This is a genomic window from Streptomyces sp. NPDC014764, assembly GCF_043082785.1.
GTDB lineage: Bacteria > Actinomycetota > Actinomycetes > Streptomycetales > Streptomycetaceae > Streptomyces > Streptomyces althioticus.
The window spans coordinates 1-55,244 of sequence record NZ_JBIBXY010000011.1 but is presented as its reverse complement, the minus strand read 5'-3'; the positions used below and the strand labels follow the sequence as shown (position 1 = coordinate 55,244).

Here is a 55,244-nt window from a genome sequence, read left to right as displayed (position 1 = left end):
GACGGGGAGTTCACGGAGTTCGCGCTGCCGGTCGCGGGCGGTTTCCCCTCCGCGATCACCACGGGTCCGGACGGCGCGCTGTGGTTCACGCTGAACGGGGCGAACGCGATCGGCCGGATCACCGTCGACGGTGACACCGCCGTGCATCCCCTGCCCACGGAGGCCGCCGGGCCGGTCGGCATCGCCGCGGACGGCAGGGCGGTCTGGTTCGCCGAGATCCTGGCGGGCCGGATCGGCCGGATCTCGCCGGACGGGCGGATCACGGAGTTCCCGCTCCCCGACCGCTCGGCCGGCCCGCACGCGGTCGTCTCCGCGGCCGACGGCGAGTGCTGGTTCACGGAGTGGGGCACGGGCCGCGTCGGCCGCGTCACGGAGACCGGCGAGATCACCGAGCACGCCCTCCCGGACCCGTCCTCCGAACCCCACGGCATCACCGTGGGCCCGGACGGCGCCCTGTGGTCGGCCCTGGAGACGGGCGGGGTCGCCCGCGTGGAGCGGCTGCCGTGACGCCGTACGCCGAGGATCCCGCCGGCCCCCCGGGAAAACGGTGCGCGCAGGGCTGACGCCGTGACGCAGCGGCCTCGACCGGAAACAATGGGGGCATGGCCGACACCCACGACCTCCGTGACCGTTTCGTCCGTGCCCTCGAAGGGGCCCGGGGGTCCTCGGAGGGTCCTGACCCCGTGCCGTACGCGGAGAACCTGCTCGGGCGTTGGCAGGAGCCGCAGCGGCGGTACCACACCGTCGATCACCTCACCGCGGTCCTGGACCGCGTCGACGAGCTGGCGGACCACGCCGCGGACCCCGACGTCGTACGGCTCGCCGCCTGGTTCCACGACGCCGTCTATCTGCCGGACCGGTCCGAGAACGAGGAGCGGTCCGCCCGGCTCGCCGAGCGCGCGCTGCCGGAGGCGGGGGTGTCCGCGGCGAAGACCGCGGAGGTCGCCCGGCTGGTGCGGCTCACCGTGACGCACGACCCCGCCGACGACGACCGCGACGGCCAGGTGCTCTGCGACGCCGACCTCGCGATCCTCGCCGCCGCGCCGTCGGCGTACGCCGCCTACACAGCCGCCGTCCGCGAGGAGTACCACTTCGTCCCGAACGACGCCTTCCGCGAGGGCCGCGCCGGCGTCCTGCGCCAACTCCTCGGCCTGCGCCGTCTGTTCCGCACCCCGTACGGGCAGGAGCACTGGGAGGCCACCGCCCGGTACAACCTGCGCGCCGAGCTGGAAATGCTGTCGCCCCCGCCCCCGCCCTCCGCCTAGCCTCCCCGTCATGCATGCATCGGGAGCGGAACAGGTGGAGGCCGCCGTCGCGCACGGCGTGGCGGCCCTGGCGACGGTCACCGACCGCGACTGGACGGGGGTCCGGGCGGGACGGCTGGAGTGGGACTGCCGCGAGACGGCGGCGCACGTGGCGAGCGATCTGATCGCGTACGCGGGGCAGCTCGCGGGACGGATGCAGGGAGCGTACGTGCCCTTCGGCATCACGCTTGACGACGACGCCGGCAACTCCGGCGTCCTCCACGCGATCACCACCACCGGCGCCCTCCTCGCCGCCGCCGTCCGCACCGCCCCCCGCTCCGTGCGCGCCTTCCACCCGTTCCCGTTCCGGCACGCGAACCGTGAGGGCTTCGCCGCGATGGGCGTCGCCGAGGTGCTGCTGCACACCCACGACATGGCCGAAGGGCTGGGCATCGTCTACGAACCGCCCGCCGAGCTCTGCGAGTTCGCGCTGACGCGGATCTTCCCGCACGTCCGGCCGGGCCCGTCCCCCTGGCCGACGCTGCTGTGGGCGACGGGCCGAGGCGAGCTGCCGGGGCGGGAGCCGGTCACCGCCTGGCGCTGGTACAACAACCCGGTGCTGCGCTCCGGGCGGCTCGGCCTGGAGGGCGTCACCCCGGCGGTCGCCGCGAGCCTGTCCGTCGCGGGTGACGGCGGCTTCACCTGGGCGGGCGGCGCTCCGGCCGAGGGCACGCGCGTGGGCGCCGGCATCGGCGTCAAGCAGTACGAGGAGGGCACGTACCTCCCGGAGTGGGGGATGTACGTGCTGGTCCGCCGGGAGGACGACCGAGCGGTGGGCGCGATGGGCTTCCACGGCGCGCCCGCCGGCGGCCGGGTGGAGATCGGCTACGACCTGGTCGTGGAGGCGCGCGGGAACGGCTACGCGACGGAGGCGCTGCGCACCCTGTCGGCGTGGGCGCTCGAACAGGACGCCGTGGACACCGTGGTGGCCGTCGTGGAGGAGTCGAACGTGCCGTCGCAGAAGGTCGTGACCCGCGCCGGCTTCACCGAGGTGTCCCGGCAGGAGGGTCACATCACCTACGAGCTGCGCGCCTGACTCACACCTGACGGCCCGTCCGCCCGGCCCCCTTGCGCCGCCGCAGCCCCGCCCCGTGCAGCAGCCGCACCACCTCGCGGCTGCTGACCTCGATGGCGCCCGCGCGCACCGCGTCCGCGTACCGGTGGGCGGGGATGTCGTAGTGGTCGCGCTCGAAGGCGCGGCGGGGCACGCCGAGGCCGGCGGCGAAGTGGTGGAGCTCGGCGTAGGAGACGTCGCTCACCAGGTGGGACCAGAGGCGGCCGTGACCCGGCCAGGCGGGAGGGTCGATGTACACCGTCACGTGGCGTCCGTTTCGCCGAGTCCGCCGACCGCCGCGACGCTCACGCCCGCCTTGTGGCACACCCAGTGCGGGTCGGGGCCCAGTTCCGGCTCGACCTCCAGCGCGTGCGGGTCGCCGCTGCCGCACACCGGGCACAGCGGCCAGCGTCCGTACCGCTCCAGCAGGGCGTCCTGCACGTCCTGCGCGACCAGACCGGCCAGGAAACCGGCGCCCTCCGGCCACTGCTCGACCCACCAGCGGCGGTGCGCGACGGAGTCCTCGACCAGCGACACCACGTCCGCCTCCGCGACCCCGCGCGACATGAGGTCGGCCAGCACGAGGGCGCGTGCCGCGTGCAACGCTTGTTCCAGGGGCGGAGGGGGGCCGGGTGCATGCTGGGGGTCCATGTCCCCATTGTGCGCACTCTTGACCCGGAGCCCGGGGCGAAAATATCTTTCATTTCGTGACCAATGACGTGAAGGAAATTTTCGGGAGCGCCGGCGCCCCACCCGCGCCGCCCGCGCCCGCCGCCCTCGCGGCCAAGGTGCGCACGCTGGCCCCGTCGATGACGCGCTCCATGCAGCGCGTCGCCGAGGCCGTCGCCGACGACCCGGCCGGCTGTGCCGCCCTCACGGTCACCGGCCTCGCCGAGCTGACCGGGACCAGCGAGGCCACCGTCGTCCGCACCGCCCGTCTGCTCGGCTACCCGGGCTACCGCGACCTGCGGCTCGCCCTGGCCGGCCTCGCCGCCCAGCAGCAGTCCGGGCGCGCCCCCGCCATCACCACGGACATCGCGGTGGACGACCCCATCGCCGACGTCGTGGCCAAGCTCGCCTACGACGAGCAGCAGACCCTCGCCGACACCGCCGCCGGACTGGACACCGTCCAGCTCGCCGCCGCCGTGACCGCCCTCGCGAGCGCCCGCCGCACCGATGTGTACGGCGTCGGCGCGTCGGGACTGGTCGCCCAGGATCTCACCCAGAAGCTGCTGCGCATAGGTCTGATGGCGCACGCCCACAGCGACCCGCACCTCGCCGTCACCAACGCGGTGCAGCTGCGCTCCGGCGACGTGGCGATCGCGATCACCCACTCCGGTTCGACCGGAGACGTCATCGAGCCGCTCCGGGTGGCCTTCGAGCGCGGCGCCACGACGGTCGCGGTCACCGGCCGCCCCGACAGCCCCGTCACGCAGTACGCCGACCACGTCCTGACCACGTCCACGGCCCGCGAGAGCGAGCTGCGCCCGGCCGCGATGTCCTCCCGTACGGGCCAACTGCTCGTCGTGGACTGCCTGTTCGTAGGCGTCGCCCAGCGCACCTACGACGCCGCGGCGCCTGCCCTCTCGGCGTCGTACGAGGCGCTGGCGCACCGGCACCGGGCGACCCGCAGGGGCCCGTGAGGGCGGGCCCTGCCGCGCACCGGCCGCGTGCGCGCCCCCGCCCACCCCTTTCCGAGCCGCCGGCCCTGACCGAAAGAACACCGCCCATGACCTCCACCTCGCCCGACCGTGATCTGCGCTCCCAGCTCGAGACCCTGACCACCGAGGCGTACCGGCCGGAGCTGGCGGACGTCGACCGGCTGCCCACGCCGGAGATCGCGCGCCTGATGAACGCCGAGGACGCCACGGTCGCGGGCGCGGTCGCCGAGCAGGTGCCCGCCATCGCCGCCGCGATCGACGCCGTGGCGGAGCGGATGGCGCGCGGCGGCCGGCTGGTCTACGCGGGCGCGGGCACGGCGGGGCGGCTGGGCGTGCTGGACGCCTCCGAATGCCCGCCCACCTTCAACACGGACCCGGCGCGGGTCGTCGGCCTGATCGCGGGCGGTCCTGAGGCCATGGTGAACCCGGTCGAGGGCGCCGAGGACTCCACCGAGCTGGCCGAGTCCGACCTCGCCGCGCTCGGCCTCACCGCCGACGACACGGTGGTCGGCATCTCCGCCTCCGGCCGCACCCCGTACGCGGTCGGCGCGGTCGCGTACGCCCGGAGGCACGGGGCGCTCACCGTGGGACTGTCGTGCAACCGGGGCAGCGCGCTCGCGGCGGCGGCCGAGCACGGCATCGAGGTGGTCGTGGGCCCGGAGTTCCTCACCGGCTCCACCCGCCTCAAGGCCGGCACGGCGCAGAAGCTCGTGCTGAACATGATCTCGACGATCACGATGATCCGGCTCGGCAAGACGTACGGGAACCTGATGGTCGACGTGCGCGCCTCCAACGAGAAGCTGCGCGCCCGCTCCCGCCGGATCGTCGCCCAGGTCACGGGCGCCGACGACGAGGCCGTGGAGCGCGCCCTCGCCGCCACGGACGGCGAGGTCAAGAACGCGATCCTGGTGCTGCTGGCGGGGGTGGACGGGCCGACGGCGGCCCGGCTCCTGGACGAGGCCGGCGGACATCTGAGGGCGGCGCTGTCCCACGCGGACGGGTGAGGGGCGGCCCCTCATCTCTTCCCCGTCCCTTCGACAGCCGTCCGTCCGACCATGCGTCGTGGGGCCTGGCCGTCGCGGCCCCCGGGGCACCCTGGCCGCGCTTCGTGGTGCACGCTGGGAACACCGGCCCCACCGACACGGAGACCACCATGAACCACGCACAGCTCACCGCCCTCGGCCGGGCGCTGCGTGTGCTCGGTGAGCACGGCGAGGCGCTCTCCGCCGACACCCCGGACGCCCGGCTGCACGAGGTGCGCGACGACCTGCGGCGGGCGCTGGACCTGCTGGAGGACACCGTCACCACGGCGCCGCCCAGCACGCGCTGCGCCGAGCACCCCACGGGGCCGGTCGACGAGAGCGCCCCGGACCTGTGCCTGCTCTGCGAGACCCGGCGCCGCGCCGCCCGCCGCGCCGAGTTCAACGGCCCGGCCCCGCAGGCCCGCCCCGCCGATCCCGCCCCCTCGCGTTACGGGGTGCGCGGCGACCGCCCGCAGCCGCAGCAGCGCTGGCTGCCGGAGATGTGGAACGGCCAGGCGTGGCAGCTGTGCGGCACCCCGCGCCGCGACCGGCGCGAGGCGGAACTCTTCGTCAAGGCCCAGCTCCGCACGGCCCGCCCGGCGATGGCCTACCGCGTCGTCCACGAGTTCACCGACTACGAGGTCCTCCGCGTCTGGGGCAACCCGGTCCACGTGGACATCGAACCGATGGGGAACATCTGAGCCGTCTCCCCCCGGCAGCGGGACGGCGGCCACCCTCCCGATGCCCTGGGGACGGTGGCCGCCGTTTCGTCCGGGCGCCGGCGAGTACTCCGCTCACCCGCCCGCAGCCGTCACGCCTTCGCCGGCTCCGCGGCCTCGGCCGCACCCTCGGTGACGGGTGACTCCGCCCCGGCGGCGCCCCGCCGGCTCGGGATGAACGCCGCCACCACGAAGCCCAGCAGCGCCGCGCCCGCGCCGAGGGCGAGGACCGTGCGGAAGGCGTCCTCGGACGGCAGCGCGTACGGGCCGAACCGCGTGGTCAGCTGCGCCAGCACCACGCCGGCGACCGCGCTCGCCACGGAGGTGCCGATGGAGCGCATCAACGTGTTGAGGCTGTTCGCGGCGCCCGTCTCGGAGGCGGGCACGGCGCTCATGATCAGGGTCGGCATGGCGCCGTAGCAGAAGCCGATGCCGGCGCCGATGACGCAGGACGCCAGCACGAAGTGCCAGACCTCGCTCATCAGCGCGACGTTCAGCCCGTAGCCCGCGGCCACGATCAGCGCGCCGATCATCAGTGTCGCCTTCGGCCCCCGCGCGCGGGAGACCAGCGCCGAGACGGGGGCCAGCGCCATCATCACCAGGCCGGACGGCGCCATGACCAGACCGGCGCTCAGCAGCGACTGGCCGAGGCCGTAGCCGGTCCGCTCCGGCAGCTGCAGAACCTGCGGGATGACCAGCGACATGGAGAACATCGCGAAGCCGATCGCCACGGAGGCGAGGTTGGTGATCAGCACCTGGGGGCGGGCGGTGGTGCGCAGGTCCACCAGGGGGCGCTCGGTGCGCAGCTCGAAGAAGCCCCAGCCGAGCAGGACGACCACGGCCGCGGCGAACAGGACCAGCGTGGTGCCGTCGGTCCAGCCCCAGTCGCCGCCCTTGGATATCGCCAGCAGGAGGCAGATCAGTCCGGCCGCCATGCCGGCTGCGCCCACCACGTCGAACCGCCCGCCGGTCCGCACCTTCGACTCGGGCACCAGCGCGACGACCAGCAGGAGCGCGACGACGCCGAGCGCGGCGGAGGTCCAGAACAGCGCGTGCCAGTCGAAGTTGTCGGCGATCAGCGCGGCCAGCGGCAGGCCGAGCGCGCCGCCGACGCCGAGCGAGGCACTGATCATCGCGGTGGCGGAGCCGAGCCGCTCCGCGGGGAGTTCGTCGCGCAGGATGCTGATGCCCAGCGGGATGACGCCGGACGACAGGCCCTGGAGGGCACGGCCCACGATCATCGGGGTGAGGCTGTCGCTGAGTCCGGCGACGACGGAGCCGACGACCAGCATGGCCATGCTGAGCAGCAGCATGCGCCGCTTGCCGTACATGTCGCCGAGCCGGCCCATCACGGGCGTGGCGACGGCGGCGGCCAGCAGCGTGGCGGTGACGGCCCAGGCCGCGTCCGACGCCGAGGCGTTCAGGTACTGCGGCAGTCGCCCCACGATCGGGATCACGAGCGTCTGCATCAGCGAGACCACGATCCCGCTGAGCGCCAGCACGGGTACCACGGCGCCCGCCCTCGGCGGCGCGGCGGTGCCGGTCGTGACGGATTCTTCGGGTGCGTCGGACATGAGGGAGGTCTCCGGAAGAGTCTGCTCTGCTTGACTCAGGCAACTTTATGCTCCTTGATTGACGCAAGCAAATGAAAAATGCGTGACAGTCGCATGACATGAAGTACGCAGCACGAAGGCGCGGCACCCCGCTGACCGGGGATGCCGCGCCTCGGCCCGCGCCGGGCCCGGACTCGGCCGAGCTCAGCTCAGCTCAGCGACTTCAGCGACGCCGCGTCGTAGGAGCTCAGCTCGTCGAGGCGGCCGGCCAGCACCTTCGCCGCCCACTCCGGGTCCTGGAGGACCGCACGGCCCACCGCGACCATGTCGAACTCGTCGCGCTCCAGGCGGTCGAGAAGGTCGTCGATGCCCCGCAGCCCGGCGCCCTCGCCGAGGAAGGCGCGGCCGAACTCGCCGTCCAGGCCGACCGATCCGACCGTGATCGCGGGTCGGCCGGTCAGCTTGCGGGTCCAGCCGGCCAGGTTGAGGCCGGAGCCGTCGAACTCGGGGAGCCAGTAGCGGCGGGTGGACGCGTGGAAGGCGTCGACGCCGGCCGTGGCGAGCGGGGCGAGGACCGCCTCCAGCTCCTGCGGGGTCTCGGCGAGCCGGGCGCCGTAGTGGTCGGCCTTCCACTGCGAGAAGCGGAAGACCACCGGAAAGCCGGGAGACACGGCCGAACGCACCGCCTGCACGATCTCGACGGCGAACCGGGTGCGGGCCACCGGGTCACCGCCGTAGGCGTCGGTACGGCGGTTGGTCCCGGCCCACAGGAACTGGTCGACGAGGTAGCCGTGGGCGCCGTGCAGCTCCACGCCGTCGAAGCCGATGCGCTCGGCGTCGGCGGCCGTCTTCGCGAACGCCGCCACGACGTCGTCGATGTCGGCCTGGGTCATCTCCCTGCCACCCTCGGTGCCGTCCAGGCGCAGCCCCGACGGGCCGACCGGCGGCGCCTCCGGGAAGGGCGGCTTGCCCTCCTCGCGGACCATGCCGACGTGCCACAGCTGCGGCATGATGCGACCCCCGGCCGCGTGCACCGCCTCCGCGACCTTCGCCCAGCCGGCCAGCTGCTCCTCCCCGTGGAACCGGGGGATCCGGTCGCTGACGCCGGCGGACGGGTGGTCGACGTACGTGCCCTCGGTGACGATCAGCCCGACCCCGGCGGCGGCCCGGCGCGCGTAGTACGACGCGACGTCCTCCCCCGGCACGCCGCCCGGCGAGAACTGGCGGGTCATGGGCGCCATGACGATGCGGTTGGGCACGGTCAGCCCGTTCAGGGCGACCGGTCGGGCCAGGACATCGGCGGCACGTCCGGTGGCCTCGGAGGCGGCGACGGTCATAAGGAGAACTCCTCGCGGATACTCGACGGTATGTGTACGTGCATACAAAGCACTCCTCGTCGAACCCGCGGGTGGCGGTGAGCATTCCCGCCGCCTCCCCGCCCGTGCCCGTGACACCCGTCACCTTCGGGGCGCCCGGACACGCCGGAGGGCGGCACCCCCCTGTGCGGGGAGTGCCGCCCTCCGTACCTCGGACGGGTCCGAGCCTGACGGGTCAGGCTCAGAAGTCCATGTCACCGCCCGGCATGCCGCCGCCGGCCGGGGCCGCGGCCTTCTCCGGCTTGTCGGCGATGACGGCCTCGGTGGTGAGGAACAGCGCGGCGATCGACGCGGCGTTCTGCAGCGCGGAGCGCGTCACCTTGGCCGGGTCGATGATGCCTTCGGCGATCATGTCGACGTACTCGCCGGTCGCGGCGTTCAGACCGTGGCCGACCGTGAGGTTGCGGACCTTCTCCACGACGACGCCGCCCTCGAGACCACCGTTGACGGCGATCTGCTTCAGCGGGGCCTCCAGGGCGAGCTTCACGGCGTTGGCGCCGGTCGCCTCGTCACCCTCGAGCTCCAGCTTCTCGAACACCTGGGAGGCCTGCAGCAGGGCCACGCCACCACCGGCGACGATGCCCTCCTCGACGGCCGCCTTGGCGTTGCGCACGGCGTCCTCGATGCGGTGCTTGCGCTCCTTGAGCTCCACCTCGGTGGCGGCGCCGGCCTTGATGACCGCGACACCGCCGGCGAGCTTCGCCAGGCGCTCCTGCAGCTTCTCGCGGTCGTAGTCCGAGTCGCTGTTCTCGATCTCGGCGCGGATCTGGTTCACGCGGCCCTGGACCTGGTCGGCGGAGCCGGCGCCGTCCACGATGGTGGTCTCGTCCTTGGTGATGACCACCTTGCGGGCCTTGCCCAGCAGGTCGAGGGAGGCGTTCTCCAGCTTGAGGCCGACCTCCTCGGAGATGACCTCGCCGCCCGTGAGGATGGCGATGTCGCCGAGCATGGCCTTGCGGCGGTCGCCGAAGCCCGGGGCCTTGACGGCGACGGACTTGAAGGTGCCGCGGATCTTGTTGACGACCAGGGTCGACAGGGCCTCGCCCTCGACGTCCTCGGCGATGATCAGCAGCGGCTTGCCCGACTGCATGACCTTCTCCAGGAGCGGGAGCAGGTCCTTGACGTTGGAGATCTTGGAGTTGGCGATCAGGATGTACGGGTCGTCGAGGACGGCCTCCATACGCTCCATGTCGGTGGCGAAGTACGCCGAGATGTAGCCCTTGTCGAAGCGCATACCCTCGGTGAGCTCCAGCTCCAGACCGAAGGTCTGGGACTCCTCGACGGTGATGACGCCTTCCTTGCCGACCTTGTCCATGGCCTCGGCGATGAGCTCACCGATCTGGACGTCGGCGGCGGAGATGGAGGCCGTGGAAGCGATCTGCTCCTTGGTCTCGACATCCTTCGCCTGCTCCAGCAGGGCGGCGGAGACGGCCTCGACGGCCTTCTCGATACCGCGCTTCAGGGCCATCGGGTTGGCGCCGGCGGCGACGTTGCGCAGGCCCTCCTTGACCAGGGCCTGGGCGAGAACGGTCGCCGTGGTCGTACCGTCACCGGCGACGTCGTCCGTCTTCTTGGCGACTTCCTTGACCAGCTCGGCGCCGATCTTCTCGTACGGGTCCTCGAGCTCGATCTCCTTGGCGATGGAGACACCATCGTTGGTGATCGTGGGGGCGCCCCACTTCTTCTCGAGGACGACGTTGCGGCCCTTGGGGCCGAGCGTCACCTTCACGGCGTCCGCGAGCTGGTTCATGCCGCGCTCGAGGCCGCGCCGCGCCTCCTCGTCGAACGCGATGATCTTGGCCATGTGAAGTGGTCCCTCCAGGACTGGGGGTGATTCCTTCGGACCGCGCCCGCGCCCGCGACGGACGGCTCGCCGGCCGTGTGGTTCCTTGCCCCACGTGACCTGGCGGGCCTCACCGACCCGGTCCTTCGTTGTCACTCTCACCTTCAGAGTGCTAACGCCAATGATTAGCACTCGACCCCCGAGAGTGCAAGGCGCGCTCGCGGAGCGGCGGCAAGTTCGAGGGGCTCCCGAGGGGCCTGCGAGCCAGTGGCGCCAAGGGCTCACGTCCACGCTCAGCCTCGGGCGAACACGGCGCGCGCGGCGCGTGCGCCTAGGACATGACGAAGGGCCCGCACCCCGGAGGGTGCGGGCCCTGTCGCCGGCAGAAGATGTCGCGTGCTGCTGGTAGCGCGTTCAGGCGGTGACGCGAACCATGTCGGCCTGCGGGCCCTTCTGACCCTGCGAGATCTCGAACTCGACCCGCTGGCCCTCTTCAAGGGTGCGGTAGCCGTCCATCTGGATCGCGCTGTAGTGGACGAAAACATCCGCACCACCGTCGACCGCGATGAAGCCGTACCCCTTCTCCGCGTTGAACCACTTGACGGTGCCCTGAGCCATGCCTAACTCCCCTATTACTGGCCCTTGCACAGATCCACACTTCGCGGACCCGGGTCAGACCTCACCCCCCAACGGTTGGGGGCGTGCGCCGGAACGCGTCGACCGCGGCTGAATGTATCTGTCCAACTGCCGTCTGCAACAGGTCAATCGGACGAGAAATCTGGACGCCACCGGTCCGGAATGTGGCAAGAATTCGCCAGAATTCAGGGCAAGTCGGGCCGGGCAAAGGAGACAAAAGCCGCGAAAGGAGCCCGCACTTTGGCTACATCCAGTCGGGTCTGCGGCAGGAATTCGTGATTCTCGATCAATGGATCGGGAGCGCGTTCCCCAACTCTACCGCGCTCAATCCCATGGAATTGCCCCCTCCGGATCTCTCACGGAGGGGGCAATGCCCCAAACGCTCGGTAACGGTCATTACCGAAGGTAATGATCAGCCTCCGGCGACTGCCGGGATGATCGAGACGCCGGCGCCCTCCGGGGTGGCCGTCTCCAGCCCCTGCTCGAAGCGCACGTCGTCGTCGTTGACGTACACGTTCACGAACCGGCGCAGCTTGCCCTGGTCGTCCAGGACGCGCGCGGCGATGCCGGTGTGGTTCTTCTCGAGGTCCTGGATGACCTCGCCCAGGGTGGCCCCCTCGGCGGCCACCTCGGCCTTGCCCCCGGTGTAGGTGCGCAGAATGGTAGGAATACGAACGGTAACGCTCACTTTGAACCTCCGGTCAGGTGACAACGTCAGGGGCGCGGGGCTGTGTCGGATTCGCGGCTGCCGCCGCGCGGGCGCGAACAGCCCTCACCGGCCCGCGGACGGCGGCGAAGCGGCTCTCAGACGAGCCCGGCCTCACGGAACGACTCGAGACTGGGCCGAATCGTCGCCGTGAGTCCCGTCCCCGCCACAGCGTCCAGCGTCTTGAGCCCGTCGCCGGTGTTCAACACCACCGTGGTGAGGGACGGATCCAGCACGCCGTCCTCGATCAGCTTCTTCGTCACGCCGACCGTGACCCCGCCCGCGGTCTCCGCGAAGATCCCCTCGGTCCGCGCCAGCAGCTTGATCGCGTCGACCACCTGCGCGTCCGTGACGTCCTCCACCGCGCCGCCCGTGCGACGCGCGATGTCCAGCACGTACGGCCCGTCCGCCGGGTTGCCGATCGCCAGCGACTTGGCGATCGTGTCCGGCTTCTGCGGGCGGACGACGTCGTGCCCGGCCTTGTACGCCGTGGAGACCGGCGAGCACCCCTGCGCCTGCGCACCGAAGATCTTGTACGGCTTGTCCTCGACGAGCCCGAGCCTGATCAGCTCCTGGAGCCCCTTGTCGATCTTCGTGAGCTGCGAGCCGGAGGCGATCGGGACGACGATCTGGTCCGGGAGCCGCCAGCCGAGCTGTTCGCAGACCTCGTACGCGAGGGTCTTCGAGCCCTCGGCGTAGTACGGCCGGAGGTTGACGTTGACGAAGCCCCAGCCCTCGCCGGCCGGGTCGCCGATCAGCTCGGAGCAGAAACGGTTCACGTCGTCGTAGTTGCCCTCGATGCCGACGAGCTCGCCGCCGTAGACGGCGGCCATGACGATCTTGCCCTGCTCCAGGTCGTGCGGGATGAACACGCAGGAGCGGAAGCCGGCCCGGGCGGCGGCGGCGCCGACCGCGCCGGCCAGGTTGCCGGTGGAGGAGCAGGACAGCGTGGTGAAGCCGAAGGCGCGCGCGGCCTCCAGGGCCTGGGCGACGACCCGGTCCTTGAAGGAGTGCGTGGGGTTGCCGGAGTCGTCCTTGACGTAGAGGCCGCCGGTGACGCCCAGCTCGCGGGCGAGGTTGTCGGCCTGGACGAGCTTGGTCCAGCCCGGGTTCAGGTTGGGCTTGGTCGCCACGTCCGCGGGGACGGGCAGCAGCGGCGCGTAACGCCAGATGTTCGCGGGGCCCGCCTCGATGCGCTTGCGGAGCTCCTCGGTGTCGTACCCGGAGAAGTCGTAGGCGATCTCGAGCGGGCCGAAACACTCCTCGCAGGCGAAGACCGGGCCGAGAGGCACACGGTGGCCGCACTCGCGGCAGGACAGCGCGGCGGCGGGACCCAGGTCTACGGAGTTCGCGGTGTCGGTGGTGCTTGCAACAGTCTGCACAGCCATGGAGGCGAGGCCCTTTCTCCTCATCTTCCTCACGACGCACTTCGCCATGAGACGGATTTGGCACCTTCCCTAGCCGGGAGCCTCGCCACGTCCGCGTGACAGGAACCGACTGGAGGGTTGCCGGGGCTTCATCGGGCCGTGTCCCTCTGCCCCTCTGGATGAGCGGTGTTCAGTTGTGCGCCGTGCGACCCCGAGATGCGGGGTCCGTCGGCGTTGTTCAAGACTGTAACCGAAGGCCCGGACGGCGTAGAGAGCCGTCCGAACCCCGAGATGGATCACCGGCCAGTGAGGAGCCCGGACCGTGCTGGAAGAAGTCGAGCGCTGGCTGATCGAGCGCTCCTGGTCGGTGGCCGACCGGCCTCTGCACCGGATCCTGGCGGCGAAACGGGCCGCGGGGCAGTCGGTGAGCGTGGTGCTCCCCGCGCTCGACGAGGAGGCCACGGTCGGCGACATCGTCTCCGTCATCCGGCACGACCTGGTGCTCCAGGTGCCGCTGGTCGACGAGGTGGTGGTGATCGACTCCGGCTCCACCGACCGCACCGCCGAGGCGGCCGCGGCGGCGGGCGCGCGGGTGGTGCACCGGGACGCGATCCTGCCCCGGATACCGGCCGTTCCCGGCAAGGGCGAGGTGCTCTGGCGGTCGCTGCTGGTCACGCGCGGCGACATCGTGTGCTTCGTCGACGCCGACCTCCGGGACTTCTCCTCCGACTTCGTCACCGGCATCGTCGGCCCGCTGCTCACCGACCCCGGTATCCAGCTCGTCAAGGCCATGTACGACCGGCCGATGACGCTGGCCGACGGGAGCACCACCGGCGCGGGCGGGCAGGGCGGCCGCGTCACGGAGCTGATGGCCCGCCCGCTGCTCAACATGCACTGGCCGCAGCTCGCCGGGTTCGTGCAGCCGCTGGGCGGCGAGTACGCGGCTCGCCGCAGCCTCCTGGAACAGCTCCCGTTCCCCGTCGGGTACGGCGTCGAACTGGGCATGCTGGTCGACGCCCTGCACCTGGTGGGCCTGGACGCGCTGGCCCAGGTGGACGTGGGCGTGCGCAAGCACCGCCACCAGGACGGACAGGCGCTCGGCCGGATGGCCGCCGCGATCTACCGCACCGCGCAGCTGCGGCTGGCCCGCGCGCACCTGCTGCGGCCGTCGCTGACCCAGTTCGAGCGCGCCGGGGACGGCTTCGAGCCCCGCACGTACTCGGTGGACACCGAGGAACGGCCGCCGATGAGGGACATCGCGGAGTACATGGCACGCCGGGTGGCCTGAGCCTGTCGGCCGGCCCGACGCGGCCGCGTGGCCTGACCTCGTCCACCCCCGGCCGGTGTGACGCACCGGCACGTTTGAGGCCCGGGGGGCCGGGCTAGGTTGAGGCGTATGGCTTCAAGCTTCGGTGCAGCTCAGGTGCTGGTCGCCTCCAACCGGGGGCCCGTGTCGTACGCGGTGGCGGACGACGGTTCGCTGAGGAGCAAGCGGGGCGGCGGGGGACTGGTCTCCGGCCTCTCGGCCATCGGCCCCGAGTCGGGCGCCCTGTGGGTGTGCTCGGCACTGTCCGACGGCGACCGCGAGGCCGTGCGGCGCGGCGTCGGGGCGGACGGCGTGCGGATGCTCGACATCCCGGCGGACGTGCACGCGGACGCGTACAACGGCATCGCGAACTCGGTGCTGTGGTTCGTCCACCACATGCTGTACCAGACGCCGCTGGAGCCGGTGTTCGACGCGGAGTTCCGCAGCAGGTGGGCGTCCTACGAGACGTACAACCGCGCGTTCGCGGAGGCGCTGGCCGAGGAGGCCGCCGAGGGGGCCGCCGTCCTGGTGCAGGACTACCACCTGACCCTGGTCCCCGGCATGCTCCGCGAGCTGCGCCCCGACCTGCGCATCGGGCACTTCTCGCACACGCCGTGGGCGCCGCCCGAGTACTTCGCGATGCTGCCCGACGACATCGCGCGGCAGGTGCTGCGCGGCATGCTCGGCGCCGACCGGCTCGGCTTCCTCACCCGCCGCTGGGCGGACGCGTTCACCGCGTGCTGCGAGCGGTTCGCCGGCGGGCTCGGCGACACCCGGGTCGGCGTGCACGGCCTGGGCGCCGACGCGGACTTCCTGCGCGCGCGCTCGCACGAGGCGGACGTCGACGAGCGGATGACCGCGCTGAAGGAGGAGATCGGCGAGGGGCGCCGGACGATCGTCCGCGTCGACCGCACCGAGCTGTCCAAGAACATCGTGCGCGGCCTGCTGGCGTACCGGCAGCTGCTGGACGACCGGCCCGAGTGGCGCGAGCGCGTGGTGCACGTCGCCTTCGCCTACCCGTCCCGGCAGGACCTCGCCGTCTACCGCGACTACACGGCCGAGGTGCAGCGGCTCGCCGAGGAGATCAACGACCGGTACGGCACGCCCGGCTGGCGGCCGGTCGTCCTGCACGTCAAGGACGACTTCGCCCGCTCCCTGGCCGCGTACCGGCTGGCCGACGTCGCCCTCGTCAACCCCATCCGCGACGGTATGAACCTGGTCGCCAAGGAGGTCCCGGTGGTCTCCGACGCGGGCTGCGCCCTGGTGCTGTCCCGCGAGGCCGGCGCCCACGAGGAGCTGGGCGAGGACGCGATCACCGTCAACCCGTACGACGTCGTGCAGACGGCCGAGGCCCTGCACGAGGCGCTGTCCATGCGCCCCGAGGACCGAACGGAGCGCAGCAAGCGGCTGGCCGCGGCGGCGACGGCGCTGCCACCGGCACGGTGGTTCCTGGACCAGCTGGAGGCGCTGCGTGGCGGAACCGGGCGCTGACCTGCGGACCCGCCGGCGGGCATTCCACGGACCCCGGCGCCGTGCGGCCGGCCTGCCCTGGCGCGGCCCGGCAGGTCCGGCAGGTCCGGCCCCGACCGGAACGGCCCCTCGCGCAGGGGTTGCATGCGGCAGGCGTGGATAGGTTGGGGCACATGGCCAGTCATACGGATTCCACGGACCCCGGAGCGCTGCCGACGCCGGTCACGCAGGCCGGGCGGGACGGACTCGACGCGCTCCTGGCCCACCCGGGCAAGGCGCTGATCGGGCTCGACTTCGACGGCACGCTCGCCCCGATCGTGCCCGACCCCGAGCAGGCCCGCGCCCACCCGGACGCGGTGCCGGCGCTCGCCGCGCTCGCCCCGGAGGTCGCGGCGGTGGCCGTCGTCACCGGCCGCCCGCCGGGTGTCGCGGTCCGCCACGGCGGTTTCGCGGGCGTGCCCGGTCTCGAGCACCTGGTGGTGCTCGGCCACTACGGCGCCGAACGCTGGGACGCGGTCACCGGTACCGTCACCGCGCCCGCCCCGCATCCCGGTGTCGCCGCCGCCCGCGCCGAGCTGCCGGGGCTGCTGGACCGGGTGGGGGCGTGGCAGGGCACGTGGATCGAGGAGAAGGGGCGGGCGGTCGCCGTCCACACCCGCAGGGCGTCCGACCCGCAGGCCGCCTTCGAGTCCCTGCGCGAGCCGCTGGCGGACCTCGCGACGCGGCACGGTCTTGTCGTGGAGCCGGGTCGGATGGTGCTGGAGCTGCGGCCGCCGGGGATGGACAAGGGGGTCGCGCTGCTGGAGTACGCGCGGGAGATCGGGGCGGGGTCGGTGCTGTACGCCGGGGACGACCTGGGCGACCTGGCGGCCTTCACGGCGGTGGACAAGCTCCGTGCGTCGGGCACGCCGGGCGTGCTGGTGTGCAGCGGCAGCGAGGAGGTCACGGAACTGCGGGAGCGGGCCGACCTGGTGGTCGACGGCCCGTCGGGGGTGGTCCGCCTGCTGCGCGTGCTGGCGGCCGCGCTCGCCTGACGAAGGGTTTCGCCCCCGCCGCCCCTTCCCGTACCCGGCCCCGGGGCTCAAACGCCTGAGGGGCTACTTCCAGCCCGTCCGGCGTTTGAGGACAAAGGGGGTCTGGGGGCGCAGCCCCCAGGGACGGGAAGGGAAGGGGCGGCGGGGGCGAGAGACCCCTACCGCTCCCCGCGCCGCGCCTCCCGCACCCGCCGCAGCCGGTTCACCGTCACGGGATCGTGGGCCAACGCCCGCGGATCGTCGAGCAGCGCGTTGAGGAGTTGGTAGTACCGCACCGGTACCAGCCCCAGCTCCTCCCGGATCACCCGCTCCTTCGCCCCCGGCGACACGACCCCCCGCCGCTCCAGCGCGAGCACCTCCCGCTCGAGGCGTCCCAGATCCTCAGCCTCACCCATGCCGGGCAGGCTACCCCGCGCTGTCCGCCCGCACGGCCGCCGCCTGGAGCTCGCCGAGGACGGCCGCCGGGCTGCCGCCCGGTTCCACGGCCCTGCCGATCTTCTGCTTGACCTCCGCGTTCACCGCGGCCCACGACGTCTTGCCCACCGGGTACTGCTCCGACAACGGCAACTGGTCGAGGAACGGCTTGAGTTCCTTGTCCTGCCCCGACGCCGCCATCGCCCGCGACGCGGAGTTGGTGACCGGCAGCAGGTCGTACTCGCGGGAGAAGTCCAGCACGTTCTCCTCGCTGTAGACGAAGTCGAGGAAGTCCCCGATCTCGTCGCGGTGCCCGTTCTTCTCGAACGCCATCATCCAGTCCGCGACGCCCAGCGCGGACGGTGTCTCGCCGTCGGCGCCGGGGATCGGCACCATGCCGTACTTCACGCCCTTCTTCCGCGCCATCTCCATCAGGGAGGGATGCCCGTTGAGCATGCCGACGTCCCCGGCGGCGAACGCCTCGAACGCCTTCGCCCGGTCGAGCTTGCCGGGCGCGACGGGCCCGGTGAGCCCCTTGCCGACGAGTTCGTCCCGCAGCCAGCTGAAGGTCTCGACGTTCTCCGTGGAGTCGATGCCGTAGGTGCCGCCGATGTCGGTGTAGCCGCCGTCGCCGCTCAGCAGCCACTGGAGGGTCTCGGCCTGGGCCTCCTCGGGGCCGAGCGGCAGCGCGTACGGGAACTTCACCCCGTCCGCCTTGAGCGCCTCGGCGCACTCGACCAGTTCCTCCCAGGTCTCGGGCGGGGTGAGCCCGGCCTCGGCGAAGAGGGACTTGTTGTAGAACAGCAGCCGCGTGGAGGCGGCGAACGGCATGCCGTACTGCACGCTGTTGACCTCGCCGGCGCCGGAGAGCTGCGAGAGGAAGTCCGCCTGGACGGGGATGGAGAGCAGGTCGCCGGCGCGGTGGAGCAGGCCCTGGGAGGCGTAGTCGGCGTAGGCGCCGATCTGCGCCATGTCCGGCGGGTTCCCGGCGTCGACCATCTCCTTGACCTTGCGGTCGACGTCGTTCCACGAGTACACGCTGACGTCGATCTCGACGTCAGGGTGGTCGGACTCGTACCGCTCGACCAGGTCGGCCCAGTACTTCTCGGAGCTGTCGGCCGCGCCGTTGCCGTAGTCGGCGGCGACCAGCGTGAGGGTCACGTCGGAGGACTCCCCGCCGACCCCGCATCCGCTCAGGACCGCTGCAAGTCCCAGCGCGGACACCGCCGCGATCGTCCTTGTCCTGACCCGCCCTCGCACGTGCACTCCCCTGGTCCGGCGCCCAGCGCCGATCAACGTTCCGATTATCGGATTAAGGTCTACACCACGTGAGTGGACTAGACCTCTCGCGGGTCCGGGGGTCACACTGTTCCCCGTGAAACATGTCATCGCCCTCGACGTGGGCGGCACCGGGATGAAGGCCGCCCTGGTCGGGGCGGACGGCGAGCTGCTGCACCAGGCCCGCCGCCCCACCGGCCGTGACCGCGGCCCGGACGCTGTCGTGGCGGGCATTCTCGACTTCGCGGCGGAGCTCCGCGCCCATGGCATCCGCGCCCACGGCGAACCGGCCTCGGCCGCCGGTGTCGCCGTCCCCGGCATCGTCGACGAGACGGAGGGCGTCGCCGCCTACGCCGCCAACCTCGGCTGGCGCGACGTGCCCCTGCGCGCCCTGCTCGCCGAGCGGCTCGGCGTCCCCGTGGCGCTCGGGCACGACGTGCGCACCGGCGGTCTCGCCGAGGGCCGCATCGGGGCCGGACGGGGCACCGACCGCTTCCTCTTCGTCCCGCTCGGCACCGGTATCGCGGGCGCCATCGGCATCGGCGGCAAGGTCGAGGCCGGCGCGCACGGCTTCGCCGGCGAGATCGGACACATCGTCGTACGGCCCGGCGGCGCGGAGTGCCCCTGCGGTCAGCGCGGGTGCCTGGAGCGGTTCGCGTCCGCGTCGGCCGTGAGCCGGGCGTGGGCCGAGGCGAGCGGCGTCCCGGGCGCGGACGCGGCGGACTGCGCCAAGGCCGTTGCCTCGGGCGACGAGCGGGCCGTGCGGGTGTGGCAGGAGGCGGTGGACGCGCTCGCCGACGGGCTGGTCACCGCACTCACCCTGCTGGACCCGCGCACGCTGATCATCGGTGGCGGGCTCGCCGAGGCGGGGGAAACCTTGTTCACACCGCTGCGGGAGGCCGTCCGGCGGCGGGTCACCTTCCAGAAGCTTCCGTCCCTGGTCCCCGCGGCCCTCGGGGACACCGCGGGATGCCTGGGCGCGGGTCTTCTCGCCTGGGACCTGATCGGGGCCACCGACCCGTCGATCGAGACCACTGACCCCTCGGAGGTAACCACCTGATGGCCCCCACCAAGGTTCTCACCGGTGCCCGGGTGGTCCTGCCCACCGGGACCGTGGACGACGCCCGCGTGACCGTCGAGGGCACGCGCATCGCGGCCACGGCTCCCGGCCCGTCCGCCGCGGAGGGGACGGCCGAGACGGTCGACCTGCGCGGCCACTGGCTGGTGCCCGGCTTCGTCGACATCCACAACCACGGCGGCGGCGGGGTGTCCTTCGCCGGCGGCACCGCCGAGGACGTCCTCCAGGGCGTCCGCACGCATCTGCACCACGGCACCACCACCGTGGTCGCCTCCGCCGTCACCGGCGACCTGGACTTCCTCGCCCGGCACGCGGGGATGCTGGCGGAGCTGGCCCAGCAGGGCGACATCGCCGGCATCCACTTCGAGGGGCCGTTCATCTCCCCCTGCCGCAAGGGCGCGCACGACGAGACGCTGCTGCGCGACCCCGACCCGGCGGAGGTGCGCAAGCTGATCGACGCGGCCCACGGCCACGCCCGGATGATGACGCTCGCGACCGAACTCCCCGGCGGCCTGGACTCCGTACGGCTGCTCGTCGAGCACGGCGTGATCGCCGCCGTCGGCCACACCGACGCCACCTACGAGCAGACGGTGGCCGCCGTCGACGCGGGCGCGACCGTCGCCACCCACCTGTTCAACGCGATGCCGCCGCTCGGCCACCGCACCCCCGGCCCGATCGCGGCGCTGCTGGAGGACGAGCGGGTCACCGTCGAGCTGATCAACGACGGCACGCATCTCCACCCGGCCGCGCTGCAGTTCGCGTTCCACCACGCGGGCCGCGACCGGGTCGCCTTCATCACCGACGCGATGGACGCGGCCGGCTTCGGCGACGGCCGCTACATGCTCGGCCCGCTGGAGGTCGAGGTCGCGGACGGCGTGGCCCGGCTGGTGGAGGGCAACTCGATCGCCGGCTCCACGCTCACCCTGGACCGCGCCTTCAAGCGGGCGGTGACGGTGGACGGGCTGCCCGTCGAGGACGTCGTCGCGGCGGTGTCCGCCAACCCGGCGCGCCTGCTCGGCCTGTCCGACCGCATCGGCTCCCTGGAGTCCGGCAAGGACGCCGACCTCGTGGTCCTCGACGACGCCTTCGAGCTGGTGGGCGTCATGCGCAAGGGGGAATGGGCGGTCGCTCCCCAACTGGCCTGATCCGTCCCCGGGACCGGTCCACGGCGGCCGGTCCCGGGGGTGGGCCGACCGCCTTCCTTTTGGCATGATCGTGACCCCGGGGCCATGGAAGGCAGGCAAGAGGGGGAGGTCGGCCCGGTGATTCTCACGGTCACGCTGAACACCGCTCTCGACATCACCTATCGCGTCCCGTCCTTGCGGGCAGGTGCCTCGCACCGGGTCTCCGAGGTTCTGGAACGCCCCGGCGGCAAGGGCGTCAACGTGGCGCGGGTACTGGCCGCGCTCGGCCACGAGGTGACCGTCACGGGCTTCTCCGGCGGTCCCACGGGCCGCGTCCTGCGCGACCGCCTCGCCGAAGTGCCGCACCTCACCGACGCGTTGGTCCCGGTCTCCGCCGCCACCCGCCGCACGGTGACCCTCGTCGACGACCGCACCGGTGCCGCGACCCATCTGAACGAGCCCGGCCCGGACATCACCCCCGCCGAGTGGTCCGCCTTCCAGGAGGTCTACGAGGACCTGCTGGTGTCCGCCTCGGCGGTGGCCCTGTGCGGCAGCCTGCCCCCGGGCGTCCCCGTCGGCGCCTACGCGAACCTCGTCCGCACGGCCCGCGCGGCCCGGGTCCCGGTGCTGCTCGACACGAGCGGGGCGGCGCTGCGACGCGGTGTGGCGGGCCGGCCGGACCTGCTGAAGCCCAACACCGAGGAACTGGCCGAACTCACCGGCTCCCACGAGCCGTTGCGCGCCACCCAGGACGCCCGCCGCCGGGGTGCGGGCACGGTGGTCGCGTCCCTGGGCGCGGACGGCCTGCTGGCGGTGACTCCGGAGGGCCGCTGGCGCGCGACCCCGCCGGCCCCGCTGACCGGCAACCCCACGGGCGCGGGCGACGCGGCCGTGGCGGGTCTGCTGTCCGCCCTGGTGGAACACCGCCCCTGGCCGGAACGCCTGATCCGCGCCACGGCCCTCTCCGCGGCCACGGTCCTCTCCCCCACAGCCGGCGACTTCGACCACGCGGCCTACGACCGCTTCCTGACGACGGTCACGGTCACGGGCGTGGCCACGGCGGCGTGAGAAGCCCTTTCGGCTACTCCGGCTGGGCGAGCCACAGCTGGTCGAGGACCGCGTTGCACTTGTTGCCCTCGTTGCAGACCAGCTCGATGGTGTTGGTGCCGTCGTTGAGGTTCACGTTGGCCCAGGTCTCTTTCCAGCCCTTCTCCCAGTCGCCCTTGGGAGAGTTGCCGAAGTTCTTCATGTTCAGCGGGCGGCTCTCGGGCTTGCCGTTGACCACGATGGTCGCGTCGGCGTCCTCTCCGGGGATGCCGTACTGCACGTAGAAACGGTAGTTGCCGGCCTTGACGCCGTTGACGGTCCAGGTGACCTTCGAACCGACCTGGTTGAAGCCGGTGACGTAGACGCCGCCGTCGGCCTTAGCGCCCTTGAACTCCGACGCGAGGGTCGCGCCGCCGTCGAGGCGGAGCGCCTTCGCGTCTATGGCGGGCAGCTTCGCCTTGTCCTTGTCCTCCTCCTCCGAGGAGGACGGGCTCGGCTCGCCGGTCTCCTGGGTGGCCGTCGGGGACGGACCCGCCTCGTTGCCGCCCTTGTCGTCGTCGTCACCGCTGATCATGGCGACGCCGATGCCGATGACGACCGCCGCGACCACGGCGATCGCGCCGATGAGCAGACCCTTGGTGTTGGGGCCGCCGCCGCGGCCGCCGCGGGACGGCTGCGGGGTGCGGGCCGTGGTCGCGCCGCCGGGCAGCGTCTCGGGCGCGGCGTAGTGCGCGCTGGGCTGACCGAAGGCGCCCTGCTGGGGCGGTGCCTGCGGGGCGGGCCCCTGCTGGCCGTACTGGCGGGAACCGACCGGCCGCACCCGGTTCACCGAGTTCGGGTAGCCGTAACCCCCGGACGGCGGCTGGGCTCCGTTGGCCTGCCCGTCGGCGTACAGATAGCCGAACGGGTCGTCGTCCTCGGGCGTGCTCGCGCCGTTGTTGCCGGGCGTCATCCCCTGTGCTCCTAGCTGCGGATCGGGTGCGTACGTGTGCGGAGAAGCCGAGCCTACCCGGTTCCTCTGACCCGAAAGGGTGACCCGGACCGCATCAACCCACCGACCTGCACGTCATCCGGCGCGCCGGTGCTGTTTGGGACGAGATCGTTTCTCGACGTACATCCGTTCGTCAGCCGATTTCAACACTTCGTCGGCCGTCATTCCGCAATGGGCCCACCCGATACCGAAGCTGGCGCCGACCCGCACGGCCCGTCCCTCGGCCCGGATGGGCTGGATGATCTCGTTGCGCAGCCGCACGGCGAGGTCCTGCGCGTCGGCCCGGCCGAGCCCGTCGGCGAGGATGACGAATTCGTCACCCCCGAGCCGGGCCACGGTGTCACCGTCCCGCACGCCCCCGCTGAGCCGCCGGGCGACCTCGATGAGAACCGCGTCACCCGCGTTGTGCCCGAACCGGTCGTTGATCGACTTGAAGCCGTCGAGGTCGCAGAAGAGCACCGCGAGCCCCTTGGTGCCGTCGTCGGCGTCCGCGGCGGGCGCGACGGTGTGCACGTGGTGGTCGTAGCCGTCGTACGCGTCACGGCCGGGCGGGAAGTCGAAGTCGTGGCCGCGGTCGAAGGCGGGCGGGCCGAACGCGGCGTCGTGGGAGTCGAAGGACTCGTAGGGCTCCATGGAGTCCACGGCCGCCGGCAGGGTGAGCGGCTGCTGGCTGCACAGCCGGGCGGAGAGCCGGGAGCGCAGTTCGGCGGAGTTCGGCAGGCCGGTGAGCGAGTCGTGGGAGGCGCGGTGGGCGAGCTGGAGCTCACGGCGCTTGCGCTCCTCGATGTCCTCGACGTGGGTGAGCAGGAAGCGCGGCCCGTCGGCGGCGTCGGCGACGACCGAGTTGCGCAGGGAGACCCACACGTAGGTGCCGTCGCGCCGGGCGAGCCGCAGCTCCGCCCGGCCGCCCTCGGCGGAGGTGCGCAGCAGGGTGCCTATGTCCTCGGGGTGGACGAGGTCGGAGAAGGAGTAGCGGCGCATCGCGGAGGCCGGCCGGCCGAGCAGCCGGCACAGGGCGTCGTTGGTGCGCAGGATGCGGCCGTGCTGGTCGCCGCCCATCTCGGCGATGGCCATGCCGGAGGGCGCGTACTCGAAGGCCTGCCGGAAACTCTCCTCGCTGGCCCGCAGCGCCTGCTGCTCGCGCTCCAGGCGGACCAGGGCGCGCTGCATGTTGGAGCGCAGCCGGGCGTTGCTGATCGCGATGGCGGCCTGGAAGGCGTACATCTGGAGGGCCTCGCGGCCCCAGGCGCCGGGCCGGCGGCCGTTGCGCGGGCGGTCGACGGAGAGCACGCCGATCAGTTCGCCGGAGGTGCCGCCGCCCTGCGGTCCGGGCGCGTACATGGGGGCGAAGAGGCGGTCGGCGGGGTGCCACTCGTCCTCGAAGCGGGGAGCGGGCCCGTCGGTGTACCACTGCGGGACGTCGTCGTCGTCGAGGACCCAGCCCTCGGTGTGCGGTATGAACACCAGGTCGCCCCAGCGCTCGCCCATGGTGAGCCGGCGGTCCCAGGACTCTCGGGAGCCGACCCGGCCGGTGATGAGGGCCTCCGCCGCCGCGTTCCCGGAGAGGGCGGCGACCACGAGGTCGCCGTCGGGGCGTACGAGATTGACGCAGGCCAGCTCGTACCCGAGGGCGCCCACGACGCCGTCGGCGACCGTCTGCAAGGTGTCCGCCAGACTGCGCGCCGTGTTCATGTCGGCCATGGCCCGGTGGAGTTGTCGCAGCGATGCAAGACGGACGTAGGGTTCCGACTCGGTCTCCATCCTCGCCCTCCCCCCGAGACCTCGCAGCGCATCAAGGGTCATCATCGGCGTATCGTCGCAGCAGCTTCCCCGCCACTGAATCACAGCGCGCTGCTCACCCGGTACACAGGGTCAACAATTCTTGCCCCTTGTGACTCAAGTCACAGCTAAACGTGAACAATTGCGTGGTCTACGCGCGATATTCCGGCCCATATCCGTGATGCGGATCGTGTGGTGATTGTGCATGAATTGTGCCCGGATAGGCCGCTGGTCCTAGGTCCCGGTTCGGGCCACGGTCCGATGCGGTGCCCGTGCAGCGGAGATTAGCGTTTCCGGTGTGCTGAACACTCCCGCCGCCCCGGCCTCGATCACCGTTCCGCCCGCCGCCCGGCATGCTGAGGGGGTGAGCAACGACGAGTTCCGTGCCGCCATGTCCCGTCTGGCCGCCGGTGTGGTCCTGGTGACCGCCGTGGAGCCGCCGCTGGACCCGGACGACCCGGGGGCGCCGGCCGGCGAGGACGTCGGCATGACCGCGACGGCGTTCCTGTCCGTCTCCCTGGACCCGCCGTTGGTGCTGGTCAGCCTCCGTACCGGCTCCCGCATGGACGAGCTGCTGGAGGAGCAGCCGCTGTGGGCGGTGTCCGTGCTGTCCGAGAGCCAGCGCCACATCGCGGGCCGCTTCTCGATGAAGGGCCGGGTCAGCGACCGTTTGCTGTTCGCGGACATTCCCTACCTGCGCGGCGAGTACACGGGAGCCCCGCTGGTCGGCGGCGCGCTGGCGACCCTGGAATGCCGCACCGAACAGCGGGTGGAGGCGGGCGACCACACCCTGGTGATCGGCCGCGTGATGACGGCCGCCGTGCCGAGCGCGGAGGGCGGCCCGCTCACCTATTTCCGGGGCCGTTACCGCCAGTTGGGCTGAGCGCCCCCCAAATCCCTTTTACCGCGGGCGTCTCACCCGCCTACCCTCCCGGCATGACGACCGCCGCGGCCCCGCGCCTCGAAAAGATCACACCCGCGAATCTCGAGGCCGCCCTCGCCCTGCGGGTCCGCGCGGAACAGGAATTCGCCGTCGACCCGGTGGCCCATTCCCTCGCGGAGGCGTACGTCCGCCCCGACAAGTCGTGGCCGCGCGTGATCGTGGACCAGGGCCGCGTGGTCGGCTTCGTGATGGCGTTCCTCGACTTCGACTGGCGCGACGACGGCACCGACGTCCGCTCGGGCCTGTGGCGCCTCAACATCGCTGCGGACGAACAGGGCAGGGGCTACGGCCGCTTCGCGGTGAACGCGGTGGCGGAAGAACTACGCCGCCGCGGCACGAGGACACTCCACGTCACCTGGCACCCCGGCGAGCACGGCCCGGAGGACTTCTACCTCACCCTGGGCTTCGAGAAGACGGACGAGAAGGTCAACGGGGAGCACGTAGGAGTCCTGCGTCTGTAGGAACACCCTTCAGGGGCGCGGGGAACTGCCCGAACGACCCCCACCCACCCGCGGGTGAAGAACAAGGGCGTGGCCCACCCGCGTCTCACCAGTCCCGCGCGGAGCGCCCCCGCTTGGTCTCTGACCGCCGCTTCTTCTCCCGGAGCCGCCGCTCGTTGATCCCCCGCGGCACCCGAGTGGGCCTCCGCGGCTTGGGCGGAGGCGCCGTGGCCTCCGCGAGCAGCGCGGCCAGCCGCACCGCCGCCGCCTCCCGGTTGCGCCACTGCGACCGGTGCTCGGACGCCCGCACCGTGACGACGCCGTCGGTCAGCCGTCCCGCGAGCCGCTCCAGCGCCCGCCGCTTCCACACCTCGGGCAGCGCCTCGGTCCGCGCCAGGTCGAAGCGCAGCTCCACCTGGGTGTCGCTGGTGTTGACGTGCTGCCCGCCCGGCCCGGACGAGCGGGAGAAACGCCACATGAGCTCGGCCTCGGGCAGGGAGACGGAGCCGCGCACGACAAGGGGACCGGACATGGCATACAGGTTCCCGCGCCCGCACCGGTCACGTCACCCGAATATCCGTACCCGGGTAAAGAAAGTAAAGAGACCTGGAACCTCGCGCACCCCTCTCGGCGTTCAAGGTGGTAGCTGTAGCTTCATAGCCGTACGCAAACAAGGGAAGGGACTCCCAACAATGGCTGTAAGCCTGTCCAAGGGTGGCAACGTCTCGCTCACCAAGGAGGCTCCGGGCCTGACCGCCGTCACCGTGGGCCTCGGCTGGGACGTCCGCACCACCACGGGAACGGACTTCGACCTCGACGCGTCGGCGATCGCGGTCAACACGCAGGGCAAGGTCTACTCGGACGCCCACTTCGTGTTCTTCAACAACAAGCAGACCCCGGACAACACCATCGTCCACACCGGTGACAACCGCACCGGTGAGGGCGAGGGCGACGACGAGGCGATCAACGTCAACCTGGCGGCCCTCCCGGCCGACATCGACAAGATCGTCTTCCCGGTCTCGATCTACGACGCCGAGAACCGCAGCCAGAACTTCGGCCAGGTGCGCAACGCGTACATCCGCATCGTCAACCAGGCCGGCGGCGCCGAGATCGCCCGTTACGACCTGTCGGAGGACGCCGCGACCGAGACCGCGATGGTCTTCGGCGAGCTGTACCGCAACGGCGCGGAGTGGAAGTTCCGCGCGGTCGGCCAGGGCTACGCCTCGGGCCTCGTGGGCATCGCGCAGGACTTCGGCGTGAACGTCTGACGGACGCACCGCGACCGACCTGACGGAGCCCCCGCCCGCGTTCGCCGGGCGGGGGCTCCGCCGCGCCCGCCCGGCGGCCGCGCGCTACGTTGCCCCCGTGTTCCTCGAACCGCTGCGCCTCTCCCCGGACGGCGACCTCCCCGGTCCCGTGCTGACCGAGGTCACCGCCCTGTACGCCTCCAACCACGCCTTCCACGCCCTCAGCGGCGACTTCCCGGACCCGTACGGCATCCGCCCGGAGCAGGTCGCGGCCGAACTGGCCCGTGAGCTGTCCGACCCGCACACGGAGGTGCTGCTGGCCCGCGAGGCGGGTCTCCTCGCGGGCATCGCCGTCACGCTCTCCGAGCATCCCGACCCCGCCGACCCGGACGCCTGGATCGGCCTGCTGATGGTGGACGCGAGCCTCCACGGCCGGGGTCACGGCCGCCGTCTCGCCGCACTCGTCGAGGGCCGCCTGCGCTCGGCCGGCCACACCGCCGTGCGGCTCGCCGTGCTGGAGGACAACGCCCAGGGCCTCGCCTTCTGGACGGCCCTCGGCTGGACGGAGATCGACCGCCGCGCCGACCGTGCCCTCGGCCGCCCCTGCCGGGTCCTGCGCAAGCCCCTGACCGGCCCGGACCCCGCCTAGGAAGCGGTCGCCGGCCGCCCCTCCCCGTACAGCCACTTCTCCCAGACCCGGGAGAAGTCCTTGTCCGGCACCGCCTTCTCCACGTACGCGGTGAAGTCGTCCGTGCCGGCGTTGGCGTGCCGGTGCCGCGCCGCCCAGCCGCGCAGCAGGCGGCCGAAGGCCTCGTCACCGGCCGTCCTGCGGACCATGTGGAGGACCATCGCGCCGCGCCAGTACACCGGCGTGGCGGAGATGTGCGCCGCGTCCGGCGGGTCGGCGGGCGGGAAGGACCACAGCGCCGCGTTGGTGCCCGCGTCCGGGAAGTACGAGCCGGCGTACAGGCGGTCGAAGGTGCTCTGCGCGCTGCCCTCGCCGTGGTCCTCCTCCCACAGCCACTGCGCGTACGTGGCGAAGCCCTCGTTGAGCCACATGTCCCGCCAGGTCCGCGGGGTGACGGAGTCGCCGTACCACTGGTGGGCGATCTCGTGGACCAGCAGCGCCGTGTCGGGGGCGCCGGGGAAGACGGGGCGGTTCTGCGTCTCCAGGGCGTACCCGGCGTCGCCGGGGCGTTCGACGACCGCGCCCGCGGAGGAGAAGGGGTACGGCCCGAACCGCCGTTCCGCCCACTCGACGACCTCCGGGAGCAGCTTCACCGCGGCGCGGCTCGCGGCGGCCTGCTCCGGGTCGACGGCGGTGAACAGCGGCAGCCCGCCGGCGGTCTCCCCGCGGTGGACGTCGTAGCGGCCGATCGCGACCGTCGCGAGGTAGCTCGCCATGGGCTCGGGGGTGTGCCAGCGGTACGTCGTGCGGCCGTCCTTGGTCTCCTCACCGGCCGGTTCGCCGTTGGAGACCGCCCGCAGGCCCTCGGGCACGGTGACGGAGACGGTGTAGGCGGCCTTGTCGGAGGGGTGGTGGTTGCCGGGGAACCAGACCATGGAGCCGACCGGCTGGCCCAGCGCGAGCGCCCCGTCGGCGGTGCGCAGCCAGCCCTCCTCGGAACCGTCGGGGTCGGTGACCGTCTCCGGCCGGCCCGAGTAGCGCACGACGACCCGGAAGTGCGCGTCCCTGTCGAGGGCGCGGCGCGGCCGCACGGTCAGTTCCTGCCCCTCGCGGCCGAAGCGGGCGCCGGTGCCGTCGACGGTGACGGCGTCCACGTCGAGGCCCTGGAGGTCGAGGTTCAGAGCGGTGAGGTCCTCGGTGGCGCGGGCGTCGATCGTCGCGGTGCCGGTGAGCCGCCGGTCGTCGGGGTCGTAGGCGAGGGCGAGGTCGTAGTGGGTGACGTCGTAGCCGCCGTTGCCCGCCTTGGGGAAGTAGGGGTCGCCGGCGCCGTCGTCACCGGCGCCCTCGGCGCCGGGGCCGGGTCCGCACGCGGCGAGCGCCACCGCGAGCAGGGCGGCGGCGGTTCCGCGGCTCAGGGGGCGGGGGGTGCGCACGCCGGGATCCTATGGCGGCGGGGGCTCCGGGGCGTGACACCATCACCCACGTGCTCGACATCGGTTACGCCCTCTCCAACCGCTTCCCCGACCCCCCGCAGACCGACTACCGCCGCGCGGACGTCCACGCGCTGCGGCACGACCTGTTCTGCGGTGACGTCTACCTCGCCGACACCGAGTCGGACCGGGAGCTGTCCACAGCCTGGGGATGGGTGCCGGTGCTCGACTTCGCGTGGGCGCTGTGCGACATCGTGGAGCGCGTCGACCGCGACCCGGCGGGCTCGCGCGCGTCACGGCCTCAGCACGCCGAGCTGGACTTCACCGAGTCCACCGACCGGCTGCTGTTCGAACGGCGCTTCGGCTGGGTGGACATCGAGGCGGAGTGGCTCCCCGCGTCCGAGCCTCCGCTGACGTTCTCCCACTCCGAACTGCGCCGCGAGGCCCGCGACTTCCTGCACGACCTGCTGGCCGACCTGATCGACCTGCACGACGACCTCGGCGAGAACCCGGCGATCTGGACCCTCCAGGCCCGCTTCCCCCGCGTGAGCTGACCCTGCCGGGGCGGGCTCCGGGACGGCCGGGCTCCGTCCACGCGCCCGGCCGGCGCCCGAGCCCCGCCGCGCGACTGCGCGACTGGGCGACGACGCACGGCGGCCGGGCAGTCGTCGCGACCGACCGCCTGCGCCCCCGCCGTCGTCGCGGTACGTGCCGCGCGAGCAGCCCGGCGGTCACGGCCGGCCCGACGCCGCCCGTCTCCGGACGCCCGGTGCCGCGAGCGTGCCCCGCTCCGAAGCCGGGGCGCCGCCCCTGCTCACCCCTCCACCGTGATCCCCAGCTCCCCCGCGAGCACCGGCGCCAGATCCAGCAGCTGGGACGGGCTGATCACCGCGCCGGACAGGCGGTCCACCCCTCGGGCGATCTCCAGCGAGGCCGCCCGGCGCAGGTCCACGTCCTTCAGCACCGCGCCCGACAGGTCCACGCCCTTCAGCGTGCAGTCGACGAACTCCACGCGCTCCAGGCGCGCCCCGCCGAAGTCCGGCTCCACCAGCACGCAGCCCTCGAAGACGACGTCCTTCAGCGCCGCCGCGCGCAGGTTCAGGAAGTCGATCTTCCCGCCCCGGACCCGCACCCGCTCGAGCGCCGCCCCGTGCAGCTGGGTCCCGCCGAGGCGCGCGTCGGTCAGCTCGACGTCGCGCAGGGTCACCCCCGCCAGGTCCGTGCCCACGCCCCGCACCCCGTCGAGCACCGAGTCGAGCAGCCGCGCCCTGGGCAGCCGCGTCTCGTCCAGCGCGCACCCCCGCAGCGCGCAGTCCATGAAGCGCGCGCCCGCCCCGTCCTGCCCGGCGAGGTCCGTGCCGCCGAACTCCAGGCCGTCGTAGTCCCCGTCCGGCTCCAGACCGCCCCCCTCGAACGCCTCCAGCGGGGGGAGCCGCAGCTCCGGCCGCCGCGCCGCCCGCACACCCGGTCTCCCCGCCGCTCCACGCACCATGCGCCCATGCTGCACCCCGCCACCGACAACCCGCCCGGCCTGCGGAAACGCCCCGCGTGTCACATCCTGGCGCCGCCGGTCGTCCTGATTGTGCACCGCCGGACAACGTCTCCGGCGCCCGACCGAGCCCGACCGAGGGAGAAGCCCAGTCATGCACCGCATCACCGTCGTCGGCGGCGGATTCGCCGGACTCACCGCGGCCGTCTCCGCCGCGGAGGCAGGCGCCAAGGTCACCCTGTACGAGGCCCACCACACCCTGGGCGGCCGCGCCCGCACCGCCGACGCCCCCTACCGCACCAACGAGGGCCCGCACGCCCTCTACAGCGGCGGACCGCACTGGACCTGGCTGCGCGAACGCGGCCTGCTCGAACCCCTCGCCGCGCTGCCGCTGCGGGAGGCGGCCCGGCTGCGGCTGCGCCACCGGGGCGTGCTGCGCCGCACCCCGCCGCCCGCGACGCTGAAGCTGCTGCGGCCCGGCCTGCGGGCGCCCGTCGACGCGGACTTCCTCACCTGGGCCACCGGGATCGCCGGCCCGGAGGGCGCGCGGGCCGCCGCGCACTACTCGGCCGTCGCGCTGTTCCACCACGACCCCGGCTCGCTGTCCGCCGCGTTCGTGCACGAGCGGCTGCGCCGGGCCACGAAGCTGCCACCGGAGGCGCACTACCCGCGGGGCGGCTGGGGCGCGCTGATCGACCGGATGGCCGCCCACGCCTGGAACCTGGGCGTGCGCGTCGAGACCCTGTCCCGCGTCGACACCCTCCCCGCCGACACCCCGGTGGTCGTCGCCACCTCTCTGGAGTCCGCCCGCCGCCTCCTGCGCGACCCCTCGCTGACCTGGCCGAGCGGCCGCACCGTCCTGGTCGACCTGGCGCTGCGCACCCGGCGCGGCGACCCGTTCGTGGTGTCCGACCTGGACGCGCCCGGCTGGCTGGAGCGGTTCACCGCGCAGGACCGCACCCTCGCCCCGGCCGGCGAGCAACTGGTCCAGAGTCAGATCCCGGTCGGGCCGGGAGCGTCGAAGGCCGAGGGCGCCGGCCGCGCGGACGAACTGCTGGACCTGGGCTTCCCCGGCTGGCGGGAGCGGCTCACCTGGCGGCGCGAGGCGCTGGCGGACGGCCGTACCGGCGCCGTCGACCCGCCCGGCGCCACCTGGCGCGACCGGCCCGCCGTGGACCGCGGGGACGGGGTCTACCTGGCCGGGGACCGGGTCGCCGCGCCGGGCGTGCTGTCGGAGGTGTCCTTCACCAGCGCGCTGACGGCCGTCTCCCTCGCCCTCGGCCGGGACGCACTTGACCTCAAGCGCGCTTGAGGTCACACCGTGGGCAGCGGGGCGCACGGGGCGCCCCGCGACCACCCCAGGGGAGCACCATGCATGCCGTCCGACTGCACGCCTTCGGCCCCGCCGAGAACCTCACCTACGAGCGGGGCGAGGACCCGGTGCCGGGCCCGGGCCAGGTCCGGGTCGCCGTCCGGGCGGCCGGGGTCCACCTTCTCGACACCGCCCTGCGCGAGGGCCTGCGCGGACCCGCCCCGGCCCCGGCCGAGCTGCCGACGATCCCCGGCCGTGAGATCGCCGGTGTGGTCGACGCGCTCGGCCCGGACACGCCCGCCGGCTGGCTCGGCAGGCGGGTCGTCACCCACCTCGGCTTCGCCCCCGGCGGCTACGCGGAACTGGCCGTCGCCGACGCCGCGCGGCTGCACGGGATCCCGGGGCGCCTGGACTTCGCCGAGGCCGTCGCCATGATCGGCACGGGCCGTACCACGATGGGGATCGTGCAGTTCGCCGAGCCGGGCCCCGGTGACGTGGTCGCCGTCCCGGCCGCGGCGGGCGGCATCGGCACCCTCCTCGTGCAGTACGCCCGGAACGCGGGCGCCACCGTGATCGGCCTCGCCGGAGGCCCCGCGAAGACCGCCCTGGCCATGCGGGCCGGTGCCGGCCCCGCCGTCGACTACACCGCCCCCGGCTGGCCGGAGCGGCTGGAGGAGTACCGGGGCAAGCTCACCGTCGTGTACGACGGGGTGGGCGGGGACGTCGCCCGCACCCTGGTCGGCCTGCTCGCGCCGGGCGGACGGCACGTGGTGTTCGGCTGGACCTCGCAGGGCATCGGCAGCGACCGCCCGTACCTCGTCGACGGTGTCTCGGTCAGCGTCCTCGGCCCCGAGATGATGCGCCGCGCCGGCGGTGACGACCCCATGCGCACGCTGGAGTCCCGATCCCTCGCCGAGGCGGCCGCGGGCAGGCTCACCCCCGCCGTGCACCGCTTCCCCCTGTCCCGGGCCGCCGAGGCCCACCGGGCCCTGGAGAACCGGGGCACGACCGGCAAGGTCGTCCTGGAGCCCTGAACAGCCGTGCACGGGCCGCCCGGGAAACCGGGCGCGCCCCGCCCCCGTACCCCACTACCGTGCGAGACGTGATCGACATCCCCGCGAAGCTCGCCGAGGCCCAGATCAAGTTCAACAAGGAGGCCGGGCGGGCCTTCATCGCCGCCCTCCCGGACCTCGCCGCGGACTTCATGGCCCGCTGGGACCTGCGCCCCGCCGGGACGCCCATGCACGGCGTCAGCGCCCTGGTCCTCCCGGTCGACCGCGCCGACGGCACCCCGGCCGTGCTCAAGCTGCAACTCCGCGACCACGAGAGCGAGGGCGAGCCGGTCGCCCTGCGCCTGTGGAACGGCGACGGGGCGGTCCGCCTCCTCGACCACGACGAGCCGACCGGCACCATGCTGCTGGAGCGCCTGGACTCCTCCCGGATGCTCGCCCGCACGCCGGACGTCCACGAGGGCGTCCTGGTCATCGCGCGCCTCCTGGCCCACCTCCACACCACCGCGGCACCCCCGGGGATGCGCCACCTCGGCGACATCTCCGCGTCCATGCTGGAGCGCACGCCCGCAGTGCTGGAGCGCATCCCCGATCCGGAGGCCCGCCGCCTCGTCGCCGACTGCGCGGCCGCCGTGCGCGAGGTCGCGGACGAGCCCGGCGACCGGCTGCTCCACTGGGACCTGCACGACGAGAACGTCCTGGCCGCCGACCGCGCGCCCTGGCTGGCCATCGACCCCAAGCCGCTCGCCGGCGACCCCGGTTTCGACCTGTGGCCCGCCCTCGCCAACAACTTCGACCCCGGCGACGTCCTGTGGCGCTTCGACGCGATGACGGAGGTGCTCGGCCTGGACCGCGCGCGGGCCCGGGCGTGGACGTACGGGCGGGTGCTGCAGAACTGCCTGTGGGAGACGGAGGAAGGACGCCCTCTGGGCGAGGCGGACCTGGAGATCGCCCGACGCCTGCGCGGCGGTACGCGGTGAGGGGTCCCGGGAGCAGGAAACCCGGGCCGGAGAAGGTCCGGCCCGGGGAAGTCGATGGAGCCCCCTGTCGGATTCGAACCGACGACCTGCTGTTTACAAGACAGCTGCTCTGACCATCTGAGCTAAGGAGGCAGCGCGCGCGGCGCGCGCGAAGCGCGGTCCACTGTACACAGTGCCGGTTTCGCCGGGCCACGCACTTGATTCAGGCGCGCCCCGCCTCGTACGCGAAGCTGTACGGCACCTTCGTCTCGCCGTGCCGGTAGGTGAAGCCCCCTGTGCCGCGCAGCCCGGCCAGCCCGCCGGTGCCGGAGCCCTCGACCACCTCGAACGTGCAGTGCACGGTGCCGTCGTCGGCGAAACGGCCGCGCTCCTCCAGCACGAAGGCGCCCGAGCGGCCGTCGACCCGGCCGGTGACGAGCTCCAGCCCGGCGAAGGTGCCGGTGGCGGCGGTGTCGTAGGCGATCGTGTAGTCGCAGACGGTGGCCTCGGCCTCGATGCCTCCGGAGAAGGCGTTGACGACGGTGGCGTGCGCGAGCCGGGGGAAGGCGTCCTCCGGCGAGACGGGGTTCTCCTTCCAGTCGGTGAAGGTGAAGTGGCCGGTGGTCTCGGTGACGGGCATGGCTGATCCCTTCCAGGGGCGGCTGCAACGGCGCGTCTGGCGCTGTGCCGCCCAGCCTTCCGGCCGTACCTGACACCCTCTGTCAGGTACGGCGTCGCGGTCCGAGAATGGGCCGCATGCGCGCCGACCGGCTCCTCACCCTGCTCCTGCTGCTGCAGAACCGCGGCCGGATGACCGCGCCCCAGCTCGCCGCCGAACTCGAGGTGTCGGTGCGCACCGTCTACCGGGACGTCGAGGCGCTCGGCGCGTCCGGAGTGCCGGTGCTCACCGAGCGCGGACCCCAGGGCGGCTTCCGTCTGGTGGAGGGCTACCGGACGCGGCTCACCGGGCTGACCGACGCGGAGGCCGGTTCGCTGGTCCTGGCGGGGCTGCCGGGGCCGGCCGGGGAGCTGGGGCTCGGGGCGGTGCTGGCGAGTGCCCAGCTCAAGGTGGAGGCGGCCCTGCCGGACGGGCTGGCGGAGCAGGCGCGGCGGGTGCGCGAGCGGTTCCACCTGGACGCGCCGGCCTGGTTCCGGGACGCCGACCCGGTGCCGTACCTGGCGGTGGTCGCGCGGGCGGTGTGGGAGCGGCGGGTGCTGCGGACCCGGTACGCGCGCTGGCGCGGCGAGGTGCGGCGGGAAGTGCGTCCACTGGGGCTCGTGCTGAAGGGCGGCATCTGGTATCTGGTCGCCCTCGCGGACGACGCGGTGCGCACCTACCGCGTCTCGCGGTTCCAGGAGGTGGAGGAGACCGGCGAGGTGTTCGTCCGGCCCGCCGGGTTCGGCCTGGCCGCGTACTGGACGGAGACCTCGCGGCGGCTGGAGGCGGCGCTGCGGCAGGACACGGCTCGGCTGCGGCTGTCCCCGCGCGGACGGAAGCTGCTGCCGATGCAGTTCGGGGCGGCGGGCGCGCGGGCGCTGGACCGGGCGGGGCCGCCGGACGCGGACGGCTGGGTGGAGGTGGAGCTGCCGGTGGAGTCGGAGGCGGTGGCCACCGGCGATCTGCTGCGCCTCGGGGTGGAGGCGGAGGTGCTGGGCCCGCCGGGCCTGCGGCGGGCGGTCGCGGAGGCGGTGACGGTCCTGGCCGACCGGTACGCAGCCGACGCCGACGGACAAGAAGCGGAGTTATACGAACAGGATCGAAAGTTTCCGCGAAATTCACAGCCCGGAACATGCTGACAAGCAGGTGAACGCCGGGTACCGTCCTGAGCCAGTTCACTCGTGTGGACCACACACCACAACGGAACACCCGTCGTGGCATCACCTTCCTACTCGGATCGTCCGGCACGTTCCTGCCGGTAGAAGGGGACCATTCACATGGCCACTGTCACGTTCGACAAGGCGACCCGGGTCTACCCCGGTTCGACCAAGCCCGCCGTCGACGCCCTGGACATCGAGATCGCGGACGGCGAGTTCCTCGTCCTGGTCGGCCCGTCCGGTTGCGGCAAGTCCACCTCGCTCCGCATGCTCGCGGGTCTCGAGGACGTCAACGGCGGCGCCATCCGCATCGGCGACCGCGACGTCACGCACCTGCCGCCGAAGGACCGGGACATCGCCATGGTGTTCCAGAACTACGCGCTCTACCCGCACATGACGGTCGCCGACAACATGGGCTTCGCGCTCAAGATCGCCGGCGTCAACAAGGCGGAGATCCGCAAGAAGGTCGAGGAGGCCGCGAAGATCCTCGACCTCAGCGAGTACCTGGACCGCAAGCCGAAGGCGCTCTCCGGCGGTCAGCGCCAGCGTGTGGCGATGGGCCGCGCCATCGTGCGTGAGCCGCAGGTGTTCCTCATGGACGAGCCGCTGTCCAACCTGGACGCCAAGCTCCGTGTGTCCACCCGTACGCAGATCGCGTCGCTCCAGCGCCGTCTGGGCATCACCACCGTCTACGTCACCCACGACCAGGTCGAGGCCCTCACCATGGGCGACCGCGTCGCGGTGCTCAAGGACGGTCTGCTCCAGCAGGTCGACACCCCGCGCAACATGTACGACAGGCCCGCGAACCTGTTCGTCGCCGGCTTCATCGGCTCCCCGGCCATGAACCTGGTCGAGGTCCCGGTCGCCGACGGCGGCGTGAAGTTCGGCAACTCGGTGGTGCCGGTGCAGCGTGACGCGCTCTCCGCCACCAGCGACAAGACCGTCACCGTGGGCGTCCGCCCCGAGCACTTCGACGTCGCCGGCGCCGAGTCCGACCAGGGCGTCGCGGTCACCGTGAACGTCGTGGAGGAGCTGGGCTCCGACGCCTTCGTCTACGGCACCGCGCAGATCGGCGGCGAGGCGAAGGACCTGGTGGTCCGCGTCGGCGGCCGCGAGGTCCCGGAGAAGGGCAGCACGCTGCACGTCGTGCCGCGGCCCGGCGAGACCCACGTGTTCTCCACGTCGACGGGCGCGCGCCTGTCCGACTGAGCGAGTTGACGCCCGAGGGGCCCCGCAGCACCGCTGCGGGGCCCCTCGCGTTGTCGACAAATACCCCTGCAATCCGGGCAATTTACCCCAACTCGTCAACACGCGGTGCGAAAGTCGCCGTTCTCTGTCCCCCGTAACGGTGACGGAATGTTTCACCGCGACTACCGGACGCTACCCTCACACGCGTGACGCACTCCATTCACCCTCAGACGCGACGCGGCCGGGGCCCCGCCCGCCGGATCGGCCGCTCCCTCGCCCTCGTCCTGCCCGTCGTCCTGGTGCTCTCCGGGACCCTCGCGGTCGCGTCGGTCAACTGGTCCGGGACACCTCAGAGTCCGGTGCTCACCGCCGCGGACACGTCCGCCGCCGGCGCCTCGTCGCGGTCCGCCGCCCGCGCCCCCCACGACGTCCTCCGGGACAAGCTCCTGATGGAGCTCCAGAAGAAGGACCCGGGCGCGGCCCTGACCCAGCTCCAGCAGGCGGTGAACGACCGCCCGTCCCTCGCCGAGCACTGCGCCTCCATCGCCCGCTCCCTCGGCAAGGCCGCCGTCCGCGTATACGGCCCCACCAAGGCCCAGTCCTACGCCCGCCCGGTCTGCGACACGTCGTTCGCCTCGGGAGTGGTGGCAGCGAACGGCTGACACCCCGACAAGCACGGCCGCGCCCGCGCCACACCCCGGGCCGACAACCCGGTCGCACCCGCGCCCCACTCGGCTCGACAGCCGGACGCATCCGGCCGCGCCGCTCATCCCACCCCCGGGCCGACGCCGGCGCCCTCGGCCCGCGTCCCGCCCGGGGCCGAGGGCCGCGCCCCCGATCCCCGCCCACCGCGCGCCAACCGGCGGCCACCCGGGCCCGGTCGGCCGCGCCCCGACCTGACGCGCGCCCGGGGCACACCCGTTCGCCGCCACCAGGCCCACGACACGTGTCCCGGCATCCCGTCGCTCCCCACCCGGCCCGCTGCGGGCAGCAGCCCTTCGCGGTCCGCGGCGGCAGCCGGAAGGGGTGCCTCATCCGGGCCGCCGACGCGATGCCGCACTGCCGCCCTGGACGGCAGTCGCCCGCACGAGGGCGGGTACCGGAGCATCCGTCGCAGCGTCCGGCGGTGAGTTGAGGTCTCGTCGGCCGAGCGCCGACGCCGCCGCCCCGCACGGCAGTCGCGGCATCCCACCGCCGCATCACGCCGGGGCACCCAGCACGACGCCCCAGCCCAGCCGGCCCCCACGCGGCCGGCCCCAACGCGGCCGGCAGTCGACTGGTCGCTGTCGGCCGAGCACCGCGCCGCCGCCCCACACGGCAGTCGCGGCATCCCACCGCCGCATCACACCGGGGCACCCAGCACGCTGCCCCAGCGCGCTCGGCCGCAGCGCGGCCGGCCCCGGCACGGTCGGCAGTCGACTGGTCGCTGTCTGCCGTACCCCGCCCGCACGGCCACAGGCCGTAACGGCGAAGCAGCAGCCGCCCGCAAGCCGTAGCCGTCCCGCCCGCGCCCACCAGGCGCCCATCAGGCCCCGGGCAGCGGTGCCCAGGCCTGTCGGGACCAGGCGACGTGGCACCCCGCCCCGGGGCTACCGGGGGCCCAGTAACACCGCCCCGCGTCCCGGTCCGCCCATGGTCTGCGGCCCCCGGCCGCGTAAAGTGCGGGCATGACCGATCCGCGTGCCGTGTCCCGCCCCACGCAAGCCGTAGTCCTGGCCGGCGGCCAGGGATCCCGGCTTCGTCCGTACACCGACGACCGGCCCAAGCCGATGGTCGAGATCCCCGGCACGGGCACCCCGATCATCGGCCACCAGCTGACCTGGCTCGCCGAGGAGGGCGTGACCGACGTCGTCGTCTCCTGCGGCCATCTCGCCGAGGTGCTGGAGAAGTGGCTGGAGACCGCCGACCTGCCGGTCTCCGTCACCACCGTCGTCGAGACGGAACCCCTCGGCCGCGGCGGCGGACTGAAGTACGCCGCCGCCCGTCTGCCGCACCCCGACCGGCCCTGGTTCGCCACCAACGGCGACATCTGGACCCGTTTCTCGCTGCGCGACATGGCCGACTTCCACGCCGAGCGGGACGCCGTCGCCACCGTCGCGCTGGCCCGCCCGCGCCTGCCGTGGGGCGCGGTCCGCACCGACGGGTTCGGTCTGATCACCGATTTCATCGAGGCCCCGCCGTCCACGTTCGAGATCAACGCGGGCGTCTACGTCTTCTCCCCCGAGTTCGCCGGCCTGCTCCCGGAGCGCGGTGACCACGAGCGCACCACGTTCCCGCACCTCGCGCGCGAGCGGCGCCTCGCCGGGTTCACGATCCCGCAGGGTTCCTACTGGCGGGCCATCGACACCGCCAAGGACCTCACCGAGGCCGCCAAGGAGCTTGCCTCACAGGGCCGTTGAGGCCACAACGACCGAAAGCAGCGGGGTCCCGTACGCCATCGCGTACGGGACCCCACTGTCGTACCGGCGGGCATCCGCTACCCCAGCAGACCGCCCACCAGGCCGGGCCGGTCGGAGCTGCCGCCGTCGTCGCCGCCGGGCGTCCCGCCCCCGCTGCCGCCGGAGCCTTCGCCGCCACCCGAGGTCGGGCCCGCGGTGGTGCTCGGCGCCTGGCCCTCCGGGGAGGACTGCTGCGGCGGAGCCTGCCCGGTGCTGCCCTGCGTCTGGCTGGGCGCCCCGGTGACGGCGCCCGCGCCCTGGGTGGCGCCGGGGGTGCTGCTCGTCCCGGCGGACGGGCCGGCCGAGCCCGACGTCGCGCCCTGCGTGGGCGAATCGGACGCGGACGGCGTCCCCGTCCCGCCCTTCTCCTTCCGCTCACCGGACTCCTCCGGCAGCGGGGAGCCCGGCAGGTTGTTGCGCGGCGCCTCGCCGGGACCGGGCACGACCACTCGGTCCGCGTCCCGGACCGCCCCGCCGAGCAGCGCGCCCACCAGCATGCTGAACCCGCACACCACGAACGTCACGAGCGCCCCGCGGCGGAGCACGTAGCGCCGCAGGTCCCAGATCTCGGCGCGCGGCCCGAGCCGCCGCCAGGCGCGGCCCGCGAGGCTGCCGTCGACGGAGTAGACGGGCGCGCCCGCGATGATCAGTGGCGACCAGGCGGCGAGGTAGATGATGTCGGGCGTCTCGTAGACGGGGGCGCTCTTCCAGCTCACGCTCACCAGCAGCGCCGCCGACAGCATGGCCCCGATGCCGGCGGCCACCCGCTGCCAGCAGCCGAGGACGGTGAGGACGCCGACGACGACCTGGGCGAAGGCGATGGCGAGTCCCGTGCCGACGGGATGGGCGAGCGCGAACTGCCGCAGCGGCTCGGCGGCCTCCCACGGGTGCAGGCTGTGCAGCCACCTGACCATGGACCCGCGCGGCCCGCCGTCGAAGTGGAGCGGGTCGCACAGCTTGCTCATCCCGGCGTAGACGGAGATCCCGCCGAGGAAGACGCGCAGCGGGAGCAGCACCACGCCCAGGTTCATCCGGCGCCCGGGATAGTACGCGTGGCGCGCCGGGTCGTCGCCGTGCCGCCGGGCGCGCCGGCCGCCCTCGTGCCGCTCCTCGATCTCGTAGGCGGGCTCGTACGTGTCCTCGTCGAGGGACGTGTGGCCGTCCTCGTCGTAGGCGCTGCCGACGGTGCGCATCGGGGGCAGCAGCGGCCCGTCGGAGTGACCGCGCTGGGCGCCGACGAACGGGCTCTCCAGCGGCTGGGTGTCGTCGTCGTACCCGTAGCCGTCACCCTGCTGCGGCAGGACCCGGGTGCTCCCGGAGTCGGTGAGCGGCTCGTCGGCGTGGCGCAGGCCCCCGTGGCGTACGGCCTGGAGGAGACGGTGGGCGCCGGTGTCGTCGGGGGCGGACCTGCCGCTCCACACGACGGGACGGCGGCGCGGGACGGCCGGACCCGCGCCCACGGTGGTGACGACGGGGATCCGCGCGGTGTCCTCGGCGGCGGTCGGATGCCGTGCGATCCGCGGCGACCGGACGCCTCGCGCCGGACCGGCCAGCTGCACGCGGAAGCTGGCGTGGTTCACGATGACCTGCGCCGGATCGCTCGGCACCTTCACCATGCTCAGCGCGGGAGCGTCGTCGAGTCCCGACGAGCGGGCCCCCGTGGGTGTGCGGGGTGGTGTTCTGGTGTCCACACTCATCTAACCGAGTGACAAGGCGTTAGGACACTGCCTTGACCGGCCAGATGTGTCCGGACCGCGTCAAGCCGGTCCGGACCCTCCGGATTCCACCAAGCGGGTGACGAAGTCGCACACCCGTTCAGCTACGGCGGCGCGCCGCCTCGTACAGCACGATGCCCGCCGCCACACCGGCGTTGAGCGACTCCGCGCCGCCCGGCATCGGGATCCGCGCCTGCACGTCGCAGGTCTCGCCGACCAGCCGCGACAGGCCCTTGCCCTCGCTGCCGACGACGATCACGACCGGCCCGTCCAGCGCCTCGACGTCGCCCAGCTCGGCCTCCCCGTCGGCGGCGAGACCGACGACGAGGACACCCGCCTTCTTGTACGCCTCCAGCGCCCGCGTCAGGTTCGTCGCGCGGGCGACGGGCGTCCGCGCGGCGGTGCCCGCGGACGTCTTCCAGGCGCCGGCGGTCATCCCGGCCGCCCGGCGCTCGGGCACGAGCACGCCGTGCCCGCCGAACGCGGAGACGGACCGGACGACCGCGCCGAGGTTGCGCGGGTCGGTGACCCCGTCGAGCGCGACGATCAGCGGGTCCTCGCCCTCGTCGTGCGCGGCGGCGACCAGGTCCTCGGGGTGCGCGTACTCGTACGGCGGGACCTGGAGGACCAGGCCCTGGTGGTTGAGGCCGTTGGTCATGCGGTCCAGCTCGGGGCGGGGCGCCTCCATGAGGTTGATCCCGCCGCGGTCGGCCGCGAGCTGCAGCGCCTCGCGCACCCGCTCGTCGTTGTCGATGAACTGCTGGACGTACAGCGTGGAGGCGGGCACGCCCCCGCGCAGCGCCTCGACGACCGGGTTGCGGCCGACGACCAGCTCGGAGGCGGACCGGCCGCCGCGACGCTGGGTGGTGCGGCCCTGGGCACGCCGGGTCTTCGCCTGGGCGGCACGCTGCTTGGCGTGCCCCTTGCGCATCTCCGCGGGCGGGGTCGGGCCCTTGCCTTCGAGGCCCCGGCGTCGCTGGCCGCCACTGCCGACCTGCGCGCCCTTCTTGCCGGACATGCGGCGGTTGTTCGCGGCCATGAGGTATCCGTCTCCGTGAAGTCGTGGGGGTGCGCCCACGTGGGTGGGCGCTCCCGTGTTCGTGGGTGTGCCTGTGCAGTGTGCCGCCCGGCGGCCCGGACGGCACACTCGATCTTGCGCGCGGCCGGGACCGGGGAGGCCCCGGGCCGGGTCCGCGGCCGGTCCACGGCGGTTCCGCGGCCGACCGCGTCCGTGACGCGGTGGTGCCTCAGCGGGGGCCGAGGCTCCAGCGCGGGCCCTGCGGGCCGTCCTCGATGGCCAGCCCGGACTGGTTGAGCTGATCGCGGATGGCGTCCGCGGTGGGCCAGTCCTTGCGGGCCCGGGCGGCCTCGCGCTGGTCGAGGACCATGCGGACCAGGGTGTCGACGACGCCGTGCAGGTCGTCCCCGCGGCTGCCGTCGCCGGCCCAGTGCGGGTCCAGCGGGTCGAGTCCGAGCACGCCGAGCATGGCGCGGACCTCGGCGAGGCGGGCGACCGCCTCCTCCTTGTCGTCGGCTGCCAGCGCGCTGTTGCCCTGCCGGACCGCGGTGTGCACGACGGCGAGCGCCTGCGGGACGCCCAGGTCGTCGTCCATCGCCTCGGCGAACGCGGGCGGCACGTCGGCGGCGGGCTCGACGACCCCGCCGGCCTTCTCCACCACGCGCTGCACGAAGCCCTCGATCCGCGCGAACGCGGACTCGGCCTCGCGCAGGGCCTCCTCGCTGTACTCGATCATCGACCGGTAGTGCGGGGTGCCCAGGTAGTAGCGGAGCACGATGGGCCGCCAGCGCTTGACCATCTCGCTGACCAGCACCGAGTTGCCGAGCGACTTCGACATCTTCTCGCCGCTCATGGTGACCCAGGCGTTGTGCACCCAGTACCGGGCGAACTCGTCGCCGTAGGCCTTGGCCTGGGCGATCTCGTTCTCGTGGTGCGGGAAGATCAGGTCCAGGCCGCCGCCGTGGATGTCGAAGGCGGTGCCGAGGTACTTGTGCGCCATCGCCGAGCACTCCAGGTGCCAGCCCGGGCGACCGCGTCCCCACGGCGTCTCCCAGCTCGGCTCGCCCGGCTTGGCCGCCTTCCACATCGCGAAGTCGCGCGGGTCCCGCTTGCCGGTCTCGCCGTCGCCGGACGGCTGGAGGAGGTTGTCGAGCTCCTGGTTGGACAGCTCGAGGTAGTCCGGGAACGAGGTCACGGCGAAGTACACGTTGCCGTCGGCCTCGTAGGCGTTCCCGCGCTCGATCAGGCCGCGCATCATCTCGACCATCTCGGTGATGTGGCCGGTGGCGCGCGGCTCGTACGTCGGGGGCAGGCAGCCGAGCGCGCGGTAGCCGTCGTCGAAGGCGCGCTCGTTCTCGTACCCGATGGCCCACCAGGGGCGTTCCTGCTCGGCGGACTTGGCGATGATCTTGTCGTCGATGTCCGTCACGTTGCGGATGAACGTCACGTCCAGGCCGCGGTACTCGAACCAGCGGCGCATGATGTCGAAGTTCAGGCCCGAGCGGATGTGGCCGATGTGGGGCGCCGCCTGCACGGTGGCACCACACAGGTAGATCGAGACGCAGCCCTGCCGGAGCGGGGTGAAGTCACGGATCTGCCGGGCGCTGGTGTCGTACAGGCGAATAGTCACGACACCAGGGTAGTAGGCGCGGGGGTGTGCGGTGTGCCTCCGGCGGTTTCACGGTCACATGTCACTTGTGGGCCCGCCGGGCGCCGATCGCGCGGACCCCCGCGCCCCTCAGGACGGGGCGCTCACCCCTGTTGCACCACCAGCGCTGTCGCCACCGCCATCAGGCCCTCGTTCCTGCCCGGGAAGCCCAGGCCGTCCGTGGTGGCGCCCGAGACCGAGACCGGGGCGCCGGCCGCCTCGGAGAGGATCTTCTGGGCCTCCTCGCGGCGTTTGCCGATCTTCGGGCGGGGGCCGACGACCTGCACGGCGATGTTGCCGATGCGGAAGCCGGCCTCGCGGACGATGCGCGCGGCCTCGGTGAGGAGGGTGACGCCGGAGGCGCCGGACCACTCGGGGCGGCTCGTGCCGAAGTGCCGGCCGAGGTCGCCGAGACCGGCGGCGGAGAACAGGGCGTTGCAGGCGGCGTGCGCGACGACGTCCGCGTCGGAGTGTCCCGCCAGCCCGGGACCCTCGCCCTCCCACTTCAGGCCGGCGCACCACAGCTCGCGGCCGTCCTCGAAGGCGTGGATGTCGGTGCCGATGCCGACCTGCGGCAGGGGGTACGGCTCAGAAGCCATCGTTGAGCCTCCTGCGCGCCAGGACCGCCTCGGCGAGGACCAGGTCGAGGGGGCGGGTGACCTTGAAGGCCTCCTCGTGCCCGGGGACGGCGACGACGGTGAGGCCGAGCTGCTCCACCATGCCGGCGTCGTCGGTGACGTCGTGCTTCACGGTCTCGTGGGCGCGCACCAGGGTGGCCCGGTCGAAGCCCTGCGGGGTCTGCACCGCCCGCAGCAGGGACCGGTCGGGGGTGGCGACCACCGGCTCCGGGTCGCCGGGCGCGGCGGCCGGCTCGACCTGCTTGACGGTGTCGGCGAGCGGCAGCGCGGGGACGACGGCGGGCGCTCCGTCGCGTACGGCCTCGATGACCGCGTCGACGGTGTCCACCGGGACGAGCGGGCGGGCCGCGTCGTGGACCAGGACGATGTCGTAACCCTCGGGCAGCGCGTCCAGGCCCAGCTTGACGGACTCCTGGCGGCTCTCCCCGCCGGGGACGACGAGGACGTCGGTCCTCTCGGGCAGCGCGTGCGCGTCGAGCAGCGACTTGACCTCGCCGGCGCCGCCGGGCGGCGCCACCACGACGACCAGGGAGACGGCCCGGGAGTCGGCCATCGCCCGCACGGCGTGCACGAGCATGGGCGTGCCGCCGAGCGCGCGCAGCGCCTTCGGGGCGCCGGGGCCGAGCCGCACACCCCGGCCGGCGGCCGGGATGACGGCCGCTGTCCGGACCGTCGGACGGCCGGGTGCGGGGGTCGGCGAGGACGGCGGGAGCGGATCGTCAGACATCGGTTCCTGTCAGGTTTGTGGGCTCGGCCTACGTGGGTATGGCCAGGGCGTGCCCCGCTCCCGTGAGCGGGGGAAGTGCCGGGCGTTCCGCCTTGACCAGCCCCTTCCGTGACTCTGGTCGAGCCGACCGCCCGGGCCCGGCACGCCAGGGGTGGGGACGTGAGTGATGACACATTCCCAGCTCCGGCGCAAGTGCAGCCTACGGAGGGTGTCCGGGTACAAACATGCCGCAGCGCCCGGCGACGTCCTGGACGTCATCGGGCACCGCGGCATTTCGATGCGCTGAGTGCTCTGAGTGCTGCTCCGACGGCCGGCGTGACGACACGCGACGGGCGGAGCCACGACTCGGAGAACTCAGGAGGCGAGAACCTCGTCGAGCAGGGCCTCGGCCTTGTCCTCGTTGGTGTTCTCGGCGAGGGCCAGCTCGCTGACGAGAATCTGACGCGCCTTCGCGAGCATGCGCTTCTCACCGGCGGAGAGACCGCGCTCCCGCTCCCGGCGCCACAGGTCACGCACGACTTCCGCGACCTTGATGACATCGCCCGAGGCGAGCTTCTCGAGATTTGCCTTGTACCGACGGGACCAGTTCGTGGGCTCCTCGGCGTACGGCGCGCGCAGCACCTCGAAGACCCGGTCCAGCCCGTCCTGACCGACCACATCACGCACGCCGACGAACTCCGCATTGTCCGCTGGCACACGTACCGTCAGGTCACCCTGGGCGACCTTCAGCACCAAGTAGGTCTTGTCCACGCCTTTGATCTGGCGAGTTTCGATTGCCTCGATCAGCGCGGCCCCATGATGGGGATAGACCACGGTGTCGCCAACCTTGAACGTCATGTGACAGGTACCCCTTCCGTGGCTATCCAGGGTAACACGGATACGGCGTCTTCTGAATGGCGTTTTCGCAGGTCAGGGCCATTCTCGGGGCTTGACAAGCGCAACAGGAACGTGCTTCGGACGCCTAGCGGAAGCAGGTATTCGCAGGTCGGAGCGGCTCTCCGAGGCAAGTGAAACGCGCACGTTACACCCTCCCGGAGGCCTCCACGAGCGGTCGAACCTCCCCAAATGTCCGGTTCCAGAAGTGCGACTTCCGCTACTCCGTTCGGTGAGCCGAGCCGGTTCCGGCCGAATCCGGAATTGATCACACGGTGTGAGGATCGACGGCCGGTGATCAATTACCGGGATCCCCCTCATTCCTTCACCGAAATGCGCGCCCGCGTGAATGAAGGGACGCCGCGGACGGAAGTGGCGGATGTTTACCGGCAGGTCACTTGCGGCTCGTCCGGCCGATGTGGCGCGGGACGCGGGAGTCGGGTGGTGATCGGGTGACATCCCCGGCGCGGGCACGCCTCAAGGGCACGACCTGGGTAGGCGTGGGGAGGGTCGGGTGCAGCGGCCTGCGGGAGGCTCGGTAATCTGAGGCCGCTGACAGACACTTAGGGCGGCTTTACCCGGTCGCCACACACGCTCGAGTCAAGGAGTTGCCGCCGCCGTGAGCAGCAGCCTTCGACGCGGCGCCCTCGCCGCCGCCGCCATTGCAATCTCCCTCGCCTCGCTCTCCGCGTGCGCGGCCGGCAACAACGCCCAGACGCTGCAGATCAAGCCGGACAACGCGGCGACGACGGTCGGCGACATCCAGGTGCAGAACGCCACCGTCATCACCCAGCCCGACCTGGAGTCGACCGGCCCCGCCGTCGTCTCCGCCACGCTCTTCAACTCGGGCGAAAAGGACCAGACCCTCGAGTCGGTCACGCTCCCCGGCACCGGCAAGACCGCCGAGCTGACCCCCGCCGAGGGCGGCGACCTGGTCGTCCCGGCCGGCGGCCGTCTGATCCTCGGCGGCGAGGGCAACGCCTCCGCCGTCCTGCCCAGCAGCCGCGAGGCCGTCCAGGACGGCAACGCCCAGGAGATCACCTTCACCTTCAGCGAGACCGGTGAGGTGACCCTGCGCGCGATCGTCTTCCCGGCCGAGAGCTTCTTCAAGAGCTGGGGCCCGAGCGAGGCTCCCGCCGCGGGCGCCTCCTCGTCGCCGTCGGCGGACGCTTCCGGCGAGCCGGGCGAGGAGGCCACGGGCGAGGGCGATAACGCCTCGGACGAGGAGACCTCCGGCGACGAGTCCACCAGCACGGGCGCCCCGTCGGGCACCCCCTCGGACGCCGCCTCCGCGAGCCAGGAGACGTCCGGCAACTGACCGGACCCACCGCACCGCACGCCGAAGGGCGGGACCCCAGCGGGGGTCCCGCCCTTCGTGTCGCTGGAACGACGCCCCGCGGTCTACGGCTCGAACTTGTAGCCCAGGCCGCGCACAGTCACCAGATAGCGGGGCGCGCCGGGGTCCGGCTCGATCTTGGCGCGCAGACGCTTCACGTGGACGTCGAGGGTCTTGGTGTCACCCACGTAGTCAGCGCCCCACACCCGGTCGATGAGCTGCATCCGGGTCAGCACGCGGCCCGCGTTGCGCAGCAGCATCTCCAGCAGGTCGAACTCCTTCAGCGGCAGGTCGATCTTGGTGCCGCCGACGGTCACCACGTGCCGGTCGACGTCCATACGCACCGGGCCCGCCTCCAGGGCCGCCGGGGCGGTCTCCTCGGGCTCGCCGCGCCGGCGCAGCACCGCGCGGATCCGCGCGACCAGCTCGCGCGAGGAGAACGGCTTGGTGACGTAGTCGTCGGCGCCTATCTCCAGGCCGACCACCTTGTCGATCTCGCTGTCCTTGGCGGTCACCATGATCACGGGAACGTTGGAGCGGCCGCGCAGCTGGCGGCACACCTCGGTGCCCGGCAGCCCGGGCAGCATCAGGTCGAGGAGGACGAGGTCGGCTCCGTTGCGGTCGAACTCGTCGAGTCCGTCGGGCCCGGTGGTCGCCACGGCGACCTCGAAGCCCTCCTTGCGGAGCATGTACGACAGGGCGTCGGAGAAGGACTCCTCGTCCTCGACGACGAGCACTCGGGTCACGGAAGGACCTCCGGGGAGGGAAGCGTTGCGTACGCGGATGGATCGGACGAGTGGGGGGAGGGGTGGGACGTCCCGGCTGCCTCGCCGTCGAGGCCCTCGGTGTCGTCCCTCTCGGACGGCCGCCGGCCGCGGGGCGCACGCGCCTCGGGCAGCCGCAGGGTGAAGGTGGAGCCCTGGCCCTCGGCGCTCCACACCGTGACTTCCCCGCCGTGCGAGGCGGCCACGTGTTTCACGATCGCGAGGCCCAGCCCCGTGCCGCCGGTGGCACGGGAGCGGGCGGGGTCGACGCGGTAGAAGCGCTCGAAGACGCGCTCCTTGTCCTTGTCGGAGATGCCGATGCCCTGGTCGGTCACGGCGATCTCGATCAGGTCCCCGCCGGGCTGCGCGACCGAACGGACCGCGATGCCCACGCGGGTGCGGGCGGGCGAGTAGTTGACCGCATTCTCGACGAGGTTGCCGAGCGCGGCGGCGAGCTGGCCGCGGTTGCCCCAGACCCGCAGGTCGGCGGCGCCCGCGGCGGCCATGGTGATCTCCTTGGTGCCTGCCTGGTGCCGGCAGCGGTCGATGGCCTCGGCGACCAGTTCGTCGACCCGGACCGGCTCGGCGTCCTCCAACGGGTCGTCGTTCTGCACCCGGGAGAGGTCGATCAGCTCCTGCACCAGGTTGGTCAGCCGGGTCGCCTCGATCTGCATGCGCCCCGCGAACCGCTCCACGGCCTCGGGGTCGTCGGAGGCGTCCATCACCGCCTCGGACAGCAGGGACAGCGCCCCGACGGGGGTCTTGAGCTCATGGCTGACGTTGGCGACGAAGTCGCGCCGTACGGCCTCGATGCGGCGGGCCTCGGTGAGGTCCTCCACCAGCAGCAGCACCAGCCGGGAGCCGAGCGGCGCCACCCGCGCGGACACCGCGAGGGCCTCGCCGCGCCCGGTCCCCCGGCGGGGCAGGTCCAGCTCGACCTGCCGTATCTCGCCGTCCCGCCGGGTGTCGCGGGCCATCTTGAGCATCGGCTCCACGGCGAGCTTGCCGCCCCGGACCAGTCCGAGGGCGTACGCGGCCGAGCTGGCCTTCACCACGCCGTCGTTCTCGTCGAGGACCACGGCGGACGAGCGCAGCACGGAGAGCACGGTGTCGACGCCGGGCGGGAGCACGGCGTCGGTGTGCAGCGAGGTGCGGGTGGGGCGCCGCTGTTCGCGTTCACTGACGCGGAACGCCAGCATGGCGATGACGCCGGTGAGCAGTCCGGCGATCGCAGCCGCTGCGGCGACCGCCGCGTTCACGTCCATGCGTCCAGGTTAGGCATGGCGCGAGCGCAGCCCACAGCGCTCGAAGGGCGACCTCGGACACTCGTCGCCCAGAGTTCACCTAGAGGCCAGTACCGGTTCACGCGAGGTGACGGAACCGGACGCGTGGCGGACGGAACGTGGGAGCGTGGGTGGGACCCAAGGCCCCTCAGAGCCCGGACCCGGACAGCCCGGACAGAGACGCACGAGAGGAATTCCGATGCGGGACGCGTACCACGAGGAACTGGATTCGATCGGCGACGGTCTGGTGGAGATGGCCCGGCTGGTCGGATCGGCGATCGGGCGCGCCACGACCGCCATCCTCGACGCCGATCTGAAGCTCGCGGAGAGCGTGATCGAGGCCGACCAGAAGGTCGACGAACTGCAGCACGACCTGGAGGCGCGGGCGATCGCCCTGCTGGCCCGGCAGCAGCCGGTGGCGACCGACCTGCGGATCGTCGTCACCTCGCTGCGGATGTCCGCGGACCTGGAGCGCTCCGGCGACCTCGCCCAGCACGTGGCGAAGCTGGCGCGGCTGCGCTACCCCGAGCGCGGGGTGCCGCGGGACCTGCACGCCACGATCCTGGAGATGGGCCAGCTCGCCCAGCGCCTGATGGCGAAGGCGGCCGAGGTGATCATCACCAAGGACGTCGACCTCGCGCTCCAGCTGGAGCAGGACGACGACGCGATGGATCTGCTGCACCGCACGCTCTTCCAGCACCTGATGGACGACCGTTGGAAGCACGGCATCGAGACGGCGGTGGACGTCACGCTGCTGGGCCGCTACTACGAGCGGTTCGCGGACCACGCGGTGTCGGTGGCCAAGCGGGTGGTGTACCTGGTCACGGGCGAGCACGCGGACGAGATCCAGGCGGATCTGCAGCCGGAGATCGCGCCGGTGCAGGGGGTGGAGGGCGGCTGAGCGCTTCCCGTACGGCGTAGCGGGTCCGCACGGCGTGCCGGGTCCGCACGGCGTGCGGGATCCGACGGCGTAGCGGTTCCGCACGGCTACCGGGTCCGCATTGGCGTACCGGGTCCGCACGGCGTGCGGGTGCCGGTCGGGGGCGCGGGTGAGCTTCCGCCGCCCCCGATGCGCCGTTGATGCGCCCGGCCCGGCGGGCGTGCAATGGGGAGCAGGTGTGCGCAGGCCCCAGCCCCGAGGAGGGACCCATGGCCGAATCCCCCGGCACGACGCCCGACCCCACGCAGGAGCGCGAGACCGAGCAACCCGCCGAGGTCAGGAGCCTCACCCTGATCGCCGCCTGCGGCTGCGGTTCGGGGTGCGGCTGCGGGTGCCAGTCGGGCAGCCCGTGCCAGTGCGGGTGAGATGACGAACGTACGCAGGCCCCGCCCGCCGGTGACGGCGGGCGGGGCCTGCGGCGTGCGGGCGTCCTAGACGGTCTGCTCGGCGGGCTGGGCAGTCCGCTCGGCGAGCTGTTCGGACTGGGAGGACTGGGGGGACGGCTTCACGGGCTCGGCTCCGGTACCGGTACCGGTACCGGTACCTCTGCCGGTGTCCGCGTCCGCCGGCAGCCGCCGCATGAGCAGCCCGTACCCGAGGGCGGCGACCGTGCCGACGGCGGCGCAGGTCCCCCACAGCCAGGCGGCGCCCCAGCGGTCGATGACGAAGCCGGACAGCAGCGGGGCGACGAGGGCGGCGACCGCCCAGGAAGAGGTGTACACGCCCTGGTAGCGCCCGCGTCCGTGCACCGGGGAGAGCCGTACGACCAGGCCGGTCTGGACGGGCGCGTTGACGATCTCGGCGAGGGTCCACACGCACACGGTGAGGGCGAAGACGCCGACGGACCCGGCGAAGGCGGTGAGCCCGAAACCGTATCCGGCGAGCAGCGAGGAGACGACGAGCATCCGGCGCGGGTCGCGGTGTTCGATCAGGCGGGTCACGGGCAGCTGGAGGACGACGATCAGGACGCCGTTGACGGCGATGGCCATGCCGAAGTCGGCGGGCGTGAAGCCTGCCTCGCCCATGGCGACCGGGAGTCCCAGGTAGCCCTGCTGGAAGACGACGGCGACGAGGAAGGACAGCCCTACGACGCCCATGAACCGGCCGTCGCGCAGCACGGTCCCGAGGGAGACGGAGTCCTCCTCCGTCGCGCCCGGCTCGGCGGTCCGCCGCTCGGGGCGGGACTCGGGCAGCTTCACGAAGACGAGCACGGCACAGACGAGCGTCATCCCGGCCTCGATGAGGAAGCCGGCGAGGTAGCTGACCTCGGCGATGAAGCCGGCGCCCACGGAGGAGATCGCGAAACCGAGGTTGATCGCCCAGTAGTTGAGGGAGAAGGCCCGGATACGGTCCTCCGGCCGCACGATGTCCGCCATCATCGCCTGCACGGCGGGCCGGGAGGCGTTGGACGCCATGCCGACGAGGAAGGAGACGGCCGCGATGGCGACGGGGTCGTGGACGAAGCCGAGCAGGGCGACGGACAGGGCGGTCGCGGTCTGGGCGACGAGCAGGGTGGGCCGCCGTCCGAGCCGGTCGGTCATGACGCCTGCGCCGAGGGAGGAGATCACCCCGCCGAGCCCGTGGAGGGCGACGACGAGACCGGCGTAGGAGGCGGAGTAGCCGCGGTCGAGGGTGAGGTAGAGCGCCATGAAGGTGGCGACGAAGGCGCCGAGCCGGTTCACCAGGGTGCTGGCCCACAACCACCAGAAGGCGCGGGGAAGCCCCGAGACGGACTCGCTCAGGGCACGTCTGACTCCGGTGACTGACATGGGTGGCCCCCCTGGCGCCCGGGCACGGCCCGGGAAACGATGTGTAAGTGGCTGAAGCAGCCAGCACAACTTACGAAACCGGGCCGGCCGACGGCCACCCGATTAACAGAAACCGTCAACCGTCCGTAAGGCGGGCAGGGCGCGCGGGCCGTGCGGGGCGTCGATTACGCTCGGGCCCATGGCCGACGCACCGTACAAGCTGATCCTCCTCCGCCACGGCGAGAGCGAGTGGAACGAGAAGAACCTGTTCACCGGCTGGGTGGACGTCAACCTCACCGCGAAGGGCGAGAAGGAGGCGACGCGCGGCGGCGAGCTGCTCAAGGAAGCCGGCCTGCTGCCCGACGTGCTCCACACCTCGCTCCAGAAGCGCGCGATCCGCACGGCCCAGCTCGCGCTGGAGGCCGCGGACCGCCTGTGGATCCCGGTCAGCCGCAGCTGGCGCCTGAACGAGCGTCACTACGGCGCCCTCCAGGGCAAGGACAAGGCGCAGACGCTCGCGGAGTTCGGCGAGGAGCAGTTCATGCTGTGGCGCCGCTCCTACGACACCCCGCCGCCGGCGCTCGACCGCGACGCCGAGTACTCCCAGTTCTCCGACCCGCGCTACGCGACCCTCCCGCCGGAGCTGCGTCCGCAGACGGAGTGCCTCAAGGACGTCGTCGTCCGCATGCTGCCGTACTGGTTCGACTCGGTCGTCCCGGACCTCCTGTCCGGCCGCACGGTCCTGATCGCCGCCCACGGCAACAGCCTCCGCGCGCTGGTCAAGCACCTGGACGGCGTCTCGGACGCCGACATCGCGGGCCTCAACATCCCGACGGGCATCCCCCTGTACTACGAACTCGACGCCGACTTCAAGCCGGTCACCCCGGGCGGCAAGTACCTCGACCCGGAGGCCGCGGCGGCGGCGATCGAGGCTGTGAAGAACCAGGGCAAGAAGAAGTAAGCGCCCACGAGTAAGCCCTCTTCCTTTATGGGAGGGGGCTTACTCATTGCGCGCGCACTGCAAGGATCACGTCCTTCTCGCGCGATTCGCAGTCGACGAGGACGGCCTCTTACTGGCACTGGCAAAAGCTGATCGAGCTGCTGCCGCCCAAGCCGCCGCCGAAGCAGGTGGAGGGAAGACCTCGGGTGCCCGACCGGCAGGCCCTGCGCGGGATCCTGTTCGTCCTGCACACCGGCATCCAGTGGGAGTACCGAGCTGCGGGACATGTCGATTCGTCCGCAGCGGGAGGGCGACGCTCCGCAGTTCGTGATGCGCCGTCATCCCGCCGGCTTGATGCACAATCGCGGCATGTCCGAACATACTGCCCGATACGCCCAAGCCTTGGAGAACGCCGAGCGGGTCCTCGGCTTCAGCCTGGCGCCGTTCGTCGAACCCGGGCCGTCCGAGCCTGCCAACGCCTACGACTTCACCCGGATCGCGACCGAACACGCTTTCAACGACGCCTGGCCCCGTACCGATCATCTCGACCTACGCACCCGTGCGCTGATCTCCGTCACCATCACGGCGAGCCTGGGCGTCCTGGAGCCGCTCCGCGGCCAGCTGCGAATCGCCCTGCACAACGGCGTGGCAAAGGAGGAGATCGTCGAAGCCTTCGTCCAGATGGCCGTCTACGCAGGTGTCGCCCGTGCGTTCGACAGCTACACCGTGGCGCGTGAGGTCTTCGCCGAGTACGACGCCGCACAACCCACCGCCCGCGACTGAAGCGTGTCTCTCCGGTGTGTCGGAGAGTACTGGTCAATTGACGGCGCCGGTCAACGGACAGCTCCACGGCCGAGCCGGTTTCCGCCTCCTCCCTCCGGAAGATGATCCCGCTGCAGCGGCACCTCGCCGTGACTACTCGGGGTGCGACCGCCGATGCCTCTCCTCGGACTGCTCCTCTTGGTGAGGGCGAGCAGCCACGTCCGGCTGGCGACGTGCAGGACAGGGCGAGGCGGCAGCGACGTCATGCTTTGGCGCCGGGCATGCCGCTGGTGACGACGATCGCCGCCACGTCGCCGGTCTTCGTGCGGCCCAACCAGACGACGCCGCCCGACTCGGCCCCCTGTTTCGGCGGGTGGTCCCGCCGACGGAGGTCATACGCCCGCAGGGCGGCGGCAAACGGAGGGCCGGTGACCGTGAATGCCTGGCGGCGATCATCTTCGTGGCCACCTCAGGCTGCACCTGGCGGCAGTTGCCGCCGGTGTTCGGGCCCGCCTGGCCCACCGTCTACCGGCGCTTCGCCCAATGGAGTCGGGACCGGGTGTGGGCCAGGCTGCACCGGGTCGTCCTCGACGAACTCGGCGCTCGGGGTGAGCTGGACTGGTCGCGATGCGCCATCGACTCCGTCAGCGTCCGGGCGGCAAAAGGGGGCCACTGACCGGACCGAATCCGACCGACCGCGGCAAGCCGGGATCGAAAATCCACCTCATCACCGACCGAAACGGCGTGCCGCTGTCGCTGGGCATCTCCGGCGCCAACACGCACGACAGCCTCGGCCTCAAGCCGCTCGTGCGCGGGATCCCGCCCATCCGCTCCCGCCGCGGCCCGCGCCGCCGGCGCCCGGCCAAGCTCCACGCCGACAAGGGATACGACTACGACCACCTGCGGAAATGGCTTCGCGAGCGTCGCATCCGCCACCGCATCGCCCGCAAGGGCATCGAGTCGTCGACGCGGCTCGGCCGACACCGCTGGGTCGTCGAGAGAACGGTCTCCTGGCTGGCCGGATGCCGCAGGCTGCACCGCCGTCACGAGCGCAAGGCCGAGCACTTCCTGGCCTTCGTCGGCATCGCCGCAACCCTCATCAGCTACCGCCGACTCACCAAGTGAAACGATGTCTTAGACCGTGTCCTACGTGGTGAGGCGTCGTTGACCTCGACATGGGGCGGGGTACATGGAGTTGGATTGTTCCGGACGGGCTGTGGGAAATCGCGAAGCCGCTGATCCCGCCGTCGA

The 55,244-nt window shown here is 72.6% G+C and carries 55 protein-coding genes, 1 tRNA gene, 1 pseudogene and 1 riboswitch (1 of these 58 running past the window's edge); of the genes and pseudogenes, 31 read left to right on the top strand and 26 right to left on the bottom strand.

Annotated elements, in window-relative coordinates:
• The 3 genes from ACF1AG_RS24020 to ACF1AG_RS24010 all read left to right on the top strand — a co-directional run.
• Positions 1-507 carry the 3' portion of a virginiamycin B lyase gene (locus ACF1AG_RS24020; protein WP_359747144.1) on the top strand. Its footprint begins 393 nt before the window's first position, so only the last 507 of its 900 coding nucleotides appear in the window; its start codon lies beyond the left edge, outside the window; it ends in the stop codon at positions 505-507.
• A 95-nt stretch (positions 508-602) separates the two neighbouring features.
• Positions 603-1,265 carry a hypothetical protein gene (locus ACF1AG_RS24015; protein WP_391810374.1) on the top strand — a complete coding sequence of 221 codons (663 nt, stop codon included), beginning with the start codon at positions 603-605 and terminating at the stop codon, positions 1,263-1,265.
• A gap of 34 nt (positions 1,266-1,299) precedes the next feature.
• Positions 1,300-2,340 (top strand): GNAT family N-acetyltransferase, encoded by a 1,041-nt coding sequence (locus ACF1AG_RS24010; protein ID WP_359601440.1) that lies wholly within the window; start codon positions 1,300-1,302, stop codon positions 2,338-2,340.
• 1 nt (position 2,341) lies between these two features.
• Here ACF1AG_RS24010 and ACF1AG_RS24005 read toward each other — a convergent pair whose 3' ends face one another.
• Positions 2,342-2,623, bottom strand: a complete 282-nt coding sequence (locus ACF1AG_RS24005; RefSeq protein ID WP_359601408.1) for a DUF4031 domain-containing protein — start codon at positions 2,621-2,623, stop codon at positions 2,342-2,344.
• On the bottom strand, positions 2,620-3,009 hold the full coding sequence (locus ACF1AG_RS24000; RefSeq protein ID WP_359601409.1) for a hypothetical protein: 390 nt from the start codon (positions 3,007-3,009) through the stop codon (positions 2,620-2,622). Before ACF1AG_RS24000 ends, ACF1AG_RS24005 begins: the two co-directional genes overlap by 4 nt.
• Positions 3,010-3,065: 56 nt before the next feature.
• On the opposite strand from ACF1AG_RS24000, the gene ACF1AG_RS23995 reads away from it, so the two are divergent.
• The 3 genes from ACF1AG_RS23995 (at position 3,066) to ACF1AG_RS23985 (ending at position 5,742) form a co-directional block, all read left to right on the top strand.
• Positions 3,066-4,001 carry a MurR/RpiR family transcriptional regulator gene (locus tag ACF1AG_RS23995; protein ID WP_359601410.1) on the top strand — a complete coding sequence of 312 codons (936 nt, stop codon included), beginning with the start codon at positions 3,066-3,068 and terminating at the stop codon, positions 3,999-4,001.
• Between the two features lie 86 nt (positions 4,002-4,087).
• Complete coding sequence (murQ, locus tag ACF1AG_RS23990) at positions 4,088-5,023, top strand: N-acetylmuramic acid 6-phosphate etherase (protein WP_359601411.1); 936 nt, start codon at positions 4,088-4,090, stop codon at positions 5,021-5,023.
• 149 nt (positions 5,024-5,172) lie between these two features.
• Entirely contained in the window at positions 5,173-5,742 is a 570-nt protein-coding gene (locus ACF1AG_RS23985) for a hypothetical protein (protein ID WP_359601412.1), read from the top strand.
• A gap of 110 nt (positions 5,743-5,852) precedes the next feature.
• Here ACF1AG_RS23985 and ACF1AG_RS23980 read toward each other — a convergent pair whose 3' ends face one another.
• The 6 genes from ACF1AG_RS23980 to thrC all read right to left on the bottom strand — a co-directional run bounded on the left by ACF1AG_RS23980 (position 5,853) and on the right by thrC (position 13,202).
• On the bottom strand, positions 5,853-7,334 hold the full coding sequence (locus ACF1AG_RS23980; protein ID WP_359601413.1) for an MFS transporter: 1,482 nt from the start codon (positions 7,332-7,334) through the stop codon (positions 5,853-5,855).
• A 188-nt stretch (positions 7,335-7,522) separates the two neighbouring features.
• On the bottom strand, positions 7,523-8,650 hold the full coding sequence (locus ACF1AG_RS23975) for an NADH:flavin oxidoreductase (RefSeq protein WP_391810373.1): 1,128 nt from the start codon (positions 8,648-8,650) through the stop codon (positions 7,523-7,525).
• Between the two features lie 220 nt (positions 8,651-8,870).
• The gene (gene groL, locus ACF1AG_RS23970) at positions 8,871-10,493 is read right to left on the bottom strand and encodes a chaperonin GroEL (RefSeq protein ID WP_359601415.1); all 1,623 of its coding nucleotides are present in this window, start codon (positions 10,491-10,493) and stop codon (positions 8,871-8,873) included.
• A 393-nt stretch (positions 10,494-10,886) separates the two neighbouring features.
• Positions 10,887-11,090, bottom strand: coding sequence for a cold-shock protein (locus ACF1AG_RS23965; RefSeq protein ID WP_004986573.1), 204 nt, complete (start codon positions 11,088-11,090; stop codon positions 10,887-10,889).
• A gap of 430 nt (positions 11,091-11,520) precedes the next feature.
• Positions 11,521-11,796, bottom strand: a complete 276-nt coding sequence (locus tag ACF1AG_RS23960; protein ID WP_093554022.1) for a ubiquitin-like small modifier protein 1 — start codon at positions 11,794-11,796, stop codon at positions 11,521-11,523.
• Between the two features lie 116 nt (positions 11,797-11,912).
• The gene (thrC, locus tag ACF1AG_RS23955; protein WP_359601416.1) at positions 11,913-13,202 is read right to left on the bottom strand and encodes a threonine synthase; all 1,290 of its coding nucleotides are present in this window, start codon (positions 13,200-13,202) and stop codon (positions 11,913-11,915) included.
• Between the two features lie 17 nt (positions 13,203-13,219).
• Positions 13,220-13,367: riboswitch (SAM riboswitch) on the bottom strand.
• A 136-nt stretch (positions 13,368-13,503) separates the two neighbouring features.
• Between thrC and ACF1AG_RS23950 the strand changes: the two genes are divergently transcribed.
• The 3 genes from ACF1AG_RS23950 to otsB all read left to right on the top strand — a co-directional run bounded on the left by ACF1AG_RS23950 (position 13,504) and on the right by otsB (position 16,991).
• Complete coding sequence (locus ACF1AG_RS23950) at positions 13,504-14,469, top strand: glucosyl-3-phosphoglycerate synthase (RefSeq protein ID WP_359601417.1); 966 nt, start codon at positions 13,504-13,506, stop codon at positions 14,467-14,469.
• Between the two features lie 108 nt (positions 14,470-14,577).
• Positions 14,578-15,978 (top strand): trehalose-6-phosphate synthase, encoded by a 1,401-nt coding sequence (locus ACF1AG_RS23945; protein ID WP_359601418.1) that lies wholly within the window; start codon positions 14,578-14,580, stop codon positions 15,976-15,978.
• A gap of 152 nt (positions 15,979-16,130) precedes the next feature.
• Entirely contained in the window at positions 16,131-16,991 is an 861-nt protein-coding gene (gene otsB, locus ACF1AG_RS23940; protein ID WP_359601419.1) for a trehalose-phosphatase, read from the top strand.
• Between the two features lie 158 nt (positions 16,992-17,149).
• On the opposite strand, the gene ACF1AG_RS23935 is transcribed toward otsB, so the two are convergent.
• Both ACF1AG_RS23935 and ACF1AG_RS23930 read right to left on the bottom strand, forming a co-directional pair.
• Positions 17,150-17,386 carry a DUF3263 domain-containing protein gene (locus ACF1AG_RS23935; protein WP_359601420.1) on the bottom strand — a complete coding sequence of 79 codons (237 nt, stop codon included), beginning with the start codon at positions 17,384-17,386 and terminating at the stop codon, positions 17,150-17,152.
• Positions 17,387-17,396: 10 nt separating this feature from the next.
• Positions 17,397-18,629 carry an extracellular solute-binding protein gene (locus tag ACF1AG_RS23930; RefSeq protein ID WP_359601421.1) on the bottom strand — a complete coding sequence of 411 codons (1,233 nt, stop codon included), beginning with the start codon at positions 18,627-18,629 and terminating at the stop codon, positions 17,397-17,399.
• A 151-nt stretch (positions 18,630-18,780) separates the two neighbouring features.
• On the opposite strand from ACF1AG_RS23930, the gene ACF1AG_RS23925 reads away from it, so the two are divergent.
• The 3 genes from ACF1AG_RS23925 to ACF1AG_RS23915 all read left to right on the top strand — a co-directional run bounded on the left by ACF1AG_RS23925 (position 18,781) and on the right by ACF1AG_RS23915 (position 21,953).
• Complete coding sequence (locus tag ACF1AG_RS23925; RefSeq protein ID WP_359601422.1) at positions 18,781-19,743, top strand: ROK family protein; 963 nt, start codon at positions 18,781-18,783, stop codon at positions 19,741-19,743.
• On the top strand, positions 19,743-20,906 hold the full coding sequence (gene nagA, locus ACF1AG_RS23920) for an N-acetylglucosamine-6-phosphate deacetylase (protein WP_387797773.1): 1,164 nt from the start codon (positions 19,743-19,745) through the stop codon (positions 20,904-20,906). Before ACF1AG_RS23925 ends, nagA begins: the two co-directional genes overlap by 1 nt.
• Positions 20,907-21,023: 117 nt before the next feature.
• Complete coding sequence (locus tag ACF1AG_RS23915) at positions 21,024-21,953, top strand: 1-phosphofructokinase family hexose kinase (RefSeq protein WP_359747346.1); 930 nt, start codon at positions 21,024-21,026, stop codon at positions 21,951-21,953.
• Positions 21,954-21,966: 13 nt separating this feature from the next.
• Here the strand turns inward: ACF1AG_RS23915 and ACF1AG_RS23910 are convergent, their stop codons facing one another.
• Together ACF1AG_RS23910 and cdgB are read right to left on the bottom strand one after the other, a co-directional pair.
• Positions 21,967-22,884: a carbohydrate-binding protein gene (locus ACF1AG_RS23910; protein ID WP_359601424.1), complete on the bottom strand. Its 918-nt coding sequence runs from the start codon at positions 22,882-22,884 to the stop codon at positions 21,967-21,969.
• Positions 22,885-22,998: 114 nt separating this feature from the next.
• The gene (cdgB, locus tag ACF1AG_RS23905) at positions 22,999-24,684 is read right to left on the bottom strand and encodes a diguanylate cyclase CdgB (RefSeq protein WP_359601425.1); all 1,686 of its coding nucleotides are present in this window, start codon (positions 24,682-24,684) and stop codon (positions 22,999-23,001) included.
• A gap of 316 nt (positions 24,685-25,000) precedes the next feature.
• Here cdgB and ACF1AG_RS23900 point away from each other — a divergent pair, with 316 nt between their 5' ends.
• Entirely contained in the window at positions 25,001-25,585 is a 585-nt protein-coding gene (locus tag ACF1AG_RS23900; protein ID WP_359601426.1) for a flavin reductase family protein, read from the top strand.
• Between the two features lie 53 nt (positions 25,586-25,638).
• On the top strand, positions 25,639-26,106 hold the full coding sequence (locus ACF1AG_RS23895; protein WP_359601427.1) for a GNAT family N-acetyltransferase: 468 nt from the start codon (positions 25,639-25,641) through the stop codon (positions 26,104-26,106).
• Between the two features lie 85 nt (positions 26,107-26,191).
• Here ACF1AG_RS23895 and arfB read toward each other — a convergent pair whose 3' ends face one another.
• Positions 26,192-26,626: an alternative ribosome rescue aminoacyl-tRNA hydrolase ArfB gene (gene arfB, locus ACF1AG_RS23890; RefSeq protein ID WP_359601442.1), complete on the bottom strand. Its 435-nt coding sequence runs from the start codon at positions 26,624-26,626 to the stop codon at positions 26,192-26,194.
• 151 nt (positions 26,627-26,777) lie between these two features.
• Here arfB and ACF1AG_RS23885 point away from each other — a divergent pair, with 151 nt between their 5' ends.
• Together ACF1AG_RS23885 and ACF1AG_RS23880 are read left to right on the top strand one after the other, a co-directional pair.
• Positions 26,778-27,353, top strand: a complete 576-nt coding sequence (locus tag ACF1AG_RS23885; protein ID WP_048459028.1) for a TerD family protein — start codon at positions 26,778-26,780, stop codon at positions 27,351-27,353.
• Between the two features lie 97 nt (positions 27,354-27,450).
• Positions 27,451-27,981 (top strand): GNAT family N-acetyltransferase, encoded by a 531-nt coding sequence (locus ACF1AG_RS23880; RefSeq protein ID WP_387797775.1) that lies wholly within the window; start codon positions 27,451-27,453, stop codon positions 27,979-27,981.
• Here the strand turns inward: ACF1AG_RS23880 and ACF1AG_RS23875 are convergent.
• Positions 27,978-29,393 carry a M1 family metallopeptidase gene (locus ACF1AG_RS23875; protein WP_387797777.1) on the bottom strand — a complete coding sequence of 472 codons (1,416 nt, stop codon included), beginning with the start codon at positions 29,391-29,393 and terminating at the stop codon, positions 27,978-27,980. The two genes, ACF1AG_RS23880 and ACF1AG_RS23875, sit on opposite strands and share 4 nt — an antisense overlap.
• A gap of 50 nt (positions 29,394-29,443) precedes the next feature.
• On the opposite strand from ACF1AG_RS23875, the gene ACF1AG_RS23870 reads away from it, so the two are divergent.
• On the top strand, positions 29,444-29,944 hold the full coding sequence (locus ACF1AG_RS23870) for a hypothetical protein (RefSeq protein WP_359601430.1): 501 nt from the start codon (positions 29,444-29,446) through the stop codon (positions 29,942-29,944).
• A gap of 260 nt (positions 29,945-30,204) precedes the next feature.
• Here ACF1AG_RS23870 and ACF1AG_RS23865 read toward each other — a convergent pair whose 3' ends face one another.
• Positions 30,205-30,882, bottom strand: coding sequence for a pentapeptide repeat-containing protein (locus ACF1AG_RS23865; protein ID WP_387797779.1), 678 nt, complete (start codon positions 30,880-30,882; stop codon positions 30,205-30,207).
• A gap of 151 nt (positions 30,883-31,033) precedes the next feature.
• Here ACF1AG_RS23865 and ACF1AG_RS23860 point away from each other — a divergent pair, with 151 nt between their 5' ends.
• The 3 genes from ACF1AG_RS23860 to ACF1AG_RS23850 are packed head-to-tail and all read left to right on the top strand — an operon-like array spanning position 31,034 to position 34,181.
• Positions 31,034-32,191, top strand: coding sequence for an NAD(P)-binding protein (locus ACF1AG_RS23860; RefSeq protein WP_391810372.1), 1,158 nt, complete (start codon positions 31,034-31,036; stop codon positions 32,189-32,191).
• 59 nt (positions 32,192-32,250) lie between these two features.
• Positions 32,251-33,225: a zinc-binding dehydrogenase gene (locus ACF1AG_RS23855; RefSeq protein ID WP_391810371.1), complete on the top strand. Its 975-nt coding sequence runs from the start codon at positions 32,251-32,253 to the stop codon at positions 33,223-33,225.
• A 59-nt stretch (positions 33,226-33,284) separates the two neighbouring features.
• Positions 33,285-34,181: an aminoglycoside phosphotransferase family protein gene (locus ACF1AG_RS23850; protein ID WP_387797783.1), complete on the top strand. Its 897-nt coding sequence runs from the start codon at positions 33,285-33,287 to the stop codon at positions 34,179-34,181.
• Positions 34,182-34,236: 55 nt separating this feature from the next.
• On the opposite strand, the gene ACF1AG_RS23845 is transcribed toward ACF1AG_RS23850, so the two are convergent.
• Both ACF1AG_RS23845 and ACF1AG_RS23840 read right to left on the bottom strand, forming a co-directional pair.
• A tRNA-Thr gene (locus tag ACF1AG_RS23845) sits at positions 34,237-34,313 on the bottom strand.
• Positions 34,314-34,383: 70 nt separating this feature from the next.
• Complete coding sequence (locus ACF1AG_RS23840; protein ID WP_359601435.1) at positions 34,384-34,800, bottom strand: DUF3224 domain-containing protein; 417 nt, start codon at positions 34,798-34,800, stop codon at positions 34,384-34,386.
• A 116-nt stretch (positions 34,801-34,916) separates the two neighbouring features.
• Between ACF1AG_RS23840 and ACF1AG_RS23835 the strand changes: the two genes are divergently transcribed.
• The 4 genes from ACF1AG_RS23835 to ACF1AG_RS23820 all read left to right on the top strand — a co-directional run bounded on the left by ACF1AG_RS23835 (position 34,917) and on the right by ACF1AG_RS23820 (position 39,562).
• A complete protein-coding gene (locus ACF1AG_RS23835; protein ID WP_387797785.1) occupies positions 34,917-35,957 on the top strand; it encodes a helix-turn-helix transcriptional regulator in 1,041 nt (346 codons plus the stop codon).
• A 138-nt stretch (positions 35,958-36,095) separates the two neighbouring features.
• Positions 36,096-37,184: a sn-glycerol-3-phosphate ABC transporter ATP-binding protein UgpC gene (locus ACF1AG_RS23830; RefSeq protein ID WP_359601437.1), complete on the top strand. Its 1,089-nt coding sequence runs from the start codon at positions 36,096-36,098 to the stop codon at positions 37,182-37,184.
• A 185-nt stretch (positions 37,185-37,369) separates the two neighbouring features.
• Positions 37,370-37,825 carry a hypothetical protein gene (locus ACF1AG_RS23825; protein WP_359601438.1) on the top strand — a complete coding sequence of 152 codons (456 nt, stop codon included), beginning with the start codon at positions 37,370-37,372 and terminating at the stop codon, positions 37,823-37,825.
• A gap of 1,005 nt (positions 37,826-38,830) precedes the next feature.
• A complete protein-coding gene (locus ACF1AG_RS23820; RefSeq protein ID WP_359601439.1) occupies positions 38,831-39,562 on the top strand; it encodes a nucleotidyltransferase family protein in 732 nt (243 codons plus the stop codon).
• A 77-nt stretch (positions 39,563-39,639) separates the two neighbouring features.
• Here the strand turns inward: ACF1AG_RS23820 and ACF1AG_RS23815 are convergent, their stop codons facing one another.
• The 6 genes from ACF1AG_RS23815 to ACF1AG_RS23790 form a co-directional block, all read right to left on the bottom strand.
• Positions 39,640-41,298 (bottom strand): DoxX family membrane protein, encoded by a 1,659-nt coding sequence (locus ACF1AG_RS23815; protein ID WP_387797788.1) that lies wholly within the window; start codon positions 41,296-41,298, stop codon positions 39,640-39,642.
• Between the two features lie 118 nt (positions 41,299-41,416).
• Positions 41,417-42,355 (bottom strand): 23S rRNA (guanosine(2251)-2'-O)-methyltransferase RlmB, encoded by a 939-nt coding sequence (gene rlmB / locus ACF1AG_RS23810; protein WP_391810370.1) that lies wholly within the window; start codon positions 42,353-42,355, stop codon positions 41,417-41,419.
• Between the two features lie 208 nt (positions 42,356-42,563).
• Positions 42,564-43,964, bottom strand: coding sequence for a cysteine--tRNA ligase (gene cysS, locus ACF1AG_RS23805; protein WP_359606944.1), 1,401 nt, complete (start codon positions 43,962-43,964; stop codon positions 42,564-42,566).
• 122 nt (positions 43,965-44,086) lie between these two features.
• On the bottom strand, positions 44,087-44,581 hold the full coding sequence (gene ispF / locus ACF1AG_RS23800; protein WP_359606946.1) for a 2-C-methyl-D-erythritol 2,4-cyclodiphosphate synthase: 495 nt from the start codon (positions 44,579-44,581) through the stop codon (positions 44,087-44,089).
• On the bottom strand, positions 44,571-45,347 hold the full coding sequence (ispD, locus tag ACF1AG_RS23795) for a 2-C-methyl-D-erythritol 4-phosphate cytidylyltransferase (protein ID WP_359606948.1): 777 nt from the start codon (positions 45,345-45,347) through the stop codon (positions 44,571-44,573). The genes ispF and ispD overlap by 11 nt, the downstream gene beginning before the upstream one ends.
• 354 nt (positions 45,348-45,701) lie before the next feature.
• Positions 45,702-46,184 carry a CarD family transcriptional regulator gene (locus tag ACF1AG_RS23790; RefSeq protein WP_003953493.1) on the bottom strand — a complete coding sequence of 161 codons (483 nt, stop codon included), beginning with the start codon at positions 46,182-46,184 and terminating at the stop codon, positions 45,702-45,704.
• 655 nt (positions 46,185-46,839) lie between these two features.
• Between ACF1AG_RS23790 and ACF1AG_RS23785 the strand changes: the two genes are divergently transcribed.
• On the top strand, positions 46,840-47,538 hold the full coding sequence (locus ACF1AG_RS23785) for a DUF461 domain-containing protein (RefSeq protein WP_391810369.1): 699 nt from the start codon (positions 46,840-46,842) through the stop codon (positions 47,536-47,538).
• An 83-nt stretch (positions 47,539-47,621) separates the two neighbouring features.
• Here the strand turns inward: ACF1AG_RS23785 and ACF1AG_RS23780 are convergent, their stop codons facing one another.
• On the bottom strand, positions 47,622-48,302 hold the full coding sequence (locus ACF1AG_RS23780; RefSeq protein WP_026243695.1) for a response regulator transcription factor: 681 nt from the start codon (positions 48,300-48,302) through the stop codon (positions 47,622-47,624).
• Positions 48,299-49,585 (bottom strand): ATP-binding protein, encoded by a 1,287-nt coding sequence (locus ACF1AG_RS23775; RefSeq protein ID WP_359606952.1) that lies wholly within the window; start codon positions 49,583-49,585, stop codon positions 48,299-48,301. The genes ACF1AG_RS23780 and ACF1AG_RS23775 overlap by 4 nt, the downstream gene beginning before the upstream one ends.
• A gap of 217 nt (positions 49,586-49,802) precedes the next feature.
• Between ACF1AG_RS23775 and phoU the strand changes: the two genes are divergently transcribed.
• Both phoU and ACF1AG_RS23765 read left to right on the top strand, forming a co-directional pair.
• Positions 49,803-50,504, top strand: a complete 702-nt coding sequence (gene phoU, locus ACF1AG_RS23770) for a phosphate signaling complex protein PhoU (RefSeq protein WP_033276090.1) — start codon at positions 49,803-49,805, stop codon at positions 50,502-50,504.
• A 248-nt stretch (positions 50,505-50,752) separates the two neighbouring features.
• On the top strand, positions 50,753-50,908 hold the full coding sequence (locus ACF1AG_RS23765; RefSeq protein ID WP_167743488.1) for a hypothetical protein: 156 nt from the start codon (positions 50,753-50,755) through the stop codon (positions 50,906-50,908).
• Between the two features lie 66 nt (positions 50,909-50,974).
• On the opposite strand, the gene ACF1AG_RS23760 is transcribed toward ACF1AG_RS23765, so the two are convergent.
• Complete coding sequence (locus ACF1AG_RS23760; RefSeq protein WP_391810368.1) at positions 50,975-52,312, bottom strand: MDR family MFS transporter; 1,338 nt, start codon at positions 52,310-52,312, stop codon at positions 50,975-50,977.
• 178 nt (positions 52,313-52,490) lie between these two features.
• Between ACF1AG_RS23760 and ACF1AG_RS23755 the strand changes: the two genes are divergently transcribed.
• From ACF1AG_RS23755 to ACF1AG_RS23740, 4 genes and pseudogenes are all read left to right on the top strand, one after another.
• Positions 52,491-53,252 carry a phosphoglyceromutase gene (locus tag ACF1AG_RS23755; RefSeq protein WP_114874224.1) on the top strand — a complete coding sequence of 254 codons (762 nt, stop codon included), beginning with the start codon at positions 52,491-52,493 and terminating at the stop codon, positions 53,250-53,252.
• Between the two features lie 65 nt (positions 53,253-53,317).
• Positions 53,318-53,500: pseudogene (locus ACF1AG_RS23750) on the top strand (transposase); the annotation flags it as partial.
• 100 nt (positions 53,501-53,600) lie between these two features.
• Positions 53,601-54,014 carry a carboxymuconolactone decarboxylase family protein gene (locus ACF1AG_RS23745; protein WP_391810367.1) on the top strand — a complete coding sequence of 138 codons (414 nt, stop codon included), beginning with the start codon at positions 53,601-53,603 and terminating at the stop codon, positions 54,012-54,014.
• A 340-nt stretch (positions 54,015-54,354) separates the two neighbouring features.
• A protein-coding gene (locus ACF1AG_RS23740; protein WP_391810403.1) for an IS5 family transposase occupies positions 54,355-55,118 on the top strand; the annotation gives its coding sequence in 2 pieces (ribosomal slippage) (positions 54,355-54,667 and positions 54,667-55,118; 765 coding nt in all).
• Positions 55,119-55,244 lie beyond the last annotated feature (126 nt).

Bases quoted from the DNA above. Each gene is read 5' to 3' on its own strand.
- ACF1AG_RS24015 (WP_391810374.1), top strand. From the start codon at position 603: ATGGCCGACACCCACGACCTCCGTGACCGTTTCGTCCGTGCCCTCGAA.
- ACF1AG_RS24000 (WP_359601409.1), bottom strand. From the start codon at position 3,009: ATGGACCCCCAGCATGCACCCGGCCCCCCTCCGCCCCTGGAACAAGCG.
- murQ (WP_359601411.1), top strand. From the start codon at position 4,088: ATGACCTCCACCTCGCCCGACCGTGATCTGCGCTCCCAGCTCGAGACC.
- ACF1AG_RS23985 (WP_359601412.1), top strand. From the start codon at position 5,173: ATGAACCACGCACAGCTCACCGCCCTCGGCCGGGCGCTGCGTGTGCTC.
- ACF1AG_RS23980 (WP_359601413.1), bottom strand. From the start codon at position 7,334: ATGTCCGACGCACCCGAAGAATCCGTCACGACCGGCACCGCCGCGCCG.
- ACF1AG_RS23975 (WP_391810373.1), bottom strand. From the start codon at position 8,650: ATGACCGTCGCCGCCTCCGAGGCCACCGGACGTGCCGCCGATGTCCTG.
- groL (WP_359601415.1), bottom strand. From the start codon at position 10,493: ATGGCCAAGATCATCGCGTTCGACGAGGAGGCGCGGCGCGGCCTCGAG.
- ACF1AG_RS23965 (WP_004986573.1), bottom strand. From the start codon at position 11,090: ATGGCTCAGGGCACCGTCAAGTGGTTCAACGCGGAGAAGGGGTACGGC.
- thrC (WP_359601416.1), bottom strand. From the start codon at position 13,202: ATGGCTGTGCAGACTGTTGCAAGCACCACCGACACCGCGAACTCCGTA.
- ACF1AG_RS23945 (WP_359601418.1), top strand. From the start codon at position 14,578: ATGGCTTCAAGCTTCGGTGCAGCTCAGGTGCTGGTCGCCTCCAACCGG.
- otsB (WP_359601419.1), top strand. From the start codon at position 16,131: ATGGCCAGTCATACGGATTCCACGGACCCCGGAGCGCTGCCGACGCCG.
- ACF1AG_RS23935 (WP_359601420.1), bottom strand. From the start codon at position 17,386: ATGGGTGAGGCTGAGGATCTGGGACGCCTCGAGCGGGAGGTGCTCGCG.
- nagA (WP_387797773.1), top strand. From the start codon at position 19,743: ATGGCCCCCACCAAGGTTCTCACCGGTGCCCGGGTGGTCCTGCCCACC.
- ACF1AG_RS23910 (WP_359601424.1), bottom strand. From the start codon at position 22,884: ATGACGCCCGGCAACAACGGCGCGAGCACGCCCGAGGACGACGACCCG.
- cdgB (WP_359601425.1), bottom strand. From the start codon at position 24,684: ATGGAGACCGAGTCGGAACCCTACGTCCGTCTTGCATCGCTGCGACAA.
- ACF1AG_RS23895 (WP_359601427.1), top strand. From the start codon at position 25,639: ATGACGACCGCCGCGGCCCCGCGCCTCGAAAAGATCACACCCGCGAAT.
- ACF1AG_RS23885 (WP_048459028.1), top strand. From the start codon at position 26,778: ATGGCTGTAAGCCTGTCCAAGGGTGGCAACGTCTCGCTCACCAAGGAG.
- ACF1AG_RS23865 (WP_387797779.1), bottom strand. From the start codon at position 30,882: ATGGTGCGTGGAGCGGCGGGGAGACCGGGTGTGCGGGCGGCGCGGCGG.
- ACF1AG_RS23860 (WP_391810372.1), top strand. From the start codon at position 31,034: ATGCACCGCATCACCGTCGTCGGCGGCGGATTCGCCGGACTCACCGCG.
- ACF1AG_RS23855 (WP_391810371.1), top strand. From the start codon at position 32,251: ATGCATGCCGTCCGACTGCACGCCTTCGGCCCCGCCGAGAACCTCACC.
- ACF1AG_RS23840 (WP_359601435.1), bottom strand. From the start codon at position 34,800: ATGCCCGTCACCGAGACCACCGGCCACTTCACCTTCACCGACTGGAAG.
- ACF1AG_RS23835 (WP_387797785.1), top strand. From the start codon at position 34,917: ATGCGCGCCGACCGGCTCCTCACCCTGCTCCTGCTGCTGCAGAACCGC.
- ACF1AG_RS23830 (WP_359601437.1), top strand. From the start codon at position 36,096: ATGGCCACTGTCACGTTCGACAAGGCGACCCGGGTCTACCCCGGTTCG.
- ACF1AG_RS23820 (WP_359601439.1), top strand. From the start codon at position 38,831: ATGACCGATCCGCGTGCCGTGTCCCGCCCCACGCAAGCCGTAGTCCTG.
- ACF1AG_RS23815 (WP_387797788.1), bottom strand. From the start codon at position 41,298: ATGAGTGTGGACACCAGAACACCACCCCGCACACCCACGGGGGCCCGC.
- rlmB (WP_391810370.1), bottom strand. From the start codon at position 42,355: ATGGCCGCGAACAACCGCCGCATGTCCGGCAAGAAGGGCGCGCAGGTC.
- ispF (WP_359606946.1), bottom strand. From the start codon at position 44,581: ATGGCTTCTGAGCCGTACCCCCTGCCGCAGGTCGGCATCGGCACCGAC.
- ispD (WP_359606948.1), bottom strand. From the start codon at position 45,347: ATGTCTGACGATCCGCTCCCGCCGTCCTCGCCGACCCCCGCACCCGGC.
- ACF1AG_RS23790 (WP_003953493.1), bottom strand. From the start codon at position 46,184: ATGACGTTCAAGGTTGGCGACACCGTGGTCTATCCCCATCATGGGGCC.
- ACF1AG_RS23775 (WP_359606952.1), bottom strand. From the start codon at position 49,585: ATGGACGTGAACGCGGCGGTCGCCGCAGCGGCTGCGATCGCCGGACTG.
- phoU (WP_033276090.1), top strand. From the start codon at position 49,803: ATGCGGGACGCGTACCACGAGGAACTGGATTCGATCGGCGACGGTCTG.
- ACF1AG_RS23765 (WP_167743488.1), top strand. From the start codon at position 50,753: ATGGCCGAATCCCCCGGCACGACGCCCGACCCCACGCAGGAGCGCGAG.
- ACF1AG_RS23760 (WP_391810368.1), bottom strand. From the start codon at position 52,312: ATGTCAGTCACCGGAGTCAGACGTGCCCTGAGCGAGTCCGTCTCGGGG.
- ACF1AG_RS23755 (WP_114874224.1), top strand. From the start codon at position 52,491: ATGGCCGACGCACCGTACAAGCTGATCCTCCTCCGCCACGGCGAGAGC.
- ACF1AG_RS23745 (WP_391810367.1), top strand. From the start codon at position 53,601: ATGTCCGAACATACTGCCCGATACGCCCAAGCCTTGGAGAACGCCGAG.